Raw genomic sequence first — 44,283 nt, forward strand, 5'->3', positions numbered from 1 at the left:
TCGGCGTAATGACCGACGTGGCGCTCGACCCCTATACCAGCCACGGGCAGGACGGCCTGCTCGACGACACCGGCTACATCCTCAATGACGTCACCGTCGAGGTGCTGGTGAAGCAGGCGCTCGCGCAATCGCAAGCCGGCGTGGACATCGTGGCGCCCAGCGACATGATGGACGGCCGCATCGGCGCCATCCGCAATGCGCTGGAGGCCCGCGGTGACGTTCACACCCGCATCATGGCGTACAGCGCCAAGTACGCCAGCGCCTTCTACGGCCCGTTCCGCGATGCCGTGGGCTCGGCCGCGATGCTCGGCAAGAGCAACAAGAAGGTCTACCAGATGGACCCCGGCAACAGCGACGAGGCACTGCGCGAAGTGGGCCTCGACATTGCCGAGGGCGCCGACATGGTGATGGTGAAGCCCGGCATGCCTTACCTGGACATCGTGCGCCGTGTGAAAGACGAATTCCACGTGCCCACCTTTGCCTACCAGGTGAGCGGCGAGTACGCGATGCTCAAGGCCGCGGCGCAGAACGGCTGGCTCGACCATGATGCGGTGATGCTCGAAAGCCTGCTCGCGTTCAAGCGCGCCGGTGCAGACGGCGTGCTTACGTACTTTGCGCTTGACGCCGCGCGTTTGCTACAAAAACAATAGTTCGCGATCGATGGGAGCCGCAGTGCGGGCCCGAGCGACATATAGAGAGAGCAACAAGGCGGCCCATGCGCATCATTGAAATCAATCGCTCGCAGGTAAGCGAGCATCAGGCGCTGGCGCCGCTCGCGGTGCCCGGCGCCTGCGGCGCGCAAGGCTATCTATGGATTTCGCTCACGCGGGAGGAATTTCGCGCTTCGCTCGCGGAAGTCCAACAGATCCTGCAGTCGCTCTGCCTCACTCAACTGGTCGATCTGCACGTGGCGGATCTGCTCAACGACCAGTTGCCCTCTCATTTCGACTACACCTCCATATACGACGTGCTGGTGTTCCGGCGCCTTGCAAACGGGCCGGGCCAGCCGGCGCCGGGCAACGGCAAGGGAACGAGCACCGGGGAGCCGCCTCTCGTCGCACGGCGCGGCCCGCCGGTGCTGCGCCGGGTCGACACGCGTCCCGTCGGTTTCGCGGTCTTCGACCGCGTGCTGCTGTCGGTCCACCCCGAAGACGGTGCGGTGCGCGACGCCTTTGCCGTGCGCCTGCTCGCGGCCGGGTCGGCAGACGGCCAGGGCGCCCCGGCGCTCGACGCGCGCGCCACCTCGGCCCGCGTGCCGACCGGCACCGCCGACCTGATGCTTCGCGTGATCAACCAGATCGTCGACGGTTACCTGGACTTGCGCCGCGAACTCACGCGCCAGCTCGACCATTGGCAGACCGAGCTGATCGACCCACGCAGCCGCTTCACCAACTGGAGCGCGCTGATGGAAACCCGTCAGTCGCTGCACCACCTGGATGAAATCTGCGAGGACCAGCGCGCCGCCATACAGGACTGGATCGATTTGCTCGAAACCTTGCCGTCGCCGAAAGGCGAGGCAGAGCAGCGCGAGCGGGAACTGATCATGGTGCGCAGCCGCGACGTGCTCGAGCACATCGAGCGCGTGGTGCACCACGTGCGCCGGCTCGAGCAGAACGCCGAAACCGCCGTGCAGATGCATTTCAGCGTCCAGGGCCACCGCGCCAACGACATCATGCGCGTGCTCACGGTGCTGACCGCCATCTTCCTGCCGCTCAACCTCATCGCGGGCATTTTTGGCATGAACTTCGAGTTCATTCCGCTGGTGCACAAGGCAGACGGCTTCTGGATTGCGATGAGCGCAATGCTGGCGATCGCGCTGTTGCTGGTGGTCATTTTCTGGCGCAAGCGCTATCTCGCGCGAACACGCTGATCGCCCCGCTCCAACAAAAAAAGCCACGCTTTCGCGTGGCTTTCTCTTTTCAAAGCGCCCCGGAGGGCAGCTTTTTTTGCGCTTACTTGGCGACGGCGCCCGAGCCTTGCTGGGCTTGAACGCGTGCGTCCATCGGGTGAGCCATCGTCGAGATGACCTTGCTGTTGACGCGCGAGCCCGAGCTCACGTTCTGGTCGGGAGCGTAGGCGGTACGGACGGCTTCGGCTTCGACGAGCGAACGATCCTTCGACACGGCGACCGTTTCCGGGCCGCGCGAACCGCGGGTCACGTTCTGGTTCGGAGCCGCTGCGGTGCGCACGGCTTCGGCGTTCACTTCGTCACGGCTCTTGGTCGAGATGGCGGTGTTCACGCCGTCGTAGCTTTCAGCTTGGGCGCCAGTGGCGGCCAACAGGGTCAGGGCGGCGGCAGCGAGGATGTGCGAGGTCTTCATTTCAGTTCCTTGTGTTCGTTGGATGGTTCGTCCACCAGGCTCGCTCGTTCGCTCACCTGTGAGGCGAGTGTCCGACTGAAACAGCGCTACAAAACACGTGGAACAGAGACACCGTGTTTCCTCTATTGAAACAATGACAGCCCAAAGGCAAGCACCCGTTTTCGAAGACGATGGGGCGACTGCAAAAGCGGGGCTTCCGGGAAAATCAGGGCATGCCGGTCCCGGAAAGGAAACAATGGGCACTTTGACATGGACAGTCTCGATCTGATCAGAACCTTCCGGGAGGTTGCTTCGCAGGGCAGCTTTTCGCATGCGGCCAAGAAGCTGGACATGTCGAAAGCCACCGTCAGCAAATACGTGGCGGAGCTCGAAACGCGCTTCGGCGTGCGTCTGCTCAACCGCTCCACGCGTTCGGTGAGCCTGACCGACGCGGGGCAACTGCTGCTCGAACGCAGCACGCCGGTACTCGAAATGGTGGAGCTCACGCAGGCCGAGCTGCAGGAGCGCGCCAGACAGCCCGGCGGCCGCCTGCGCATTTCGGCTCCGCACGGCATGGGGAACGGTGAATTTCCGGGCCTTTTGGCCGACTTCATGCGCTACTACCCCGATGTGAGCATCAGCCTGCAGCTGACCAATCGCGCGGTCGACCTTGCGGAAGAAGGCATCGACGTCGACATCCGCAGCGGCCCGGTCGCCGACGCCAACCTGATCGTGCGCAAGCTGATGCTCATGGAGATGGTGGTCTGCGCATCGCCGGTCTACTGGAAAAAGCACGGCAAGCCCGAGCACCCTCGCGACCTTGCCGCCCACGAGGCGCTCACGCATTCGCTGCTGGGCGCCCAGCCGGTCTGGCGCTTCGACGATGGCGGCGAGCCCCTCGACGTCTCGGTCAAGAGCCGCATGGACTGCACCGAGGGCGCGCCGCTGATCCGGGTCGCGATGCGCGGCTTTGGCGTGATCTACCTGCCCTCGATCCTCGTGCAGTCGCACATCGACGACGGCGAACTGGTGCCGGTGCTGCAGGACTATGCGCGCAAGGACATGTGGCTCTCGGCCGCCTACTTGCAGCGGCGCCACAACAGCGCCGCGCTGCGTGCACTGCTCGACTTTCTCCAGACCCGCGTCGGCAAAGGGCCCGGCTCCCAGAAGAAATAAAAAAGCCCGGCACGGGCCGGGCTTCGCTGGGCGCAGGCTCGTTCAGCCGACGTGCTTGGCAAAGAACTCCAGCGTGCGGGTGCGCGCGAGCTTGGCGGCCTCGGCGTTGTAGGAGCCGCGTTGGTCGCAGTTGAAGCCGTGGCCCGATTCATAGACGTGCACCTGCACCTCGGGATGCGCCTTCTTGAAGGCCTCGATGGTGTCCAGCGGAATCCAGTGGTCCTGGTTGCCGAAATGCGCCAGCACCGGCACCTTGGGTTGGCGCGCGGTTTCTTCCGGCGTCGTCATGCCGCCGCCGTAGTAGGGCGCAGCGGCAGCAATGCCTGGAACCAGGCTCGCGGCGCGCCAGACCAACAGACCGCCCCAGCAGTAGCCCACGATGCCCACCTTGCCGGCCTTGGCCGCATAGGCCACCGCGGCCTCGATGTCCTGCAGCACGCCGGGGGCGGGCAGCGCCTCGACCGCGGTCTTCAGCGCGAAGCCGGCTTTCATGTCGTCGTCGCTGTAGCCGAGCTCGACGCCGGGCTTCACGCGATGAAAGGTCGAGGGAGAGACGGCCAGGTAACCGTCCGCCGCATAGCCGTCAGCCACCGAGCGAATGTGCGAGTTGACGCCGAAGATTTCCGGCACCACCACCACGGCGCCCCGCGGCTTGCCGGCGGGCTCGGCCACGTAGGCCGGGAAGACGAAGCCGTCCTTGGCGGTGAGATCGATGAATTGACCCATGGTTGTCATGCTCCTTGATAGCGAATGAGGTGAACTGAATGAACGTATGAATCGGGCTAGTGCTTCTGCTGCAGCTTGCGCTCGACAAAATCGAGGCGGTCCTGGCCCCAGAATATCTCGCCGTCGATGACATAGCTTGGCGCACCGAACACCTGGATGTCGATCGCTTCCTGGGTGTAAGCCTCGTAACGCTCCTGCACGGCCTGGCTAAGCGACTGCTCCGTGCGCTTGGGCGGCAGGCCGCATTCCGCGACCAGCGATTCGAGCACCTTGGGGTCGCCGATGTTGCGCTCCTGCACCCACACGGCGGCAAATACCGCGCTGCACACGCGCATGGCGACGTCGGTGCCGTCATGCAGGTCGACCGCGATGATCAGCCGCGCCGCATCGTCGCCCGACACCGGAAAAAATTTGGGCTTGAGGTTCAGCGGCAGATCGAGGTGGCGCGAAAAGCGCTCCAGTTCGACCAGCCGGTAGGCTTGGCGCTGCGGTGCCCGCTTGCCGAGCGGCAGCCCGCCCGAAATCGGATAGACGCTGCCCAGGTCCACGGGCCGCACGCGCACCGTGGCGCCTGACGCGGCCGCGATGGCGGCGAACCGGGCATGCCCCAGATAGGTCCATGGGCTCTGTGGCGCAAAGTAATAGTCGATCGTATGGCTCATGCGCTTGCCCTCGATGATGTAATCCAAGCCGACGGTTTTAACTGACACGCAGTTTTTGTGCAGGAGGTCGGATTTGGACCAGGTACTCTTGATCACGGGCGGCGGCCGAGGCATCGGCGCCGCAACCGCCTTGCTGGCGGCAAAGCGCGGCTACGCGGTGGCCGTCAACTACGCAAGCAACTCGCTTGCCGCGGACGAGGTGGTGCGCACCATCCGCGCCGGCGGCGGCACGGCGGTGGCCGTGCAGGCCGACGTGGGCGACGAGGCGCAGGTGACGGCCATGTTCCAGAAGGTCGATGCCAGGCTCGGCCGGCTCACGGCGCTTGTCAACAGCGCTGGGGTCGTCGACGTGCAGGCCCGCGTCGATGAAATGACCGCCCTGCGTCTGGAGCGCATGTTCCGCACCAACGTGATCGGCAGCTTCATCTGCGCGCGCGAAGCGGTGCGGCGCATGAGCACCCGATACGGCGGCGCGGGCGGGGCCATCGTCAATGTCTCCAGCGCCGCCGCGCGGCTGGGCTCGCCTGGCCAGTACGTCGACTATGCGGCCAGCAAGGGCGCCATCGACACCTTTACCATCGGCCTGGCCAAGGAGGTCGGCGCCGAAGGCATCCGCGTCAACGCGGTGCGCCCTGGCCTGATCGACACCGAGATCCACGCCTCCGGCGGCATGCCCGACCGCGCCTTCGAGCTGGCGCCCACCGTGCCGATGCAGCGCACCGGCAGCGCGGAAGAAATTGCGGGCGCCATCCTGTGGCTGCTGTCCGAAGAGGCCAGCTACACCACCATGGCCCTTCTCGACGTGACCGGAGGGAGGTAAGTGAGTACCTCGATGGACCTGATCAAGCCACTGGTCACGCTGGTGGCCATCGTCAACCCGCTGGCCATCGTGCCTTTCTTCATCCACTACACGCAGGGCTATTCCGATGCGCAGCGCCGGCACACAGTGCGCATGTCGGCCTTCAGCGCCTTCGTGGTGATTGCGGTCAGCGCGTTGATCGGGCTGCAGCTGCTGGCGTTCTTCGGCATCTCGATTGCCAGCTTCCAGGTGGGCGGCGGCTTGCTGCTGCTCATGAGCTCGCTGTCCATGCTCAATGCCAAGCCGGCCGAGAGCAAGACCAACGTGGAGGAGCTGCGCGCCACCGAGGTCAAGGCCTCCATGGGCGCGTCCATCGCGGTGGTGCCGCTCACCATCCCGCTGCTTACAGGGCCGGCCACCATATCGACCGTGGTGATCTACGCCGACAAGACGCAGCACCTGTGGGAACTTGGGCTGCTGGTGGGCTACGGCGTGGTGGTGGCGCTGGCCACTGCACTGGCCTTTTCGCTCGCGCAGCCGATTGCGCGCGTGCTCGGCAAGACCGGCATCAACATCATGACGCGGCTCATGGGTCTGATCCTCGCAGCGCTCGCGGTGGAGGTCATGGCCGACGGACTCGGCAAGCTGTTCCCGATCCTGCAGCGCGTGGGCTAGCGCCTGTTCAGGCCAGCATCTTCTCGATGATCCGCCAGTGCGCGGGCTCGACCGGCGTGATCGACAGCCGGTTGCCCTTGCGCAGCACGACGAGGTCGGCCAGCTCGGGCTTGGCGCGGAGTTCGGGCAAGGCCAGCAGCCGGGTCTTGCGAACGGCCTGCACGTCGACCAGCAGCCAGCGCGGATCGTCCTTCTTCGAGGCCGGGTCGTAGTACGGTGACTTGGGGTCGAACTGCGTCGGGTCGGGCTTGATGGCCGAAGCCACGCGCGCAATGCCCGCGATGCCCGGCTCGGGGCAGCTCGAGTGATAGAAGAGCACGCCGTCGCCGACCTTCATGCCGTCGCGCATGAAGTTGCGTGCCTGGTAGTTGCGCACGCCGGTCCACGCCACCGTGGCGCCGGGTGCGGCAAGCGCGTCGTCGATCGAGACCTCGCTGGGCTCGGATTTCATCAACCAGTAATTGGGCATGGTGCCCGTTATGGTGTCACATAGTCAGAGACGACGACCCATTTCCCATCCTTGATCTGGGATAAACGCGACTGGTCGTTGCCTAGGCGTTTGGTGGCCGTGTAGGTGCTCTTTGCGCTGCCGAACATGTCGGGCTCGAAGGTCATGGTGTCCATCGCCTTGATAAAGCTGTCGGTCGTCAAGTTGGGGCCGGCCTTCTGCGCCGCCTTGATGAACGAATCGATGATGACGTAGCCGTACACCGAAAACACCGTCGGGTCTTCGTTGAACTTGGTCTTGTACTTGTTGGCCCAGAAGCGCAGCGGCTGCGACTGCTCGTCGGTGTAGGGGTTCTGCACTGTCATGGTGGCGTAGATGCCGTCCATCGCCTTGCCGCCGAGCTTGTGGATCAGGTCGGTATAGGAGGCGCTCGAGCCCAGGAAGGTCGGGTTGAAGCCGGTCTTGCGCGCCTCGCCCACGGTGCCGATGGTCTCGCGGATGATGGTGCCGAGCACCACGAGGTCGCAGTTGGCGGCCTTCATCTTTGCGACCTGCGAGCTGAAGTCTGTGGCGCCGCGCTTGAACGATGTCTTTTCGACCAGTTCAAGTCCGGCCGTCTTCAGCCCCGCCTCGGCGCCGCGCTGCACTTCGAGCCCGAATTCGTCGTCCTGATAGATGGTGCAGACCCTCTTGGCCCCCTTCTCCTTGATCATCTTGGGAAGAGCCAGGCGGATCTGATCGTAGTAGGTAGCCGCGAACGAATACTTGAGCCGGTTCAGCGGTTCATACATTTCACGCGCCGCGGTAATCGGCATGAAGTTGACGATGTTCTTCTCGAACTGCACCGGCATGGCCGCCATGTTCTGCGCGGTGCCGATGTGGCCGGCCATGATGAAGATCTTTTCCTGGTTGACCAGCTTCTGCGCCGCGAGCACAGCCTTCTTCGGGTCGTAGCCCGAGTCTTCGACGAAGAGCTTGAGCTTGCGGCCGTGGATGTTGCCCTGCTCGTTGAGTTCATCCACCCGCAGCTGCATGCCGTTGCGCGCCTGCTTGCCGAAGCCCGCAAGCGGGCCCGAAAGGTCCTGGATGGTGCCGATGCGGATCTCGTCCTTGCTCACGCCTTGTTGCTGCTGCGCGGACGCGAACGTTGCAACCAGCCCCAGCACGGCCAGGGTCGTTACTGTCTTGAGCTTCATCATGGCGTTGTCTCCTCGGGTTGACAAAAAACGGTTCGGCGATGCCGGTCAGCGGTACATCGCCTCGATGCGCTCGGCATACTTGGTCTGCACCAATTTCCGCTTGAGCTTCATCGTCGGCGTGAGCTCTTCGTCCTCTGCACTCAACTGCGTTTCGAGCAGGAAGAACTTCTTGATCTGCTCGACCCGCGCAAACTTGGCATTGACGCGGTCGATCTCGCCCTGGATCAGGTCCAGCACCTCTTTCGCGCGCGTCAGGCTCTCGTAGTTGCTGAAAGGCACATCGTGGTCCTGCGCAAACTTCTCGACGTTCTCCTGGTCGATCATGATGATCACCGTCAGGTAGGGCCTCTTGTCGCCGATCACCACCGCATCGGTGATGTAGGGGCTGAACTTGAGCTCGTTCTCCAGCTCGCTCGGCGTGATGTTCTTTCCACCTGCCGTGATGATGATGTCCTTCATGCGGTCGGTGATGCGGAAATACCCTCCCGCGTCGACCGTCCCCACGTCGCCGGTGTGCAGCCAGCCATCGGCGTCGATGGTCTCGGCGGTTTTCTCGGGCAGGTTGAGGTACCCCATGAAGACATTGGGGCCGCGCACCAGGATTTCGCCGGTCTGCGGGTCGAGCCGAACCTCGTTGTAGCTGGTGGCCGGGCCTATGGAACCCGGCATGATGCGCGACGGCGGAACGCCCGTGGAAGCGCCACACGATTCGGTCATGCCCCACACCTCGAGCATGGGCACGCCCAGCGCAAGGTACCAGCGCACGAGCTCGGGCGAAATGGGCGCCGCCCCGGTCACGAGAAATCGCGCACGATGGATTCCGATGAGCTTGCGCACGTTGTCCAGCGCCAGCCAGCGCGCCAGGCGAAACTTGAACCGCAGCCCCGCACCCACCGGCTGGCCCTGGAGCACGCGTTCGGCAATCTGCCGGCCCACGCCGATGCTCCAGCCGTAGGCGGCCTGCTGCAGCCGGCTCGCCTCTTTCAGCGCGATCATCACGCCGGAATAGAACTTCTCCCACACGCGCGGCACGGCGGTGAACACCGTGGGCGAAATCTCGCGCACGTTCTCGGGCACCGTCTCGGGGTTCTCGACGAAGTTGAGGATCGAGCCGGTGTACATCGCGAAGTATTCGCCGCCCATGCGCTCGGCGATGTGGCACAGCGGCAGGAAGCACATGCGCTCGTCGCCCTCGCCCTGTGCCAGCAGCGAGTTGTAGCCGCGCATGGTGTACACCAGCCCGCGGTGGCTGTGCATCGCGCCCTTGGGCTTGCCCGTGGTGCCCGAGGTGTAGACGAGGATGGCAAGGTCTTCGGGCCGGCAGGCGGCAATGCGTTGCTCCAGCGCCTGCGGATGGTCCTGCAGATGCGCTCGGCCGAGCGCGCGCAGTGCGTCCAGGCTGATGACGCCGGGATCATCGAGCTCGCGCAGGCCCTCCATGTCGAACACGACGACCTTGCGTAGCAGCGGCAGTCGGGCGCGCACTTCGAGCGCCTTGTCGAGCTGCTCGTCGTCCTCCACGAAGAGCACGGTGGTGCGCGAGTCTTCGCAAAGGTAGTGCACCTGCGAGGCCGCGTCGGTCGGGTAGATACCGTTCGACACGCCGCCGCAGCTGAGCACGGCAATGTCGCACAGCACCCACTCGATGACGGTATTGGCAAGAATGGACGCGGTTTCGCCCGGCCCGAAACCGAGCGCCAGCAGACCGCCCGCAATTTCGCGCACGGCCTCGGCGGTTTGCCGCCAGGTCCAGCTGCGCCAGATGCCGAACTCCTTCTGCCGCATCCAGACCTTGTCGGCGCGCAGTTCCACGGCCTTCCAGAACACGGCCGGGATGGTGTCGCCGGGCACGACGATGCCGGGCTTGGCCTCGAGGTGCGCCAGGTCCCACAGGCCGGCGGGAGGGCGCAAGGCGACGGGGGTGGTCATGCGGTCATCTCCACGTCTTTTTCTTTTTCCAACGCCGCTCGCCGCGCACGCCGTCGTCCTTGACGCCAAGGTAGAACTCCTTGATGTCCTCTTTCTCGCGCAGGCGTTCGCAGGTGTCTTCCATGACGATGCGGCCGTTCTCGAGCACGTAGCCGTGGTCAGAAGCGTTGAGGGCCATGTTGGCGTTCTGCTCGACCAGCAAAATAGTGGTGCCGCGTTCGCGGTTGATGCGCACGACGATCTCGAAAATCTCTTTTGTCAGCTTGGGGCTGAGGCCGAGGCTGGGCTCGTCGAGCAGGATGAGGTGCGGCGCAGCCATGATGGCGCGCGAAATCGCAAGCATCTGCTGCTGACCGCCCGAGAGCAGGCCGGCGTCCTGCGTGGCGCGCTCGCGCAAAATGGGAAAGTAGGTGTAGACGCTCTCCATGTCCCGCGCCACGCCGTCGCGGTCCTTGCGGGTGTAGGCGCCCATGAGCAGGTTTTCCCTCACCGAGAGCAACGGAAACACTTCGCGCCCTTCGGGTACGTGGCTCAGCCCCTGCTGCACGATGTAGGCCGGGTCCTTGGCAGTAATGTCATTGCCTTGGAATTCGATGCTGCCTTTTCTCGGGTCGATGATCCCTGAGATGGTCTTGAGGATCGTTGTCTTGCCCGCGCCGTTGGAGCCCAGGACCGTCACGATCTCGCCCTGCCTGACTTTCAGGCTCACGCCGCGGATGGCCTTGATGGGGCCGTAGGCGCTTTCGACGTTGAGCAGCTGGAGGACGACGTCGGTCATGCTCGGATTCCTTTGCAGGGGCGGCGTTGAGCCCCATGCCCCCGGCGGGCCGACGTCACCGGCCGCTTCGCGGCTCCCCTGCGCTGCTCACGACAGGCGGGGTCTCGCAGAACTCGCTCCACTGCGTTGCGCTCAAACAGCTGCGAGCCCTGATCCGCCTGTCGCTCCGCTGCTCGGCGGTGCCTCAACGGCCCGCCGGGGGCACGGGGCCCAACGCCGTGGGCACGCTCAGGGTGTTTCCTCCACCCCCAAGCCCGGTGTGCGGTGCGGGGTGGGCGCCCCCTCTGTGCCGCCGAGGAGCGCAGCGTTTCGCGGATCAGGGCTCGCAGCTGTTTGAGTGAAGCGAGTTCTGCGAGCCCCCGCGAAACGTGAGCACCGCAGGGGAGCCGCGAAGCGGCCGGCATAGTGGGGGCGCCCGCGCCGTGCCGCATACCGGGCGTCTCCAACGAAGCAGCGAACAAGGCATTCATGCCGCCACCCTCCTCAAACTGCTCACGTCGTCCACTGTCCCCAGATAGGCTTCGATCACCCGGGCATCCGCCTGCACTTCGCGCGGCGTACCCGTGGCCAGCACCTCGCCCATGTTCATCGCCAGCACGCGGTCGGACACCTTCGACACCAGCGACATGTCGTGCTCGACCATCAGCACCGACACCCCCAGCTCTTGCTGGATGTCCTGAATCCAGAACGCCATGTCGGCCGTTTCCTCGACATTGAGCCCCGACGACGGTTCGTCGAGCAGCAGCAGCTTGGGTTCGGTGCACAGCGCGCGCGCGAGCTCCACCACCTTTCGAACGCCATACGGCAATCCCGCCACCATCGAATCACGGTGATGCTGCAGATCCAGCAGTTCGATCACCTGCTCCGCCTTCTCGCGTGCAACGATCTCGGCGCGACGGGTGGCGGGCGTGAAGAACACCTCGCTCCAGAACCCCGTCTGCCGGTGCGTGTGGCGGCCGATCAGCAGGTTGTGCAGCACCGTGGCGTGCTCGAAGAGTTCGATGTTCTGGAAGGTGCGCGCAATGCCGAGCGCGGCAATCGCATGGGGTGCCTGGTGCGTCAGGGCCAGTGGACCGGCCGCTTCTCCGTGCCAGGTGATCTCGCCCATCGTCGGCGTGTAGATGCGGCTGATGAGGTTGAACACCGTCGTCTTGCCCGCGCCGTTGGGGCCGATCAGCGTGAACACCTCGCCGCGTCGCACGTCGAAGCTCACCTTGTTGACCGCGAGCACGCCGCCGAAGCGAACGCTCAGGTCCTTCGCCGAAAGAAGAACGTCGCCGCTGCTCATCTCAGCCGATCCGACTTGGTGAACGACTTCTGCCGCTTGAACAGCCCCTTGCGGTAGAACGGAAAGAGCTGCAGCCAGGTTCGGATCTTGAGCCAGCGCCCGTAAAGCCCCAGCGGCTCGAACAGCACGAAGGCGATCAGCACCAGGCCGTACACCAGCCCCTGCAGGCCCGGCGCCTGGCCGATCACGGGCGGCAGCCAGTCCTTGCCCATCGAGATCAACTGCGGCATCGCGATCAGGAAGATCGCACCCAGAAATGCGCCGTGCACCGAACCGAGTCCGCCGATCACCACCATCAGCAGCAGGTCGATCGACTGCAGGATGTTGAACTGGTCCGGCGAGATGAAACTGAGCTTGTGCGCGTACAACGCACCGCCCAGCCCCGCGAGCGCGGCCGAGATCGCGAACGACATCGTCTTGTAGCGCGCAAGGTGAATGCCCATGCTCTGCGCCGAGATTTCCGAATCGCGGATCGCCACGAAGGCGCGGCCCGTCGGCGAGCGCAGCAGGTTCAGGATGCCCAGCGTGCTGAGCACCGCCACCACCAGGCACAAGAAGTAGAAGCCGTTGCCCGACCCCAGCGACCAGCCGAAGAGCTGGGGCGACTTCACGTGAAGCCCCGAATTGCCGCCCGTGACGCTATCCCAGCGCGCGAACACCTCCTCGACGATGAAGCCGAACGACAGCGTCGCGATGCCAAGGTAGATGCCCTTCACGCGCAAGGCCGGCAAGGCCACCACCACGCCCACCGCCGCCGAGAGCGCCGCGGCCGCGAGCAGCGCGATCGGAAACGGCACGCCCAGGTTGGTGAGGACGCCCTGCGTATAGGCGCCCGCGCCAAGGAACGCCGCATGGCCGATGGAGAACTGCCCCGTGAAACCCGCCAGCAGCATCAACCCCAGGCCGACGATGCCGTAGATCAGCACGAAGGTCAGCTGCGCGAGCCAGTATTCGTCGATCACCCATGGCGCGACGATGAGGAACGCGACCAGGAGCCCATACCAGAACACATGGCCGCCGTGCCGCGCAAGGCGGATGTCCTGGTCGTAGCTGGTCTTGAAGATGAAGCGCATGAATCAGATCCGCCGTAGAGCGTGGGAGCACATGGGTCAGACTTTCTTGCGCAGCTTTTCGCCGAACAGGCCATTGGGTTTGATCATCAGCATCAAGAGCACCACGATGTAGGGCGCCGTGTCCTTGAAGCCGTCGGGCAGATAAAACCCCGCGAACGATTCGACGATGCCGATCACCAGCCCGCCGACGATGGCGCCCGGCAGGCTGCCGAAGCCGCCCACCACCGCGGCCGGAAAGGCTTTGAGCCCGATGAAGCCCATGTTCGCGTGCACGAAGGTGATGGGCGCGAGCAGCATGCCGGCAATGGCCGCGACCGCCGCCGCCAGGCCCCACACCAGCCCGTTGAGCCGCTTCACCGGAATGCCCATGTAGTACGCCGCAAGCTGGTTCTGCGACGAGGCCTGCATGGCGATGCCGAGCTTGCTGTAGCGGAACATCGCGAACAGCAGCCCGCACAGGATGGCCGTGGCGATGATGATGGACAACTGCTCGAGGTTGACCACCAGTCCGCCGAGCTTCCACATCTGGTCCTTGTAGGGAACGGCCAGCGTGTGGGTGTCGGTGCCGATGCCCGGCACCATGGTGATGAGGCCGCGCGCCACGTAGGCAATGCCGATGGTTAGCATCACGATCGAGAACTGCGGCTGTCCGAGAATCGGGCGGATCACCACCAGCTCCAGCAGGACCCCGAAAGCCGCCATGGCCACCACCGCGAGAATGGCCGCGAGCCAGAACGGCAGGCCGAACAGCGACATGCCTGCAAATGCGCCAAAGGCGCCGAGCATCATCAGATCGCCCTGCGCAAAGCTCACGGTTTCCGTGGCCTTGTAGATCAGCACGAAGCCCAGCGCGATCAATCCATAGATGCAGCCCTGCGCAATGCCCGAGAGAAGGAGCTGGAGAGTCTGCATGCGGCTTCTGTCTCCCTGCGCCTAGTGCCTGAGGCCGCCGGCTGCGTCGTGCAGCGCCAGGCGGCGCGAGCCGGCCAGGATGTCGCTCGGCTTGAGCCCATACACCTGGCGGATCGAATGGCTGAAGTGCGTCGAATCGGGGTAGCCGGCGTCCAGCGCGATATCGGTCAGCGTGCTGGTCTGGCGCACGTAGCGCAACAGACTGCGCGCGCGCTTCCAGGCCCGGAAGGCGCGAAACGCCATGCCGGTCTCCTGCTTGAACAGATGCAGAAAGCGCGAGAACGAGAGGTGTACCGAGGCCGCGCATTCCTCGGCTGAGGCGGGCGCGGCCGGGTCGGCGTTGATGGCGTCGATGACCTTGCGGATGCGTGCATCGAGCGCGCGCGGCGCCAGCGCCTCGCCGAAGAAGATGCGGTCGAACTCCAGGCCTTCGAAGCCCTGGCGGCCCGAGAGTGCAAGCAGCTGCGCGTGCGCATCGCGCATGTGCTGCACGAACGCCGGCGCATCGACCGGCCCGCAGTGCTGCAGAAAGCCGGGCAAGCGCGCGGGATCGACGGACTCGGATTCGATCAGCAAATTGAAGATGAGCGGATGCGCGCTTTCCACCCGATGTGGCACGTGCGGCGGCACCACCAGCAGCTCGCCCGTCTGCCACGCGCCTCCGCCAATGCAGAGGCGGTTGGGCGGCGCACCGGCCGGCGACACGTACACGCCGTGCCCGCCCACCGTGCGTTCGGCCGCAGCGCCGAGCAGCCCTGCGTAGAACACCCGCTGATGCGTGAGCCACATCAGGCGCTCCCCGCGCTCTGCGAAGCCGCTTTCGGGCGGCGCCGTCTTCGTTCGCTGCATGGTGTCCGTCTCCTGCATCCGGCCGCCGCCGGCCAGGGGCCGGCGTTGCGTTGGCTGGATCGTAGCGGCGGGGGCCTGCTGCACGGCGTCCATTTGCGCGGGGACTTTCCCTAGGCCGGCGCGAGTGCGCGGCGGAGTTCAGCGCAGCACAGCGCGATGGCCGTGTCAGCCTCGTCGAGCACCTTGCCCATGGTGATGAAGCCATGGATCTGGCGCTCGAAGCAGACGTACGCGGCGCGATTGCCGGCGGCGGTCAGCGCCTCGGCGTAGGCTATGCCTTCGTCGCGCAGCGGGTCGTAGCCGGCGGTGAGCACCAGCGCGGGCGGCAGGCCCGACAAGTCGCCGTGCAGCAGCGGAGACGCGCGCCAGTCGAGGTCGTGCCGAAGGTCGTCGATGTAGTGGTCGTGAAAGTACGCCATCGTGTCGCGGGTCAGCAGGTAGCCTTGTCCGTTGGCCTGGTGCGAGGCGTGGCCGCGGCGCTGGTCCGTGGCGGGATAGATCAGCAGCTGGAAGGCGATGGGCAGGTCGCCCGCATCGCGCGCGGCGATGGCCGCCACTGCCGCGAGATTGCCGCCGGCGCTGTCGCCGCCCACCGCGAGCCGGCCGGCATCCAGGCCAAGCGAAGCGGCCACGCGCTGCACCCAGCGCGTGGCCGCCAGCACGTCGTCCACGGCGGCCGGAAAGCGATGCTCGGGCCCCATGCGGTAGTCGATCGAGGCGACCGCGCAGCCCGCGCCGTTGGCGAGCGAGCGGCACAGCACGTCATGCGTGTCGAGATCGCCGATGACCCAGCCACCGCCATGAAAGTACACCAGCACCGGCAGCGCCGCATCGGCCGTGGAACCCAGCGGGCGATACAGGCGCACCGGGATGGTGCCGTGCGGCCCTCCGGCTTTCAGTTCGCGGACTTGGGCAACCTGCGGGGCTTCGGGTTGCGTGGTGGCGCGCCGGTCGCGATAGAACGCACGCGCCTCGACCGGCGAAAGCGTATGGGTCGGCGGGATGCCGCGCGCCTCGATGAAGTCGAGCAGGGCGCGCGCCTGGGGGTGCAGCATGGTGTCTCCGGTGGGTCGGGCAGAGGTTCTCCCGATCTCATCCGCACGATGCCCGCAGGCGCCAGTCTCTGCTTGCGAAAACTGGCTGTCCCCCGATAGCTGTTCCGGGCGATGGCGCTTCAGGCCTTGCGCGGCTTCACGCGCGACGCGGATTCCTTGGCGAGCCTGCGGGCGGTGCCCGTGTCGGCCGCATGCACCAGCGCCACGCCCATGCGGCGCTTGGCAAAGCTCTCGGGCTTGCCGAACAGGCGGATGTCGCTGCCGGGCACCTGCAGCGCCTCGGCCACGCCGTCGAACGCAATCCCGGTGGCATCGACGCCGCCGTAGATCACCGCGCTGGCGCCTGGGCTCTTGAGCGAAGTGTCCACCGGCAAGCCGAGGATGGCGCGCGCATGCAGCTCGAACTCGTTCTGCCATTGCGTGGCCATGGTTACCATGCCGGTATCGTGCGGACGCGGGCTCACTTCGCTGAACCACACCTCGTCGCCCTTCACGAAGAGCTCGACACCGAAGAGGCCTTGGCCGCCCAGGTCGGCCGTGACGGCTTCTGCGATCTGCTGCGCCTTCTGCTGCGCGGCCGGTGCCATGGCATGAGGCTGCCAGCTCTCGACATAGTCGCCGCTTACCTGCACGTGGCCGATGGGTTCGCAGAACTGCGTTTGCACCGCGCCGGCCGCGTCCTTGGCACGCACGGTCAGGAGCGTGATCTCGTAGTCGAAGTCGATGAAGCCCTCGACGATCACGCGGCCGTGGCTCACGCGGCCGCCGGCCATGGCGTAGTCCCAGGCCTTCTGCACGTCGGCCGGGCCGTCGATCTTGCTCTGGCCCTTGCCGGAGCTGCTCATCACTGGCTTGACGATGCAGGGGTACCCAATACCTTTCCCGTCCGCGCCGTCGATGGCGGCCTGCAGCTCGGCCAGCGAGTCGCAGAACTTGTAAGGGCTGGTGGGCACGCCCAGCGTTTCGGCCGCCAGGCGGCGAATGCCTTCGCGGTCCATCGTGAGGCGGGCGGCGCGGGCGGTGGGAATCACGCGCACCACGCCGGCGTCTTCGAGCTGCTGCAGCATCGGCGTGGCGATGGCTTCGATCTCGGGCACCACGAGCAGGGGCTTCTCGGCCTCGATCAGCGCCTTGAGCTGCTCGGGGTCGCTCATGGTGATGGTGCGCGCATGGTGGGCCACCTGCTGGCCGGGTGCGTTCTCGTAGCGGTCGACCGCAATGGTCTCGACGCCCAGGCGCTGCAGGGCGATGAGCACCTCCTTGCCGAGCTCGCCGGAGCCGAGCAGCATCACGCGGGTGGCGGAGGGGGAAAGAGGGGTGCCGAGGGTGGTCATGGTCGGGATCGGAAAGAGAGAAGAAAAAGCAACCGCAGCACTGTAAGCCACCCGCGGGCGGCCCGTGTCACTCGCGGCAACGCCGGGGCGGCGGGGCTGCTTCACAATCGATCTCCTGCCGCGGTGGCGGCCAGCTCCCCACCCGCTCCCCCTTTCCCCTGTTTTTTCTTCAAGGAGTTTTCTCATGACGATCCAGACTGTCGGCATCATCGGCGCCGGAACAATGGGCAATGGCATTGCGCAGGCCTGCGCAGTGGCCGGCGTCAACGTGGTGATGGTCGACATCGCCCAGGCGGCGGTCGACAAGGGCCTGGCCACCGTCTCGGGCAGCCTCGACCGGCTGATCAAGAAAGAGAAGCTCACGGCCGAGCAGAAGACCGCGGCGCTCGCGCTGATCAAGGGCTCGACGAACTACGATGACCTGAAGAGCGCGCAACTGGTGATCGAGGCCGCCACCGAGAACCATGCGCTCAAGCTCAAGATCCTGAAGCAGATCGACGAGCTGCTGGCGCCAGAGGTGATCATTGCCTCGAACACGTCGTCGATCTCGATCACCCAGCTCGCGGCCGCCACCTCGCGGCCGGACCGCTTCATCGGCATGCACTTTTTCAACCCGGTGCCGATGATGGCGCTGGTGGAGCTGATCCGCGGCTACCTCACGAGCGACGCCACGCACGATGCGGTCAAGGCACTGGCCGAGAAACTCGGCAAGTCGCCGATCACGGTGAAGAACGCGCCGGGTTTCGTGGTCAACCGCATCCTGGTGCCGATGATCAACGAGGCATTCTTCGTGCTGGCCGAAGGCATCGCGACGGCCGAAGACATCGACGCCGGCATGAAGCTGGGCTGCAACCAGCCCATCGGTCCGTTGGCGCTGGCTGACATGATCGGCCTCGATGTGTGCCTGGCCGTGATGGAGGTCTACCTCGAGCAGTTCGGCGACTCCAAGTACCGTCCCTGCCCCTTGCTGAAGGAAATGGTCGCGGCCGGCCAGTTGGGCCGCAAGACCGGACGCGGCGTCTACACGTACTGAGCGCCCGGCAAGAACAATAAAGGAGACAACCGCCATGACCGCCACGCCCACCACCCCGCCCGCCGAGGGTTGCATCGACACCCAGGTGATCGACCACGTGCTGCTGATCGGCATCAACCGCCCAGCCAAGCGAAACGGCTGGACGCCGCCGATGTTCAAGCAGCTGGCCGAGGCCTACACCCGGCTCGACGATGACCCCGACCTGCGCGTGGGCGTGCTGCATGCCTTTGGCGACCACTTCACGGCCGGGCTCGACCTGCCGGCGGTCACCGAATACATGAAGCGCGGCGAGAAGGCGATTCCCCCGGGTCTCGTGGAGCCGCACGACTTCGGCCTGCCCGGCTACCGCCGCCGCACCAAGCCGATGGTGGTTGCGGTGAAGGGCATCTGCTTCACGGTCGGCATCGAGCTGATGCTGGGCGCCGACATCGTGGTGGCGGCCGACAACTGCCGCTTCTCGCAGATGGAAGTGCAGCGCGGCATCATGGCCACGGGCGGCGCCACGCTGCGCATGGCCGAGCGCGCGGGCGTGGGCAACGCGATGCTGCACCTGCTCACGGCCGACGAGTTCGACAGCGCCGAGGCCTATCGCCTCAACTTCGTGCAGAAGGTGGTGCCGGCCGGGCAGGAGCTCGACGCGGCACTGGCCATTGCGCAGCGCATCGCGGCGCAGGCGCCGCTGGCGGTGGTGGCCACCCGGCTCAACGTGATCAAGGCCGTGGAACAGGGCCCGCTCGCAGCGGTGTCGGAGTTCATCGAGACGCAAAAGCGCCTGTCGAACAGCGAAGACGCAGCCGAAGGCGTGCGTTCCTTCGTCGAACGTCGGCCCGCGCGCTTCAGCGGCCGCTGATGATGGTGCAGTCCACCGGAGCGCCGCTGCCCATGTCCTTTTTCAAACGCACGGCGCTTGCCGCCGCCTTCACACTCCTTGCCGTGAACACTTCCAACGCCCAGACTTCCCCGCCCGCCGCGCCCCCCGATCCCGCGGCCACGTCGGTCGAGGCCATGGGCTGGATGAGGGGCTTTCCACCCCCGCCCGACAAGCTGATCACCTTCGACAACCCGGCCGGCGGCGTGTTTCCGCGCACGCGCTGGAGCTTCTCGCATGTGCGCGAAACCGTGCCCACCGCCAACGTGTGGCGCGGCAGCGGCGCGGCCAGCCCCCTGCCGGCGGCGCCGCGCAGCGACATCGAAGCCGTGACCTTCAAACCGCTGGGCAGCGAAGAAACGGTGACCTTCGCCCAGATGATCCCGCGCACCTATACCGACGGCATTCTGGTGCTGCACCGCGGCCGCGTGGTCTACGAGAAGTATTTCGGCGCGCTCACGCCCGAGCGGCCGCATCTCGCAATGTCGGTCACCAAGTCCTTCGTGGGCACGCTGGCGGCCATCCTCGCCGACGAAGGCAAGCTCGATCCGTCGGCGCCGGTCACCAAGTACCTGCCCGAACTCAAGGACACGGCCTACGGCGATGCCACGGTGCGCCAGGTGATGGACATGACCATCGGCGTGCACTACTCGGAGAACTACGCCGATCCGAAGGCCGAAATCTGGGACTACGCGCGTGCCGGCGGCATGCTGACGCAGGGACCGAACTACGCCGGCCCGAAGTCGTTCTACGAATTTCTCACCACGCTGAAGAAGGAAGGCGCGCACGACGCCGCCTTTGCCTACAAGACGGTGAATGCCGAGGTGCTGGCCTGGATCCTGCGCCGCACCAGCAACCAGTCGCTCGCCGACCTGCTGAGCGAGAAGATCTGGCGCCGCATCGGCGCCGAGCAGGACGCCTACTTCATGGTCGACCGCATCGGCACCGAGTCGGGCGGCGGCGGGCTCAACACCGTGCTGCGCGACATTGCGCGCTTCGGCGAAACCATGCGCAACGGCGGCCGCGCGCCCAACGGGCAGCAGGCCATTCCCAAGGCGGTGGTCGAAGACATCCAGCGCGGCGGCGATCCGGCCAAGTTTGCCAAGGCCGGCTATGCGCTGCTGCCGGGCTGGTCGTACCGAAACATGTGGTGGGTCACGAACAATCCGCACGGCGCCTACATGGCGCGCGGCATCCACGGGCAGAGCATCTATATCGATCCGAAAGCCGAGATGGTGATCGTGCGCTACGCCGCGCATCCGGTCGCGGCCAATGCAGGCAACGACCCGCTCACGCTGCCGGCCTTCCAGGCCGTGGCCGAGGCGCTGATGCGCCCCTGAGCCTTCTTGAAAGGCTCAGCCCGCGGCGCGCTCGCGGGCGATAACGAGGAGTCCGTCCATGATCAGGCTCTCGACAAGTTCGAAGTCGCCATTCATGACGGGCGCCATCTTCCAGCCCGCGCCGCCGGTCATGTAGCAGGCGGGCTCGGCGCCGCAGTGCGAGCGCACGTGCTGCACCATGCGCTCGACGGCGCCGGCAATGGCGTAGGTGCCGCCGCTGGTGAGCGCGTCGCTGGTGTTGGTCGGAAATTCGCGCACCTCGCCGGTGGGCACGTGCAGCCCGGCCGTGCCCGATTCGAGCGCGCGCAGCATGATGCCGTGGCCCGGCAGGATCAAGCCGCCCAGGAACTTGCCGCTGGCGTCGATGGCCTCGACCGTGACGGCTGTGCCAATCATCACCACCACCATCGGCCGCGCCGGCCCGGCGTCCAGCATCCGCTGTCGCGCACCGATCATCGCCACCCAGCGGTCGGCGCCCAGCCGCGTGGGATGGTCGTAGCCGTTGACGATGCCGGCCTCGGCCGCGCTCGACACCACCCAGCGCGGCGCGCAGTCGAAGCGCTCCTCGATCTGCTCCTCGGCGCGGCGGCGCACCGCATCGCCCGCCACCACGCAGCCCAGCATGGAACCGGGGGCGGGCAGGTCGGCCCAGGGGCCTTCGGCCAACCGCTCGATGTGGTCCAGGAACTCGGCCCCATGCGCCTGCAGCACAGCCCCCGGATGCGCGGCATCGTAGAGAGCCCATTTGAGGCGGGTGTTGCCGATGTCGATCGCAAGGAAGGGGGATGCCATGCGCGGGATTATTGCGACTTTGTCGGCATTCATGCTGGCACGTCGTTGACACACGCGGCGCGGGCCTACGCCGGCGCATACCGTTCCGCCGCTACATTCGCCAGTTCCATCCACCACGGCACAAGGAGATCACCATGGGATTGCTCAGTTTCATCAAGGAAGCCGGTGAAAAACTGTTCGGCGGATCGTCGGCCCAGGCCGCCGAGCCGGACGCCAACACCAAGGCCGCGGCGGCCATCAAGACTTACATCGAGACGCAGAATCTCGGCCTCACCGGCCTGCAAGTGACCTACACCGCCAGCAGCGGGCAGGTGACCCTGGCCGGCCAGGCCCCTTCGCAGGAGGCCAGCGAAAAAGCCGCCCTCGCGGCGGGCAACGTGGCCAATGTGACGAGCGTGGACAACAAGCTCGTCGCCCCGGCTGCGCCCCCGGCCCAGTATCACGACGTCGTCAAGGGCGACACGCTCTCGGCCATTTCGAAGAAGTACTACGGCGACCCCAACAAGTACAACGCGATCTTCGAGGCGAACAAGCCGATGCTGAGCCACCCGGACAAGATCTATCCGGGCCAGAAGCTGCGCATCCCGGTGCTTTGACCCTTCCCTCTTGAAAAGGCCCGACGTTCCCGTCGGGCCTTTTTCATTTCAGTTCTGCTTCCAGGGCAGGCCGCGCTTGCGCCAACCGCCGAGCAGGCCGCGATGTCCCTGGTCATCGGGGTTGCCCTCGAAGCCTTCGAGGATGTTGTAGGCCTCGAAGCCGAGTTCGGTGGCGCGCTTGGCCGCGGCGATGGAACGCACGCCGCTGCGGCACAGCAGCACCAGCTTCTTCTGGCCGCCCTCGCCCACGGCACGGATGCCGTCGTCGAAGGCCGGGTTGGGCACCATGCCCGGCCACTGCTTCCAGGCCAGCGGCACGGCGCCGGGCACGTAGCCGACCCATTCGCGCTCGGCGTCGCTGCGCACATCGACCAGCACGGCCTCGCCGCTCGCCATCCACTGTGCCGCTTGCTCGGGCATCACGTCGCCGGCGTAGCCTTTTTCCCCAACGGGTTCGGTCATTTCTCTCTGTCCTTCAATTTGATGGTGTACCCCATGGGCAATGGCCATTTTCGGCCGACCCTAGGGACTCATCCGGATGTCGAATTTTTCACCAGTTCGTGAAAACCCTGTTTGTTACGTATTCAGGCGCGCCAAAGATGCGAAATGGGCCTGCCAAACATAACGCCAAGGTGGCGGGCAGGGTTTCTTCGGTCAGAACTTGTATGGAGAGACAACATGACAGACAGCAAATCACCCCGCCGCCGCAACCTGCTCAAGGGCGCGGCCGTTGCCGCCGGCGCCATGTCGGCGCCGATGGTCAGCATGGCCCAGACCACCTCGCTGCGTTTTCAGAGCACTTGGCCCGCCAAGGACATCTTCCACGAGTACGCGCAAGACTTTGCGAAGAAGGTCAACGACATGGCGGGCGGGCGCCTCAAGATCGAGGTGCTGCCCTCGGGCGCGGTGGTGCCGGCTTTTCAACTGCTTGAAGCGGTGAACAAGGGCACGCTCGACGGCGGCCACGGCGTGGTGGCCTACCACTACGGCAAGAACTCGGCCCTCGCCCTGTGGGGGTCGGGCCCTGGCTTCGGCATGGATGCCAACACGGTGCTGGCTTGGCACAACTATGGCGGCGGCAAGGCGCTGCTCGAGGAGATCTACAAGAGCCTGAACATGGAGGTGGTGTCGTACCTCTACGGCCCGATGCCCACGCAGCCGCTTGGCTGGTTCAAGAAGCCTGTGGCCAGGGTCGAGGACATGAAGGGGCTCAAGTTTCGCACCGTGGGGCTGGCGGTCGACATGTTCACCGAGATGGGCACGGCGGTGAACCCGCTGCCTGGCAGCGAGATCGTGCCCGCGCTGGACCGCGGGCTGATCGACGCGGCCGAGTTCAACAACGCGTCGAGCGACCGCGTGCTCGGTTTTCCGGACGTGGTGAAGAACTGCATGCTGCAAAGCTTCCACCAGTCGGGCGAGCAGTTCGAGGTGCTGTTCAACAAGGGCAAGTACAGCGCCCTGTCGCAGGAGCTGCGCTCGATCATCGACTACGCCGTGCAGGCCGCGAGCGCCGACATGAGCTGGAAGGCGGTGCAGCGCAACTCGCAGGACTATGCCGACATGAAGAAGGCCGGCATCAAGTTCTACAAGACGCCCGACGCGGTGTTGCGCGCACAGCTTGCCGCCTGGGACAAGACCGTGTCAAAGAAGTCCGATGAAAACCCGCTCTTCAAGAAGGTGCTGGAGTCGCAGCGCACGTTCGCCGAGCGCGCGCTGCAGTGGCAGAACGACTACCAGGTCGACTTCAAGATGGCCTACGTCCACTACTTCGGCAAGAAGAAGGGCTGACCTCCATCTGCGCGCAACACCATTGGCCCGGCAGAGCCGGTTCCACGGTGTTCCAGGAACGGGCCTTGTCCATCTCGCCATGACCATCCAAAGCTTTATCCACACCGTCGACCGGTTCAGCATGATCGTCGGCAAGACCTTCTCCTGGCTCATCGTGGCACTGATGCTGCTGGTCTGCGGCGAGGTCTTCAAGCGCTACGCGCTCAACGCGCCCACCGCCTGGATCTTCGACGCCAACAACATGCTCTACGGCACGCTCTTCATGATGGGCGGGGCGTACACGCTGTCGCAGGCAGGCCACGTGCGCGGCGACTTCCTCTACGGCAGCATGAAGCCGCGCACGCAGGCCGCGCTCGACTTCGTGCTTTTCATCGTCTTTTTCCTCCCCGGCGTGCTGGCGTTGACCTGGTCGGGCTGGACCTACTTCGGCGAATCGCTCGCCATGCACGAGCAGACCTTCAACGCCGACCCGATACCGGTCTATCCGTTCAAGTTCGTCATTCCGATCGCCGGCGCGGTGCTCCTGCTGCAAGGCATCGCGGAGATGGTGCGCTGCGTGCTGTGCCTGAAGACCGGCGCATGGATGCCGCGCCTCAAGGACGCGGAAGAAATGGACGTGGTCGGGGATCAGCTCGCGGGCAGCAGCTATGTCGACGAAGCCGACAAGCGCGAGGTGATCGAGCGGGCCAAGGCCATCGAAAAGGCCGCGCAGCAGCGCAAGAGCGACAGTACGGGAGGTTCCGTATGAGCGCAGCGCCGGGCCGCCCCAGGCAAGCTCGCGCCACGGGGCGAAGCACGGAGCTTCTTCAATGAGCGAACCCGCACTCGGCCTCTCGATGCTCGCGTTGATCGTGGTCGTGATCATGCTCGGCTTCCCCACGGCGTTCACGTTGATGGGGCTGGGCATGTTCTTCGGCTTCATCGCCTTCCATGACCCCGCCACGCCATGGCTCGACAACCGCATCTTCGACCTGATGGTGCAGCGCGCCTTCGGTGCCATGACCAACGAGACGCTGCTTTCGATTCCGCTGTTCGTGCTGATGGGCTATGTGATGGAGCGCGGCGCCCTCGTCGACAAGATGTTCCATAGCGTGCAACTCGCCTTTCGCCGCGTGCCGGGGTCGCTCGCGGTGACGACGCTGATTGTCTGCACCTTCTGGGGCATTGCGAGCGGCCTCGTCGGCGCCGTGGTGGTGCTGATGGGCGTGATTGCGATGCGCCCGATGCTCAACGCCGGCTACGACACGCGCCTTGCAGCCGGCGTGATCACTGCGGGCGGCACGCTCGGCATCCTGATTCCGCCCTCGGTGATGATCATCGTGTACGCGGCAGTAGCCGGACAGTCCGTCGTCAAGCTTTATGCGGCCGCGATGTTCCCTGGCTTCTTCCTCGCCCTTCTCTACCTGGTCTACGTGATCGGATGGGCCATGCTGCAGCCGAAGGTCGCGCCCAAACTGCCACCCGACGAGCAGCGCGCCCACGTCTCGCCCTGGGTCGCGCACATCGCCGCCAGCTATTCGCCGCGCATGCTGCCCGCATTGGTCGCTGCCGTGGTGTCGCCGGCACGCGCGCTGCGCGGCATGGCCGAGGGCGTGCGCATCACATGGTGGACGCTGCTGCGCGGCCTCCTCGGCGCGCTGGTGCCGCTGGCGCTCGCGGCCGTGACGCTGGGCTCGGTCTGGTGGTATGTGGCGATCTACTCGCAGAAGGACAACAACGCGCCGGTGGCGGAGCAGCAGTCGACGCAGAAGGCTGCGGGAACAGTTGCCGCGCTGCCCGAAGCCCCATCATCTTCCAGCACCGGGCTGGCCGAACCGCCGGCTTCGGAAGAGCCGAAGGAGCCCGCATCGGACGGCGGCCTGCAGGAGCCGCCCGGCGGAGTGGAGGAGCCACCCGGCAGCGAGGCCGCTTCGCCGCCGCAGGCCGCTTCCGAGGGCGGTTTGCAACAGCTCGGCGAAGCGGTCGATGCACCGAAGACCGCCGCAGTGCCCGAAGCCTTCTACACAGGATTCTTGGTCGCCAGCCTATTAACGCTCGTGCTGCTGGCCTGGTACTACTGGCGCCTGGATGCGGAGCAGTTCGAGATCCTGCGCATGCTGGTGTCGTCGGTTATGCCGCTTGCCACGCTCACGCTGGTTGTGTTGGGCGTGATCCTGTTCGGCATCACGACCGCAACCGAGTCGGCTGCGGTGGGTGCCGCCGGTGCCTTCCTGATGGCGTGGCAAGCCGGCACCCTGAACTTTAAGAAGATCAAGGAGGCCGTGTTCCTCACGCTCAAGACCACCTCGATGGTCTGCTGGCTCTTCGTGGGCTCTGCGCTGTTCTCGGCGGTGTTCGCGCTACTGGGCGGCCAGCGCATCATCGAGGAATGGGTGCTGGGCATGAATCTCAGCCCGCTGCAGTTCCTGCTGCTGTCGCAGGCGATCATCTTCATTCTCGGCTGGCCGCTCGAATGGACCGAGATCATCGTGATCTTCGTGCCCATCTTCCTGCCGCTGCTCGCGCACTTCGAGATCGACCCGCTGCTTTTCGGCGTGCTGGTGTTCGTGAACCTGCAGGCGGCGTTCCTGTCGCCGCCAGTGGCAATGTCTGCCTTCTACCTGAAGGGGGTGTCGCCGCCGCACGTGACGATCAACCAGATCTTCGCGGGGATGATGCCGTACATGCTGATCGTGATCCTGTGCATGGTGTTCATGTACATCTGGCCAGGGTTGACGCTGTGGCTGCCGCAGTATCTGTATGGGTAACATCGGCCCGCGGCGGTTGCTTGCCGATCAGCGGCGCCGCTCCACATAGGGGCGCGCCTGCAGCAGCACGATGCGGTCGCCCACGGTGGCCCACTCGATGTCCTGGTCAACGCCGCCGAACGCCCGCTTCACGGCCGCGCCCACGCCTGCAAGGCGCAGCACCAGTTCGTCCGTCAGCACGGTGCGGCCGGCTTCCACCGGCACCTCTTTCACGCCGCCGTCCTTGTCGAGCTGAAGAGCCGTCTCTTCGGCCGAGCGGCTCAGCACCTGGATCGCCTTCGACCAGCTCGAATACATCACCTGCTCGGCCACACGCTGGCCCTCGACCACGCGGATGCCGATGCCGCGCTTGGCAGAGATGTAGGTGACGTAGGGGTGGCCCGCGTCGAAGGGGTCGCGCGTGATCATCACGCCGGCGTTGGTCGAATCGATCGCGGTCTGCACGAACACGCCCATCAGCACCGACTCGGCGCCGAAGCCCGCGGCACTGCGCGCCTCCCACGCTTCGGGGTTGAAGACTGAGGCCCAGACCTTCTTCACCGCGAGCTCGAGCGCGTCGCCGGTCTTGACGTTGGGCACCGTGCTGTAGAGGCCCGCGCCGCTGAAGCCGGGGAGGTCTTCCGAGTTGGACGAGCTGCGCACGAACACGCCGCCGCCGCCCAGCTGCGATTGCCATGCCGCCCGCCAGGACGCCGCAGTGGCGGGCTCGACCGGCCATTTGACGATTGCATCGCGCAACTGCGCCAGCGCCTTCTGCCGGGCTTGCGGATCGCTCGCAAACCCGGGCTGTTGCTGCATGCGCGCGATGCGATCTGCCAAGCCATTCACGCGCATGAAGCGGTCGTAATGCGCAAAGGGAATGCAGAAGCCGTCGGGCACCGTGGTGGACGGAATGCGCGCCGCCAGCATGGCGCCCAGGTTCGCGGCCTTCGAGCCGCACTGGGCGCTGTTGCGTGCGCGCAGAGACGCCAGCGGCAGCAGGCGGGTTTCGCGCAGGTCAGGCTTGGCGGACTTCGCACTGCCGGGCACCGCACCAATGGCCGCGCTGCGCACGTTGCGCGGCGTCAGCGCGGCCACCTCGTCGGGCGTGAGGCGGCGCAGCTGATAGCCCGAGGCCGCGACCTTGAGCGCCACCCACTGGCCGGCATGTTCGCGCAGCACGGATGCGGCATCGCGCACATAGGCGTTGGGAATGCCCCAGCCCTTGGCCAGCAGGTTGACGTGCGACAGCGCGGTCGACGGCCGCTCGGTCAGCACGCCCGCCACGGGCGGCAGGTTGATGGGCACCTGGCGCAGCACGGCGATGTCGTCGGGCAACAGCGCGTTCAATGCGTTCGGGCCCGAGGCCTCGTCCACGATGCGCACGCGCCCCGTGGCCGTACCGAGGTTCATCGGCATGTAGGGCTGCTCGCGGATCAGCGCTTCCTGGCTGACGAAATCGATGCCGGCCTCCTTGGCGACCCGATCGTGCAGCGTCGAGTTGGTCTTGAACTTCACGGGCGCGAAGAAGCTGGCCTTCACCTCTGCGTCCGCCTGGCGCAGCAGCGCGGGCGTGAGCTGGTCGCCTTCCCAGAATTCATAGGTGAAGCTGCCGATGTTCTGCTGCCAGCTCAGCGTGCCGAAAAGAAAACGGCGGTCCGCCGCGAGGTAGTTGCGGTCGATCTCGCGCTTGCCGGCGTGCGGCGCAAGGCCGGTGTCGCGCACGAAGCGCACGTGCAGCTGGTAGCGCGGCGTGTCGATGTAATAGGTGCGCACCGGCCTGGTCCGGCGGTCGACCGCGAACAGCACGTGGGCCAACTGCATCGGCGTGCCGGGGTCGTAGACGCGGGCCAGGCTGTCGAAGTCGCCCCGGCTGCGCAGCGCGGGCAACGACGCCAGTGCCGCCACGCGCTTTGCGGGCTGCCCGGCCGCGCCCTCGGAAGCGGCCGTGTTGTTCTGCTGCTGATAGTAGGAAGGCTTGCGCGCCAGCTGGGCTTCCGCCGGCAGGATGGCGATGGCCATCGCGCCCAGCGCCAGCGTCGCGAGCCAGCGCGGTTTGCTCTTGTTTCGGTAGCGTGGTTTGTCCGATGTGCCTTGATATTTGTCGTTTTTCATGCAGGGTCCCTCATTACATGCGGTTGCCGAATGTGCGTGCGCTTCACCAAGCAGGGGACCTGCGCTGACAGCGGCAGCGGATTCTCGCGCGTTACATATCCATTGCTTTCATCCGGTCCCGCGAACCAGAGACAAACCATGAAACGCCCCACCATTTCCATCGTTCCTGCCCGGCCGCTGTATCGATGGCTGATCGGCTTGGCACTGCTGTGCATCGCCGCAGCAGCCAGCGCACAGCAAGACCCACCCGGCCGCGTGGCTCGTTTGAACTTGCACGAAGGCGCGGTGAGCTTTGCACCGGCCGGCGAAGACAGCTGGTACGACGCGCAGCCCAACCGCCCCATCACCACCGGCGACCGGCTCTGGACCGACCGCAACGCGCGGGCCGAAGTGCACATTGGTTCGGCCACGCTGCGAATGGACGGCCAGACCCACGTCGAGTTCTCCGAACTCGACGACGACACCATCCGCGTCACCGCAAACCAGGGCAACCTGCAATTGCGCGTGCGAGACGACCTCTCCGGCCAGCGCGTCGAGTTGGACACCGGCAACCTGGCCGTGGTGATCGACGCGCCCGGCGAATACCGCATCGCAGCCGACCCGGCCGCCGACACCACGTGGATTGCCGTGGCCTCGGGCCGTGTGACGCTGCACGGCGAGAACGGCGAATCGCAATCGCTGGGCGCGCGGCAGCAGCTCACCGTGGGCGGCCGCAACCTGGCCGCGGTGGGCGGCGCACCGGCGCAGAACGGCAGCTTCGATGCCTGGGTGGCGGAGCGCAACCGCATCGAGGACCAGTCGATTTCTGCGCGCTACGTGTCGCGCGACGTCGTCGGCTATCAGCAACTCGACATCTACGGCGACTGGCAAAGCGACCCCACCTATGGCGACGTCTGGTTTCCGCGCAACGTCGATGCCGAATGGGCGCCATACCGCGACGGCCAATGGGTGAACATCGCGCCTTGGGGCCTGACCTGGGTCGATGCGGCGCCATGGGGCTTTGCGCCTTTCCACTACGGGCGCTGGGCTCGCGTGGGTCCGCGCTGGGCCTGGGTACCGGGGCGGACGACCACGCGGCCCGTGTATTCGCCCGCACTGGTGGGCTTTGTGGGCGGCGGCGCGAACGCGACGCTGCAGATCGGCGACGGCCGCAGCGGCGTGGGCTGGTTCCCGCTGGCGCCCGGCGAGGCGTGGCGGCCCGCCTATCGCGCGAGCCCGCGCTACATCGACCAGGTGAACCGCATGGCCGCTTACCGGAACCGGCAGGCCGAGCTGCGCAACGAGTTCTACGCCAACCAGCGGATGCCCGGCGCCGTGACCGTGCTGCCGGCCGACCGCTTCGGCCGCGGCCCCTTCGGCCGCCGCGACCTGGTGCGCGTGCCCGACGACCGGTTTGCGCGCGTGCCGGTAGTGCCGGCGCCGGGAGTGCCAGTGCAAGGCTTCGGCAGCGGCTTCGGCCGGCCCGCGGCGGTGCTGCCGCCGCCGACCCCGCCGATGCTGCGCCAGCAGCAGGAACTGCAGTACGAGCAGGCGCGGCAGGCCCGCCAGATGCAGCAGGCGCAGCAGCGCGCGTTGCAGGGCCAACCCTCCCAGCAGCTGCAGCAACGACAGCAAATGGAATGGCAACGCCAGCAGGAGTTGCGCCAGCAACAGCAGCAACAGGAGTGGCCTCAGCGCGGCGACCAGGACCGGCAGTGGCAACACCGGCAGCAGCAACAACCGAACCAGCAGATGCAGCTACAGCAACAGCAGCAGCAACAACAGGCGCAGCGGCAACAGCAGGAGATGCAGCAGCGTGCGGCAGCACAGGCACAGGCACAGGCCCAAGCTCAGCAGCAGTTGCAGCAGCAACAGCGCGCGGCGCAGCAGCAAGCCCTGGCCCAGCAACAGATGCTGCGCCAGCAGCAGGAGATGCTGCGCCAGCAGCAGGAGATGCAGCAGCGCGCCGCGCAGGCGCAGCAGCAGCTCCAGGCACAGCAGGAAGCTCAGCGCCAGGCACAGGAAGCTCAGGTGCGCGCGATGCAGCAGCAACGCGGCTTCACGCAACCGCAAGCCCCACAGCCTCAGGCACAGCCTCAAGCTCCGGCCCAGCCGGGCCAACGCCCCGGCGCCGACGAGCGCCGCCGACTCGTGACCTCTCCCGACCAGCGCTGAACGCCGCGCGCGCGGCGGTGCATGGCCCCGCGCGTGAGCCCCTCCAGCACCGGCGCCTCCTTGGCGGCTACAGTCTCCGCCAAGGAGCGTCTTTTCCATGCCCACTTTCGACTTCGATCTTTTCGTCATCGGCGGCGGCAGCGGCGGCGTTCGCGCCGCGCGCATGGCGGCGCAGCACGGCGCGCGCGTCGGATTGGCCGAGGCGGCCGAACTCGGCGGCACCTGCGTCAACGTGGGCTGCATTCCGAAGAAGCTCTACAGCTACGCAGCCGGGTACGCCGAATCCTTCGAGGAATCTGCCGGCTACGGCTGGAAGCTGCCCGAAGCGCCGCAGTTCGACTGGGCCTATCTCAAGACCCAGCGCGCAAAGGAAATCTCGCGGCTCAACGGCGTGTATGCCTCGCTGCTGATGAATTCAGGCGTCACGCTGGTCACCGGTTGGGCGCAGCTGGTCGACGGCCACACGATCGAGGTCGACGGCAAGCGCCACACGGCCCGCCACCTGCTGGTGGCCACCGGCGGCACGCCCTACGTACCGGAGATGCCGGGACGCGAGCACATCGTCACCTCCGACGCGATGTTCGATCTCGCGCCCTTTCCAAAGCGCCTGCTGGTGGTGGGCGGCGGCTACATCGCCTGCGAATTCGCGTCGATCTTCAATGGCCTGGGCGCCAAGGTGACGCAGCTGCATCGCCGCGCGCATCTGCTCACGGGCTTCGATGACGACGTGCGGCAGTTCGTCGCCAACGAGATGGGCAAGGCCGGCATCGAGGTGCGGCTCAACGTCGAGGTGGCATCCATCGCGCGCGGGTCGCACGGGCTCGTCGTCACGCTGGCGCGCGGGCAGCAGGTCGAAGCCGACACGGTGCTGTTTGCCACCGGCCGGGTGCCCAACACGCAGGGCCTCGGCCTGGAGGCCGCGGGCGTGGCGCTCGACGAGCGCGGCGCGATCGCGGTCGATGCGCACTACCGCAGCTCGGTGCCGTCGATCTACGCGGTGGGCGACGTTTCCACCCGCGTGCAGCTCACGCCCGTCGCGCTGGCCGAGGCAATGGTGGTGGTCGATGCCTTGTTCGGCAAAGGCAAGCGCGCTCTCGACTATGAATACATTCCCACTGCGGTGTTCACGCACCCGAACATCGGCACCTGCGGCTACACCGAGCTGGACGCGCGCGCCCGGTTCGGCGAGGTCGCTGTGTTCTCGACCGAATTCAAGTCGCTGCGCCACACGCTCTCGGGACGCGGCGAACGCACCTTCATGAAGCTGGTGGTGCACAAGGCCACCGACCGCGTGGTCGGCCTGCACATGGTGGGTGCCGATGCGGGCGAGATCGTGCAGGGCTTTGCCGTGGCCATGCGCGCGGGCGCGACCAAGGCGCTGTTCGACAGCACCGTGGGCATACACCCAACGGCGGCTGAAGAATTCGTGACCATGCGCGAACCGATGCCAGGCTAGGTACCGGCCTTCTGCGGCGTGCCTTCAAGCAGCTTCACCAGCACCAACAGCACGCGATTCGCGGGCGTGGGCACGCCCAGCGCCTCGCCGCGGCGCACGACGTAGCCATTGAGGTGTTCGATTTCGCTCGGCTTGCCGCGCGAGAGATCTTGCGCGGTCGATGAGTATTGGGTGGGCATCGTCTCTGCAATGCCGCGCACGGCGGCGTCGGTATCGCCGGGTATCTCTACGCCTTCAGCCTTGGCAACGGCGAGGCATTCGGCCACCACGTCGCCGATGACGTCGGCAACGCCGTGGCCCTTCACCACTTCGCCATAGGGCAGCTGGGTGATGGCCGATAGCGCGTTGTAGGCGCAGTTCAGAACCAGCTTGGCCCAGAGCGAGCCGCGCACGTTGCCGGAGATCTGCGTGGGCACGCCGGCGGCGGCCAACTGCTGCGCCACCTGCTCGCTGCTGCGCGAAGGGGCGATCACCAGCTCCCCGCGGCCGTGGTGCTTCACGTGGCCCGGCCCTGCCATCTCGGTGGCGACGTAGACCACCGCGGCGGCCACTTCGCTGGACGGCAGCATCGATCGCACGCGCTCGTCGTTGTCGACGCCGTTCTGCAGCGTGAGCACCAGCGTACCGGGCGAGAGATGCGGCCCGATCTCTGCCGCGGCCGATTCGGTGTCGGTGGACTTCACGCAGAACAGCACGAGGTCGGCGCCCCGCACCGCATCCGCCTGCGTGCTCGCGCCAAGCTTCACCTGTTCGTCGAAAGTTTTCGTCTCGAGCCGCAACCCATTCGCGCGGACGGCCTCCACGTGCGACGGCCGACCAATCAGCATCACTTCATGGCCCGCGCGCGCCAGCATGGCACCGTAGTAGCAGCCGACAGCGCCGGCGCCCATGACTGCGACCTTCATCTGCTTCACCTTTCGCGGTTGTTGATGGAAAGGCTGCCGAGATTAAACGTTCTGAAGCCGGGCACAATCGCGCGGCCTCAACGTTGTCCAACCCCTTGCCCCAAGGTTTTCTGTCATGAGCGTTTCCGCCCTTCGCCTGCGCGAAAACTTGTCTGCCGCGTTCCAGCGCGGCAAGAAGGGCGGGCAGCGCACCGGTCCACTGGGCGCGCCGGCCATCGAAGGCGCCGATCCGCCGGCGGTCTACGACTACCTGGGCGACATGCAGCTGCGCTTCATGTTCACGGCGCCCGACGGCACGCAGGCGGTTGCCAAGGACGCCGACCTGCAACGCCTCAACCTCACGCCCGAACTCGCGATGACGCAGGTCGCGGTGAACACGCGACGCGCGCGCGGCGCGCCCAAGCATGCGCTGTTCGGCCAGGGCGTCTACCAGTTCACGGGCCGTGGCGACGCGGACACCGACGCCAGCTACCTGCTGGACCGCGGCTTCTGGCGCACCCAGCTGCAGGCTTTTCCGAGGGGCGTGGTGGCGGCGATTCCGCGGCGCGGCAGCCTCTTCTTCGCAGATGCCGGCGACAGCGCCTCAACGGAAGAACTCACGCGCATGGCTTCACGCCTGCACGATGCGGCGGGCGAGCACCGGGTGTCGGGCCTGCTGTACCTCTTCAGCGCGCGCGGCTGGGAAGTTCTTGGCGCCCTGCCCGCCGCAGCGCCTGCGACGGCGTCCGCGGCAGAAAGCCGGGCCAGGCCAGGTGTCCGCCCGCGGGACCCCGAAGCCGCCCAAGCGCACGACGACGAGGAGCTGCCGCTCTCGCTCGTCGCCGGCGGGCAGAAGTTGGTCATCTACTGCCTCATCGCGAACTTCGTGCTGTCGGCTGCCGCGCGGGGAGGGTCGATTCCGCCGCTGGTTGCCTCGGCGCTGTACATCGCCACGGCCGCGGTGAGCTTGTTCGGCATCGTGCGCATCTGCTCCGGGCTGGGCCATGGCACCACGGTCAAGGTCCTGTTCATGGTGCTGGCCTTCGTGCCGCTGGTGAACCTGATTGCGCTGCTCTACCTGAGCAGCAAGACCACCCGCCTTCTGCGCGGCGCCGGCTGGCGCGTGGGCCTGCTGGGGGCCAAGGCATCGTGAAGAAAATCAAGAAAACTGGAGCCCGCCGATGAGCGGCCACAGCATGTTCGCCATCCCCGTCGGCCAGCAGGCCAGCCTGTGGCTGAGCTACGCCGTCGTGCTGATGCTGTTGCCGGTGTGCGCGGTGATTGCCGGCGTGGTCGTGGGCGTCTCGAACCGCGGCCAGTCGCCCGAAGACGGCAGCCTGGTGCGGCAGTTCCTTTTGTTCCTGACCATCTTTGCGGCCGCGACCTGGGGCATCAGCCGGCTGCCCTCGGTCCAGTCGCGCATCAATCCCGAGGTCAAGCTACAGGAGCAGCTGCACGAGAACATCGCGTACCGGGCCATTGAAAAATATTCGCCGAGCGACTTGGTCACGGTGCAGGCGGCGCTCGGCAAGGAGGCCGCCGGCGGGGCAAGCGTCGCCGACGCCTTCGTGCGCATCCGGCCGGTGTTCGCAGCGCTGACCCGCGAGCGCCTGGGTTTTGCCGACCAGGCCACGGCCGTGATGTGGACCCACGTTATGCGCGACGTGCTGCAGCAGATGAAGGCGTCCGATCCACAGAACTGCGTCCGCACGCTGCATCCCGTGCCGGGAACGCTGCATCCGCTTTCTGGGCCGGTGCTGAGCGAAGAGAGCAGTGCCGCCTTCCTGAAGGCGGTCGCGGATGTCTACGCTTCGGCCTCGGAAGGCATGCGCCACGACACCGTCCGCAAGGACCCGCACGTCGAACTGCAGGCGCTGCAGATGGAATACCGGCGGGTGATGGATCAGATGCAGGGCGAGTTCGGCGAGGACGCCGTCCGCACCAAGGACCCGGCGTGGCGCGAAGCGCATCCGGCCCTCTATTGCGACATGGTGCTGCGCAAGACGCAGCTCATCCTGCAGCGCGAGCCGGCCATCGCGGGGTCCTTGCTGCGCGCCTATTGGCGCGGCGATACGAACTGATAAGGCCGCGTCGGCATTGCACAATGCCGACATGCCTTACATGCCCACCTTCGTCGCTCCCGCCCGCTTCACGGACGCCGCCGCCGCTCTCGAACAGGTCAGGTCCATCTACCAAGCCGGCCTGGCGCACCTGCGCGAGTCGATGCTGCGTTTTGTCGCCGGCGAGGCGCTGCCGGGTCGGGTGCGGGCCTGCTACCCCTTCGTGCGGGTGCACACACACACCGTGTCGCGCCACACGCCGCCGGCCAACGCGGGCCTGAGCTACGGCTTTGTGGCGGGCCCGGGCCGCTACGAAACCACGCTCACGCGCCCCGATCTTTTCTCGCACTACTACCTCGACCAGTTCCGCCTTCTGCTCGAAAACCACCAGGTCGACATCGAGGTCGGCACCAGCACCCAGCCGATTCCCATTCACTTCTCCTTTGCCGAGAACGACCACATCGAAGGCACGATGAGCGAGGAGCGGCGCGCGCTGATGCGCGACGTGTTCGACCTGCCCGATTTGGGGGTGATGGACGACGGCATTGCCAACGGCACCTACGAGGCGCAGGCGGGCGAGGCGCAGCCGCTGTCGCTCTTCACGGCCGCGCGCGTGGACTATTCCCTGCACCGCCTGCGCCACTACACCGGCACGGCGCCCGAGTGGTTCCAGAACTTCGTTCTGTTCACCAACTACCAGTTCTACATCGACGAGTTCGTGCGCCTGGGCCACGAGGCCATGGCCGACGAGAACAGCGAATACGTCGCCTTCATCGAGCCCGGCAACGTGATTACTCGCCGGCGCGGGTTGCCCGCGGGCGCAAGCACCAACTACGGATCGCTGCTCGACGGCAGTCAGGGCACGGCGCCGCCGCGCCTGCCGCAGATGCCGGCCTACCACCTGGTGCGCGAGGACTGCAGCGGCATCAGCATGGTGAACATCGGCGTCGGCCCGGCCAATGCCAAGACCATCACCGACCACATCGCCGTGCTGCGACCGCACGCCTGGATGATGCTGGGCCACTGCGCGGGCCTGCGCAACGCGCAGCAGCTGGGCGACTATGTGCTGGCCCACGCCTATGTGCGCGAAGACCACGTGCTGGACGAGGAGCTGCCGCTGTGGGTGCCGATTCCGGCGCTTTCGGAGATCCAGTTGGCGCTGGAAAAAGCGGTGGCCGACGTCACGCGCTACACGGGCCCCGACCTGAAGAAGATCATGCGCACGGGCACGGTGGCGAGCACCGACAACCGCAACTGGGAGCTTTTGCCCGGCAACCAGCCGCAGCGCCGCTTCAGCCAAAGCCGCGCGGTGGCGCTGGACATGGAAAGCGCCACCATCGCGGCCAACGGCTTCCGCTTCCGGGTGCCCTACGGCACGCTCCTGTGCGTGAGCGACAAGCCGCTGCACGGCGAGATCAAGCTGCCGGGCATGGCCAACCATTTCTACCGCGAACGCGTGGAGCAGCACCTGCGCATCGGCATGCGGGCGATCGACATCCTTCGCGAACAGGGCTCGACCCGGCTCCATAGCCGCAAGCTGCGCAGCTTCGCGGAGGTCGCTTTTCAGTAATAGTTGGCACTTCCTAGGGTTTACACCTACTCCGTCGCATGCACGGACGACGCATTTAGCGGAGATCATTCAGTTACTGTTCTCTACAACTGGAAACAAAATGCCTCGTCCGTCGGCCACGAGCCTTTCCCGCCGCAACTTCAACGCATGGATGGCGGGCGCTGCCGCCGTTGCTGGCGCGGGGCATGCGGCCCTGTGGCCCCGCTCGGCCGGCGCGGCCGAGCCGCAGCTGGTCTCCAAGCTGCGCATCGTCATCCCCGCCAACGAAGGCGGCGGCTGGGACCAGACCGGCCGCGCACTCGGCGCGGCGCTGCTGGCTTCGGGCGCGGCGGGCGAGGTGATTTATGAAAACATCGGCGGCAAGGGCGGCACCATCGGCCTGGCCAAGTACGTCGAAAAATACGATGCCGACCCCGATACGCTGCTGATGAGCGGCATGGTCATGGTCGGCGCAGTGGCGCTGCAGAAGCCGGCCGTCACCATGGCCCAGGTCGCACCCGTCGCACGCCTCACCAGCGACTACGAGGTGGTGGCGGTGAAAGCCGACTCCCCCATCAAGACGCCGAAGGACCTGATCGCCCAGTTGCGCGCCGATGCGGCCAAGACCGTCATCGCCGGCGGCTCGGCGGGCGGCGTGGACCACATGTATGCCGGCATGCTGGCCCGCGTGGCCGGCAACGCCGCGAACCTGGTCTACCAGCCCTACCCTGGCGGCGCCCAGGTGGTGGAGGCGCTCACCACCGGCAAGGCGGTGGCGGGCATCTCGGGATTCAGCGAATTCAGCGAGAGCCTCGCCAGCGGCAAGCTGCGCGCCATCGGCGTGTCATCGAAGCGGCCGTTCCTTGGCATCCCGTCGGTGCGGGAGCAAGGCGTGGACGCCGACCTCGCCAATTGGCGCGGCGTGCTCACCGGCAAGAAGGTGCCGGCGGAACGCAAGGCCGTGCTGCTCGAAGCCGTGCACCGCGCCACCACCGCCGACGTTTGGCAAAAGACCATCAAGCGCAACAACTGGGATGCTTACTGGATGGCTGGCAAGGATTTCGAGAGCTTCCTCGAGCTGGACTTGGCCATGGCCGGACCGATGATCTATCTGCTCAAGCTAAAGGCTTGACAACGCCTTTCAGGCGAAGAGCTCCGGCATTTCGCGCTGCGCCTTGGGCGTGAGCGTCAGTTCGCGCCCATCGAGCGCCTGCCGCACCCAGCCGCGGCGCAGCGACAGCTGGAGCCAGGCCGCACCGAGTGCGCCGCCCAGATGCGGACGGCGCTCGCTCCAGTCGAGGCAGGCGCAGGCAAAGCGCCTGCGCGAACGCCGCACTGCGTCCACTTCCACACCCAGACTCTCGAGCGCGATCGCGCCTTCGGGCGTGAGCTCGTACGAACCGCTCTCCAGGCCGCTGAGCCACCCCTGCGCATGCAGGCGGTCATGCAGCGCGACGCCGGCAGTTCCGGCCATGTGGTCGTAGCAAGTGCGCGCGGTGCGCAGGCGGCTTGGGGTGCTCGGCTTGAACTCGGCAGCGCGCGGTGCGCCGGCCACCACCATGAGGCTCTCGAGCGCGGCGGCGACGTTGTCGCCGGCCAGGCGGAAATAGCGGTGCTTGCCTTGCACCAGCAGTTCGACCAGCCGCTCTTCCTTCAGGCGCGCAAGGTGCGCGCTGGCGGTGGACGGGGCCACCTCGGCGACGGCGGCAAGCTCGGTGGCTGTGCGCGCGTGGCCATCCATCAGGCAGCTCAGCATGCGGGCGCGCGCGGGCTCGGCAATGGCGCCGGCCAGGCGGGCCAAGTGGAAATCGGCGTTCGATGGAGAGGATGGGGAGGACGTGTCCATGCGCCGATCGTAAGTCGCCGGCGCAATCCACACTTCGTCCACGGGCGAAGTGTGGCGGCGGCTTCGATTGCACACTGCGGGCCATGAATCCAAGCCAATCTTTCTCTGCCGATTCGCCCGCCGACCCGGTCGCGGCTGCCACCCATGCTGATCCTTATCCCTACTATGCAGAACTGCGCGCGGACCCGCCGCTCGTGTGGAACGAGACGCTTCGCGTGTGGGTCGCGAGCCGCGCCGACGTCATCGAATCGCTGCTGCTCGCGCACGTCGCGCTGCGCGTGCGGCCGGCCGCCGAACCGGTGCCGCGCGCCATCCTGGGCAGCCCGGCCGGTGAGGTGTTCGGCCATCTGGTGCGCATGAACGATGGCACGGCGCACCAGGCGCACCGGCCCGCCCTGCAACGCGCATTGGCCGGGCTGGATCTCGATACCGTTCATTCGGCGGCCTTGCAGGTTGCGCGCTGCGTGACCGCGCCATCCATGTCCGATGCGCTGTTCTCCATGCCGATTCGGGCGGTCGCTCATCTGCTCGGCTTCGCCGACGAAGCGCTGCCGCAGATCGACCGCTGGATGCGCGATTTCGTCGCTTGCCTGTCGCCGCTTTCCAGCGCAGACCAGTTGCAAGCCGCCAGCGTCGCAGCAAACGAACTCATGGCGCGCTTCGATACCTTGGCCGCGGGCACGCAGCCACGACACGGAAGCTTGCTCGCAGCGGTGCTGGCCGAAAGCGATGCCAGTGCACCTCTCACGCGTTCGCTGCTCGCCAATCTCGTCGGCCTGCTCTCGCAAACCTGCGATGCGACGGCAGGCTTGCTGGGCAACAGCCTCATCGCTGTGATGCGCGAGCCTTCGCTGCGTGAGGCCGCGCGAACGCGCGTCGGACTACAGGCCGTCGTCGAGGAGACCGCGCGCCATGACCCATCGGTGCAGAACACGCGCCGCTTCTGCGTTGAACCCATCAGCATCGCAGGCACGACATTGGCGGCGGGGGATGCGGTGCTGCTCGTGCTGGCGGCTGCGAACCGTGATCCGGCCTTCAACCCCGACCCCGACCGCTTCACGCTCGTGCGTGCACGGCGCCGCATGCTGGGCTTCGGCCACGGCGTGCACGCCTGTCCGGGGCAAGCGCTGGCCTGCACGCTCGCAGCCGCGGGACTCGAGGCTTTGCTGAGTCGCGCGCCCGATTTCGATGCGATGCGCGAACGCGGCTGGAGCTACCGCCCTTCAGCCAACGCGCGCATTCCCGTCTTTCACTGACGCGCCCAGCGCCCCGTGCCAGCCAGGTGCGGCGACAGCTCGGCATCGCCCCAGCGCAGCGGCAGCGCGGCAGGCCGGCGCAATGCATGGTCGACATGCAGCCGCAGCAGCCGCTCTGCCCCTTCGAACTGGGCGAGCTCGGGCCCGTCCAGCACGATTTCGGCCGTGGCTGCCACGTGCAGGAGTTCGCCGCTGTCGAAGTCGATGAACAGCAGGCCTGCGCGCGGATGGGCCACCAAGTTGCCCAGTGTGTTGAAGAAACAGTTGCCATTGAAATCGGGCACGGTCAGCACGCCGTTTTCATCGACGCGAACGAAGCCCGGCAGGCCGCCGCGATGCGACACGTCGACGCCGTGCGACCTTGCATCTGCATCGTCGCCGGCGGCCGCTTCTTCCGGGTACGCCGTGGCAATGAACAGCGTGTCCGCGCTGCCGATGAGCCGCTCGGCAGCCAGGTCGAGCCTGTCGAGGCGCTGCACCGGCGCGCCATTGTTGTTGCGCGCAGCCGCGAACACGGGCTCGCGCGCCTGGATGTAGCGCGGGCAGTTGCCGAAGCTCTGCTGCACCTCGACCATGAAGCCCGCGCCATCCAGCGACTCGACCGTGCCGTTCATGCGGTTGCGCCGCCTAGTATGCGGCTCGATGCCCAGGAGGCCCAGCGAAGCGCCCTGCGCAAGCTGGCCGGTCAGCGGATCGCCGGCCGCCGGTAGCGCATCGATGCGCAGGTGCGTGGCGTCGGGCGAATGTACGAACCCCGCAGGTGCCGCGAGCACGCTGGCCCAGGGCTGCAGGCTGGCATCGAGGCTGCCGACCACGACAAACGGCAGTTGGGCGAAGAACTCGCGGTGCTGATTGGGCATGTAGTCGCGGATTACGCGCGGCCCCATGGCTTCCATGCGCTCGCGCCAACCGGTCTGGGCTTGCAGCGCGCGCTCGCCGGAGTGGAAGGGTGCGGCGATCATGATGCCGCCGCTGCGAGGCCGACCGGCGTGCGCACCATCGGCACGAAACCGGGCAAGGCTTCCACCCGCGCGAGCCAGGCGCGCAGATGCGGATAGGGCTCGAGCGACACGCTGCCTTCGGGCGCATGCGCAACGTAGGCGTAGTTCGCAATGTCGGCCAGCGTGGCGGACGCGCCGGCCAGGAAGGGCTGCTGCGCCAGGTGGATTTCCATGACCGCGAGCAGCGCATGCGAGCGCGTCGCAGCTTCGCCGGAGTCGGTGCGTCCGAACAGCGCTATGACACGCGCCGCCGCGGGACCATAAGCGAGCGGCCCGGCCGCCACCGAGAACCAGCGCTGCACGCGTGCCGCGCCCACCGGGTCGCGCGGCATCCAGCGGGCCGGGTCGGCTGCATAGCGCTCGTTGAGGTAGACCAGGATCGCGTTGGAGTCTGCCAGCGTGACCTCACCGTCCTCGATCACCGGCACCTGGCCAAAGGGGTTGCGCGCCAGGAACTCGGGCGTACGGTTCGCGCGCTGCTTGAGGTCGAGCTCGATGCTCTCGAAGGACAGGCCCAGCATCGAGAGAAACAAGCGCACCCGGTGCACGTGGCCCGAGATGGCGCTGCCGTAGAGCTTGATCGGTTGGGCGGGAAGGCTGGCGACGGCGTTCATGGAGAAGTCCTTTTTTGCAATGGTTTGATGGCGTGTCCCGATTCTTCTCTCTTGCATCAAATGAATGAATAGCCATTCTTGAATTTGACTGCTGCTTTTTCCGGTTTAATCGGGCCATGGACCGCTTCAAAGCCATGCAGACCTTCGTGCAAATTGCCGAGCAGGGCAGCCTGACCCGCGCCGCCGAATCGATGGGCAGTTCGCTTCCCGCGGTGGTGCGCTCTCTTGCCGCACTCGAGGCGCACCTGGGCGTGCGACTCTTTCATCGCACCACGCGCCGCCTCTCGCTGACCGAGGAAGGCCGCCACTATCTGCCCAGCGCGCGCGAAGTGCTGCTCGCGGCCGATGCCGCCGACCTTGCGCTCAAAGCCGACGCGCGCGAGCCCGCGGGCCAGCTCACCATCACCGCGCCGGTGCTGTTCGGCCACATGTACGTGGCGCCGGCCATCACGCGCTTCATGAAGCGCTACGACAAGGTGCGCTGCAGCGTGCTGCTGTACGACCGCACGGTGAACCTGCTCGAGGAAAACATCGACATCGGCATCCGCATCAGCCCGCTGCAGGATTCATCGCTCGTGGCCCAGACGCTCGGCACCATCCGGCGCGTGGTGGCGGCGAGCCCCGACTTTCTTGCGCACCACGGCACGCCGCGGCATCCGCGCGACCTGGCCGGCGCTCCTTGCGTGCGCGGCCGCATCGACGCGCCGCCGCAGTGGCAGTTTCACGAGGGCGGAAAGACCGTGAGCGTGACGCCGAGCAACCGGCTCGAGTTCAACCACCTCGCACCCGCCGTGGAGGCGTGTGCCGCGGGCATGGGTTTCGGCACCTTTTTCTCATACCAGGTGCTGCCGTACGTGGCGCAAGGCCGCTTGAAGCTGGTGCTCGAAGACTACGAACCGCCGCCCCGGCCCGTGAGCGTGATCTACCCGAACGCGCGGCTGCTACCGGCGCGCACGCGGGCTTTCATCGACTGGATGAAGAGCGAATTCAGCGGCATGCGGATGTAGGACATCGCCGATGTTTGCTGCGAATCTACGCGGGCTGTCCATCGGTTGAAGCGATGGCGGCAGGCTTCGCGCGCCTGAGCCAGAATGGCCGCGTGCTGTCCCCTTCTTCCTCTTCCACCTCACTCTTCCACGCCAGCCATCTTCTGAAGCGCTACGGCGGCACCACCGTCGTGGACGACCTGTCGTTCGAGATCGCGCCCGGAGAATGCCTTGGCGTGATCGGACCGAACGGTGCGGGCAAGACCACCACGATCCGCATGTGCCTGGGCCTCACGACGCCGGACGGCGGCGAGATCTCGGCGCTGGGCCTACAGATGCCCCGCGACGCGCTCGCCATCAAGGCGCAGCTTGGTGTGGTCTCACAGTTCGACACGCTGGACCCCGACTTCAGCTGCGCCGAGAACCTCGTGGTGTACGGCCGCTACTTCGGTTTCAGCAAGGCGCAGGTGCAATTGCGCGTGCCGCAACTGCTCGAGTTTGCCGCGCTCTCGCACAAGGCGGACGCGAAGCCGGGCGAGCTGTCGGGCGGCATGCGGCGGCGCCTGTCACTGGCGCGGGCGCTGGTGAACGACCCCAAGCTGCTGCTGCTCGACGAGCCGACCACCGGGCTCGATCCGCAGGCGCGCCACCTGATGTGGGAACGGCTGCAGGTGCTGCTGCAGCAGGGCAAATCGATCCTCCTGACCACGCACTTCATGGACGAGGCCGAGCGCCTGTGCTCGCGCCTGCTGGTGCTCGACCACGGCCGGAAGATTGCCGAGGGACGGCCTCGCGACCTGATCGCCGAACACCTCGAGCCCGACGTGGTCGAGGTGTATGGCAACGGAGCGCTCTCGCTGGCCGAGTCGCCCGAGCTCAAGGCCATGGCGGCGCGCGTGGAAGTGAGCGGCGAGACGGTGTTCTTCTACACGCAGGACGCGCGCCGCCTGCTCGATGCGCTGGCGCGGCACGGCCGGCTGCGCACCTTCCATCGGCCGGCGAACCTCGAAGATCTTTTTCTCAAGCTCACGGGCCGGCAGATTCGCCAGGAGGGCTGATCGATGAACATGACAACGACGACAACCCCAACTACCGCCCCCGGCGCCACGCCGCCATCGCCATCGGTATGGCGCGCGCCCGAACTCTCGCTGCGCTGGTGGCCGGTTTTCCTGCGCAACCTGCTGGTGTGGAAAAAGCTCGCGATCCCGAGCCTCATCGGCAACATTGCAGAGCCGCTGATCTGGCTCGTGGCCTTCGGCTACGGCATGGGCGCGCTTGTTGGCGAAGTGTCGGTCGACGGGACCCGGGTGCCCTACATCCTGTTTCTGGCCAGCGGCTCGATCTGCATGAGCGCGATGAACGCCGCGAGCTTCGAGGCGCTGTACTCGGCCTTCTCGCGCATGCACGTGCAGAAGACCTGGGACGGCATCATGAACGCGCCTGTCGGGCTCGACGACATCGTGCTGGCGGAGATGCTGTGGGCGGCATTCAAGTCGATCTTCACCGTCACCGCGATCCTGTTCGTGATGCTCGGACTGGGGATCAGCCACAGCCCGAAGCTGGTGGTGGCATGGATGGTGTTGATCGGCGCCGGCATCACCTTCTCGTCCATTGCGCTGATCTTCAATGCGCTGGCGAAGGGGTATGACTTCTTCACGTACTACTTCACGCTGTTCATGACGCCGATGATGTTCTTGAGCGGCGTGTTCTTTCCGCTGGAGCAGTTGCCTTCTGCTGTTCGGGCTGTGGCGGCTTGGTTGCCCTTGACTACTGCGGTGGCGCTGGTGAGGCCGTTGTTCATGGATCAGTGGCCTGTGGGGTGGTGGCGGCATGCGGTGGTGTTGGCGGTTTATGCGGTTGTGGCTTTTTGGATTGCTTTGGCATTGACTCGGAAGAGGTTTCGGGGGTGAGGTTGTTTTGAGTTCCGAGGCCGGGACTCGCCCCGGCGGGCGACCTACTTTTCTTTGCTTCGCCAAAGAAACGTAGGCAAAAGAAAGGCGACCCCACTGTCTGCGA

The 44,283-nt window shown here is 66.3% G+C and carries 42 protein-coding genes (1 of these 42 only partly in view); 22 read left to right on the top strand and 20 right to left on the bottom strand.

Going from position 1 to position 44,283, the window contains the following annotated elements:
- On the top strand, positions 1-650 hold the 3' portion of the coding sequence (gene hemB, locus J2X92_RS19520) for a porphobilinogen synthase (RefSeq protein WP_307577927.1). 340 nt of this gene lie to the left of the window's left edge; only the last 650 of its 990 coding nucleotides appear in the window; the start codon falls outside the window, past its left edge; the stop codon is at positions 648-650.
- 65 nt (positions 651-715) lie between these two features.
- Positions 716-1,870 carry a magnesium transporter CorA family protein gene (locus J2X92_RS19525; protein WP_307577838.1) on the top strand — a complete coding sequence of 385 codons (1,155 nt, stop codon included), beginning with the start codon at positions 716-718 and terminating at the stop codon, positions 1,868-1,870.
- An 82-nt stretch (positions 1,871-1,952) separates the two neighbouring features.
- Here the strand turns inward: J2X92_RS19525 and J2X92_RS19530 are convergent, their stop codons facing one another.
- On the bottom strand, positions 1,953-2,321 hold the full coding sequence (locus J2X92_RS19530; protein WP_307577841.1) for a DUF4148 domain-containing protein: 369 nt from the start codon (positions 2,319-2,321) through the stop codon (positions 1,953-1,955).
- Positions 2,322-2,570: 249 nt separating this feature from the next.
- Between J2X92_RS19530 and J2X92_RS19535 the strand changes: the two genes are divergently transcribed.
- On the top strand, positions 2,571-3,476 hold the full coding sequence (locus J2X92_RS19535) for a LysR family transcriptional regulator (protein ID WP_307577843.1): 906 nt from the start codon (positions 2,571-2,573) through the stop codon (positions 3,474-3,476).
- A gap of 42 nt (positions 3,477-3,518) precedes the next feature.
- Here J2X92_RS19535 and J2X92_RS19540 read toward each other — a convergent pair whose 3' ends face one another.
- Together J2X92_RS19540 and J2X92_RS19545 are read right to left on the bottom strand one after the other, a co-directional pair.
- Positions 3,519-4,202 carry a dienelactone hydrolase family protein gene (locus J2X92_RS19540; RefSeq protein WP_307577845.1) on the bottom strand — a complete coding sequence of 228 codons (684 nt, stop codon included), beginning with the start codon at positions 4,200-4,202 and terminating at the stop codon, positions 3,519-3,521.
- Positions 4,203-4,258: 56 nt separating this feature from the next.
- Positions 4,259-4,864 carry a 2-hydroxychromene-2-carboxylate isomerase gene (locus J2X92_RS19545; protein WP_307577847.1) on the bottom strand — a complete coding sequence of 202 codons (606 nt, stop codon included), beginning with the start codon at positions 4,862-4,864 and terminating at the stop codon, positions 4,259-4,261.
- A gap of 73 nt (positions 4,865-4,937) precedes the next feature.
- Here J2X92_RS19545 and J2X92_RS19550 point away from each other — a divergent pair, with 73 nt between their 5' ends.
- A complete protein-coding gene (locus J2X92_RS19550; RefSeq protein WP_307577849.1) occupies positions 4,938-5,684 on the top strand; it encodes an SDR family oxidoreductase in 747 nt (248 codons plus the stop codon).
- On the top strand, positions 5,685-6,338 hold the full coding sequence (locus tag J2X92_RS19555; protein WP_015867683.1) for a MarC family protein: 654 nt from the start codon (positions 5,685-5,687) through the stop codon (positions 6,336-6,338).
- A gap of 7 nt (positions 6,339-6,345) precedes the next feature.
- On the opposite strand, the gene J2X92_RS19560 is transcribed toward J2X92_RS19555, so the two are convergent.
- From J2X92_RS19560 to purT, 10 genes are all read right to left on the bottom strand, one after another.
- Entirely contained in the window at positions 6,346-6,807 is a 462-nt protein-coding gene (locus J2X92_RS19560; RefSeq protein WP_307577851.1) for an EVE domain-containing protein, read from the bottom strand.
- 8 nt (positions 6,808-6,815) lie between these two features.
- On the bottom strand, positions 6,816-7,982 hold the full coding sequence (locus tag J2X92_RS19565; RefSeq protein ID WP_307577928.1) for an ABC transporter substrate-binding protein: 1,167 nt from the start codon (positions 7,980-7,982) through the stop codon (positions 6,816-6,818).
- Positions 7,983-8,030: 48 nt separating this feature from the next.
- The gene (locus J2X92_RS19570) at positions 8,031-9,914 is read right to left on the bottom strand and encodes an AMP-dependent synthetase/ligase (protein ID WP_307577853.1); all 1,884 of its coding nucleotides are present in this window, start codon (positions 9,912-9,914) and stop codon (positions 8,031-8,033) included.
- 4 nt (positions 9,915-9,918) lie between these two features.
- Positions 9,919-10,692, bottom strand: coding sequence for an ABC transporter ATP-binding protein (locus J2X92_RS19575; protein WP_307577855.1), 774 nt, complete (start codon positions 10,690-10,692; stop codon positions 9,919-9,921).
- A gap of 466 nt (positions 10,693-11,158) precedes the next feature.
- Entirely contained in the window at positions 11,159-11,980 is an 822-nt protein-coding gene (locus J2X92_RS19580) for an ABC transporter ATP-binding protein (protein ID WP_307577857.1), read from the bottom strand.
- Positions 11,977-13,053: a branched-chain amino acid ABC transporter permease gene (locus tag J2X92_RS19585; RefSeq protein ID WP_307577859.1), complete on the bottom strand. Its 1,077-nt coding sequence runs from the start codon at positions 13,051-13,053 to the stop codon at positions 11,977-11,979. The genes J2X92_RS19580 and J2X92_RS19585 overlap by 4 nt, the downstream gene beginning before the upstream one ends.
- Positions 13,054-13,089: 36 nt before the next feature.
- Positions 13,090-13,965 carry a branched-chain amino acid ABC transporter permease gene (locus J2X92_RS19590; protein WP_307577861.1) on the bottom strand — a complete coding sequence of 292 codons (876 nt, stop codon included), beginning with the start codon at positions 13,963-13,965 and terminating at the stop codon, positions 13,090-13,092.
- 21 nt (positions 13,966-13,986) lie between these two features.
- Positions 13,987-14,814 (bottom strand): helix-turn-helix domain-containing protein, encoded by an 828-nt coding sequence (locus J2X92_RS19595; RefSeq protein WP_307577863.1) that lies wholly within the window; start codon positions 14,812-14,814, stop codon positions 13,987-13,989.
- Between the two features lie 110 nt (positions 14,815-14,924).
- Positions 14,925-15,869 carry an alpha/beta hydrolase gene (locus J2X92_RS19600; RefSeq protein WP_307577865.1) on the bottom strand — a complete coding sequence of 315 codons (945 nt, stop codon included), beginning with the start codon at positions 15,867-15,869 and terminating at the stop codon, positions 14,925-14,927.
- A 119-nt stretch (positions 15,870-15,988) separates the two neighbouring features.
- On the bottom strand, positions 15,989-17,203 hold the full coding sequence (gene purT, locus J2X92_RS19605) for a formate-dependent phosphoribosylglycinamide formyltransferase (RefSeq protein ID WP_307577867.1): 1,215 nt from the start codon (positions 17,201-17,203) through the stop codon (positions 15,989-15,991).
- Between the two features lie 184 nt (positions 17,204-17,387).
- Between purT and J2X92_RS19610 the strand changes: the two genes are divergently transcribed.
- From J2X92_RS19610 to J2X92_RS19620, 3 genes are read left to right on the top strand one after another with little or no spacing between them, the layout of a single operon-like run.
- Positions 17,388-18,236 carry a 3-hydroxybutyryl-CoA dehydrogenase gene (locus tag J2X92_RS19610; RefSeq protein ID WP_307577869.1) on the top strand — a complete coding sequence of 283 codons (849 nt, stop codon included), beginning with the start codon at positions 17,388-17,390 and terminating at the stop codon, positions 18,234-18,236.
- A 34-nt stretch (positions 18,237-18,270) separates the two neighbouring features.
- A complete protein-coding gene (locus J2X92_RS19615) occupies positions 18,271-19,086 on the top strand; it encodes a crotonase/enoyl-CoA hydratase family protein (RefSeq protein ID WP_307577871.1) in 816 nt (271 codons plus the stop codon).
- 32 nt (positions 19,087-19,118) lie between these two features.
- Complete coding sequence (locus J2X92_RS19620) at positions 19,119-20,444, top strand: serine hydrolase domain-containing protein (RefSeq protein WP_307577873.1); 1,326 nt, start codon at positions 19,119-19,121, stop codon at positions 20,442-20,444.
- 15 nt (positions 20,445-20,459) lie between these two features.
- On the opposite strand, the gene J2X92_RS19625 is transcribed toward J2X92_RS19620, so the two are convergent.
- Complete coding sequence (locus tag J2X92_RS19625; protein ID WP_055798213.1) at positions 20,460-21,236, bottom strand: type III pantothenate kinase; 777 nt, start codon at positions 21,234-21,236, stop codon at positions 20,460-20,462.
- 134 nt (positions 21,237-21,370) lie between these two features.
- Here J2X92_RS19625 and lysM point away from each other — a divergent pair, with 134 nt between their 5' ends.
- Complete coding sequence (gene lysM / locus J2X92_RS19630; protein ID WP_307577876.1) at positions 21,371-21,832, top strand: peptidoglycan-binding protein LysM; 462 nt, start codon at positions 21,371-21,373, stop codon at positions 21,830-21,832.
- A 48-nt stretch (positions 21,833-21,880) separates the two neighbouring features.
- On the opposite strand, the gene J2X92_RS19635 is transcribed toward lysM, so the two are convergent.
- Positions 21,881-22,294: a rhodanese-like domain-containing protein gene (locus J2X92_RS19635; protein WP_307577878.1), complete on the bottom strand. Its 414-nt coding sequence runs from the start codon at positions 22,292-22,294 to the stop codon at positions 21,881-21,883.
- A 216-nt stretch (positions 22,295-22,510) separates the two neighbouring features.
- Between J2X92_RS19635 and J2X92_RS19640 the strand changes: the two genes are divergently transcribed.
- The 3 genes from J2X92_RS19640 (at position 22,511) to J2X92_RS19650 (ending at position 26,367) form a co-directional block, all read left to right on the top strand.
- A complete protein-coding gene (locus J2X92_RS19640) occupies positions 22,511-23,620 on the top strand; it encodes a TRAP transporter substrate-binding protein (RefSeq protein ID WP_307577880.1) in 1,110 nt (369 codons plus the stop codon).
- Positions 23,621-23,699: 79 nt separating this feature from the next.
- The gene (locus tag J2X92_RS19645; RefSeq protein WP_307577882.1) at positions 23,700-24,368 is read left to right on the top strand and encodes a TRAP transporter small permease subunit; all 669 of its coding nucleotides are present in this window, start codon (positions 23,700-23,702) and stop codon (positions 24,366-24,368) included.
- 61 nt (positions 24,369-24,429) lie between these two features.
- Positions 24,430-26,367 (top strand): TRAP transporter large permease, encoded by a 1,938-nt coding sequence (locus tag J2X92_RS19650; RefSeq protein ID WP_307577884.1) that lies wholly within the window; start codon positions 24,430-24,432, stop codon positions 26,365-26,367.
- 27 nt (positions 26,368-26,394) lie between these two features.
- Here J2X92_RS19650 and J2X92_RS19655 read toward each other — a convergent pair whose 3' ends face one another.
- On the bottom strand, positions 26,395-28,368 hold the full coding sequence (locus J2X92_RS19655; RefSeq protein ID WP_373424862.1) for a PEP/pyruvate-binding domain-containing protein: 1,974 nt from the start codon (positions 28,366-28,368) through the stop codon (positions 26,395-26,397).
- Positions 28,369-28,599: 231 nt separating this feature from the next.
- Here J2X92_RS19655 and J2X92_RS19660 point away from each other — a divergent pair, with 231 nt between their 5' ends.
- Both J2X92_RS19660 and gorA read left to right on the top strand, forming a co-directional pair.
- Positions 28,600-30,615, top strand: a complete 2,016-nt coding sequence (locus J2X92_RS19660) for a DUF6600 domain-containing protein (RefSeq protein WP_307577888.1) — start codon at positions 28,600-28,602, stop codon at positions 30,613-30,615.
- Between the two features lie 97 nt (positions 30,616-30,712).
- Positions 30,713-32,071 (top strand): glutathione-disulfide reductase, encoded by a 1,359-nt coding sequence (gene gorA / locus J2X92_RS19665; RefSeq protein ID WP_307577890.1) that lies wholly within the window; start codon positions 30,713-30,715, stop codon positions 32,069-32,071.
- Here gorA and J2X92_RS19670 read toward each other — a convergent pair.
- Positions 32,068-32,976, bottom strand: coding sequence for a ketopantoate reductase family protein (locus J2X92_RS19670; protein WP_307577893.1), 909 nt, complete (start codon positions 32,974-32,976; stop codon positions 32,068-32,070). The two genes, gorA and J2X92_RS19670, sit on opposite strands and share 4 nt — an antisense overlap.
- A 115-nt stretch (positions 32,977-33,091) precedes the next feature.
- Here J2X92_RS19670 and J2X92_RS19675 point away from each other — a divergent pair, with 115 nt between their 5' ends.
- From J2X92_RS19675 to J2X92_RS19690, 4 genes are all read left to right on the top strand, one after another.
- Positions 33,092-34,108, top strand: coding sequence for a hypothetical protein (locus J2X92_RS19675; protein ID WP_307577895.1), 1,017 nt, complete (start codon positions 33,092-33,094; stop codon positions 34,106-34,108).
- Between the two features lie 28 nt (positions 34,109-34,136).
- Complete coding sequence (locus J2X92_RS19680; RefSeq protein ID WP_307577898.1) at positions 34,137-35,036, top strand: hypothetical protein; 900 nt, start codon at positions 34,137-34,139, stop codon at positions 35,034-35,036.
- Positions 35,037-35,067: 31 nt separating this feature from the next.
- Complete coding sequence (locus J2X92_RS19685) at positions 35,068-36,585, top strand: AMP nucleosidase (RefSeq protein ID WP_307577900.1); 1,518 nt, start codon at positions 35,068-35,070, stop codon at positions 36,583-36,585.
- Positions 36,586-36,685: 100 nt separating this feature from the next.
- On the top strand, positions 36,686-37,696 hold the full coding sequence (locus J2X92_RS19690; protein ID WP_370878350.1) for a Bug family tripartite tricarboxylate transporter substrate binding protein: 1,011 nt from the start codon (positions 36,686-36,688) through the stop codon (positions 37,694-37,696).
- 9 nt (positions 37,697-37,705) lie between these two features.
- Here the strand turns inward: J2X92_RS19690 and J2X92_RS19695 are convergent, their stop codons facing one another.
- Positions 37,706-38,410, bottom strand: a complete 705-nt coding sequence (locus J2X92_RS19695) for an ArsR/SmtB family transcription factor (protein WP_307577902.1) — start codon at positions 38,408-38,410, stop codon at positions 37,706-37,708.
- An 83-nt stretch (positions 38,411-38,493) separates the two neighbouring features.
- Here J2X92_RS19695 and J2X92_RS19700 point away from each other — a divergent pair, with 83 nt between their 5' ends.
- Complete coding sequence (locus tag J2X92_RS19700) at positions 38,494-39,666, top strand: cytochrome P450 (RefSeq protein ID WP_307577904.1); 1,173 nt, start codon at positions 38,494-38,496, stop codon at positions 39,664-39,666.
- On the opposite strand, the gene J2X92_RS19705 is transcribed toward J2X92_RS19700, so the two are convergent.
- The gene (locus J2X92_RS19705; protein ID WP_307577906.1) at positions 39,660-40,628 is read right to left on the bottom strand and encodes a pyridoxamine 5'-phosphate oxidase family protein; all 969 of its coding nucleotides are present in this window, start codon (positions 40,626-40,628) and stop codon (positions 39,660-39,662) included. The genes J2X92_RS19700 and J2X92_RS19705 overlap by 7 nt on opposite strands.
- The gene (locus tag J2X92_RS19710) at positions 40,625-41,281 is read right to left on the bottom strand and encodes a glutathione S-transferase family protein (protein ID WP_307577908.1); all 657 of its coding nucleotides are present in this window, start codon (positions 41,279-41,281) and stop codon (positions 40,625-40,627) included. Before J2X92_RS19710 ends, J2X92_RS19705 begins: the two co-directional genes overlap by 4 nt.
- A 116-nt stretch (positions 41,282-41,397) precedes the next feature.
- Here J2X92_RS19710 and J2X92_RS19715 point away from each other — a divergent pair, with 116 nt between their 5' ends.
- Genes J2X92_RS19715 through J2X92_RS19725 form a run of 3 tightly spaced genes read left to right on the top strand, consistent with a single transcriptional unit; the run spans position 41,398 to position 44,177 of the window.
- A complete protein-coding gene (locus J2X92_RS19715) occupies positions 41,398-42,288 on the top strand; it encodes a LysR family transcriptional regulator (protein ID WP_307577910.1) in 891 nt (296 codons plus the stop codon).
- 53 nt (positions 42,289-42,341) lie between these two features.
- A complete protein-coding gene (locus J2X92_RS19720; RefSeq protein WP_307577912.1) occupies positions 42,342-43,325 on the top strand; it encodes an ATP-binding cassette domain-containing protein in 984 nt (327 codons plus the stop codon).
- Between the two features lie 9 nt (positions 43,326-43,334).
- A complete protein-coding gene (locus J2X92_RS19725) occupies positions 43,335-44,177 on the top strand; it encodes an ABC transporter permease (RefSeq protein ID WP_307577930.1) in 843 nt (280 codons plus the stop codon).
- The last annotated feature ends 106 nt before the right edge of the window (positions 44,178-44,283 follow it).

The sequence above is a fragment of the Variovorax paradoxus genome (genome assembly GCF_030811855.1).
Taxonomy (GTDB): domain Bacteria; phylum Pseudomonadota; class Gammaproteobacteria; order Burkholderiales; family Burkholderiaceae_C; genus Variovorax; species Variovorax paradoxus_L.

Bases quoted from the DNA above. Each gene is read 5' to 3' on its own strand.
- J2X92_RS19525 (WP_307577838.1), top strand. From the start codon at position 716: ATGCGCATCATTGAAATCAATCGCTCGCAGGTAAGCGAGCATCAGGCG.
- J2X92_RS19530 (WP_307577841.1), bottom strand. From the start codon at position 2,321: ATGAAGACCTCGCACATCCTCGCTGCCGCCGCCCTGACCCTGTTGGCC.
- J2X92_RS19535 (WP_307577843.1), top strand. From the start codon at position 2,571: ATGGACAGTCTCGATCTGATCAGAACCTTCCGGGAGGTTGCTTCGCAG.
- J2X92_RS19540 (WP_307577845.1), bottom strand. From the start codon at position 4,202: ATGGGTCAATTCATCGATCTCACCGCCAAGGACGGCTTCGTCTTCCCG.
- J2X92_RS19545 (WP_307577847.1), bottom strand. From the start codon at position 4,864: ATGAGCCATACGATCGACTATTACTTTGCGCCACAGAGCCCATGGACC.
- J2X92_RS19560 (WP_307577851.1), bottom strand. From the start codon at position 6,807: ATGCCCAATTACTGGTTGATGAAATCCGAGCCCAGCGAGGTCTCGATC.
- J2X92_RS19565 (WP_307577928.1), bottom strand. From the start codon at position 7,982: ATGAAGCTCAAGACAGTAACGACCCTGGCCGTGCTGGGGCTGGTTGCA.
- J2X92_RS19570 (WP_307577853.1), bottom strand. From the start codon at position 9,914: ATGACCACCCCCGTCGCCTTGCGCCCTCCCGCCGGCCTGTGGGACCTG.
- J2X92_RS19575 (WP_307577855.1), bottom strand. From the start codon at position 10,692: ATGACCGACGTCGTCCTCCAGCTGCTCAACGTCGAAAGCGCCTACGGC.
- J2X92_RS19580 (WP_307577857.1), bottom strand. From the start codon at position 11,980: ATGAGCAGCGGCGACGTTCTTCTTTCGGCGAAGGACCTGAGCGTTCGC.
- J2X92_RS19585 (WP_307577859.1), bottom strand. From the start codon at position 13,053: ATGCGCTTCATCTTCAAGACCAGCTACGACCAGGACATCCGCCTTGCG.
- J2X92_RS19590 (WP_307577861.1), bottom strand. From the start codon at position 13,965: ATGCAGACTCTCCAGCTCCTTCTCTCGGGCATTGCGCAGGGCTGCATC.
- J2X92_RS19595 (WP_307577863.1), bottom strand. From the start codon at position 14,814: ATGCAGCGAACGAAGACGGCGCCGCCCGAAAGCGGCTTCGCAGAGCGC.
- J2X92_RS19600 (WP_307577865.1), bottom strand. From the start codon at position 15,869: ATGCTGCACCCCCAGGCGCGCGCCCTGCTCGACTTCATCGAGGCGCGC.
- purT (WP_307577867.1), bottom strand. From the start codon at position 17,203: ATGACCACCCTCGGCACCCCTCTTTCCCCCTCCGCCACCCGCGTGATG.
- J2X92_RS19610 (WP_307577869.1), top strand. From the start codon at position 17,388: ATGACGATCCAGACTGTCGGCATCATCGGCGCCGGAACAATGGGCAAT.
- J2X92_RS19615 (WP_307577871.1), top strand. From the start codon at position 18,271: ATGACCGCCACGCCCACCACCCCGCCCGCCGAGGGTTGCATCGACACC.
- J2X92_RS19620 (WP_307577873.1), top strand. From the start codon at position 19,119: ATGTCCTTTTTCAAACGCACGGCGCTTGCCGCCGCCTTCACACTCCTT.
- J2X92_RS19625 (WP_055798213.1), bottom strand. From the start codon at position 21,236: ATGGCATCCCCCTTCCTTGCGATCGACATCGGCAACACCCGCCTCAAA.
- lysM (WP_307577876.1), top strand. From the start codon at position 21,371: ATGGGATTGCTCAGTTTCATCAAGGAAGCCGGTGAAAAACTGTTCGGC.
- J2X92_RS19635 (WP_307577878.1), bottom strand. From the start codon at position 22,294: ATGACCGAACCCGTTGGGGAAAAAGGCTACGCCGGCGACGTGATGCCC.
- J2X92_RS19640 (WP_307577880.1), top strand. From the start codon at position 22,511: ATGACAGACAGCAAATCACCCCGCCGCCGCAACCTGCTCAAGGGCGCG.
- J2X92_RS19645 (WP_307577882.1), top strand. From the start codon at position 23,700: ATGACCATCCAAAGCTTTATCCACACCGTCGACCGGTTCAGCATGATC.
- J2X92_RS19650 (WP_307577884.1), top strand. From the start codon at position 24,430: ATGAGCGAACCCGCACTCGGCCTCTCGATGCTCGCGTTGATCGTGGTC.
- J2X92_RS19655 (WP_373424862.1), bottom strand. From the start codon at position 28,368: ATGGCCATCGCCATCCTGCCGGCGGAAGCCCAGCTGGCGCGCAAGCCT.
- J2X92_RS19660 (WP_307577888.1), top strand. From the start codon at position 28,600: ATGAAACGCCCCACCATTTCCATCGTTCCTGCCCGGCCGCTGTATCGA.
- gorA (WP_307577890.1), top strand. From the start codon at position 30,713: ATGCCCACTTTCGACTTCGATCTTTTCGTCATCGGCGGCGGCAGCGGC.
- J2X92_RS19670 (WP_307577893.1), bottom strand. From the start codon at position 32,976: ATGAAGGTCGCAGTCATGGGCGCCGGCGCTGTCGGCTGCTACTACGGT.
- J2X92_RS19675 (WP_307577895.1), top strand. From the start codon at position 33,092: ATGAGCGTTTCCGCCCTTCGCCTGCGCGAAAACTTGTCTGCCGCGTTC.
- J2X92_RS19680 (WP_307577898.1), top strand. From the start codon at position 34,137: ATGAGCGGCCACAGCATGTTCGCCATCCCCGTCGGCCAGCAGGCCAGC.
- J2X92_RS19685 (WP_307577900.1), top strand. From the start codon at position 35,068: ATGCCTTACATGCCCACCTTCGTCGCTCCCGCCCGCTTCACGGACGCC.
- J2X92_RS19690 (WP_370878350.1), top strand. From the start codon at position 36,686: ATGCCTCGTCCGTCGGCCACGAGCCTTTCCCGCCGCAACTTCAACGCA.
- J2X92_RS19695 (WP_307577902.1), bottom strand. From the start codon at position 38,410: ATGGACACGTCCTCCCCATCCTCTCCATCGAACGCCGATTTCCACTTG.
- J2X92_RS19700 (WP_307577904.1), top strand. From the start codon at position 38,494: ATGAATCCAAGCCAATCTTTCTCTGCCGATTCGCCCGCCGACCCGGTC.
- J2X92_RS19705 (WP_307577906.1), bottom strand. From the start codon at position 40,628: ATGATCGCCGCACCCTTCCACTCCGGCGAGCGCGCGCTGCAAGCCCAG.
- J2X92_RS19710 (WP_307577908.1), bottom strand. From the start codon at position 41,281: ATGAACGCCGTCGCCAGCCTTCCCGCCCAACCGATCAAGCTCTACGGC.
- J2X92_RS19715 (WP_307577910.1), top strand. From the start codon at position 41,398: ATGGACCGCTTCAAAGCCATGCAGACCTTCGTGCAAATTGCCGAGCAG.
- J2X92_RS19720 (WP_307577912.1), top strand. From the start codon at position 42,342: ATGGCGGCAGGCTTCGCGCGCCTGAGCCAGAATGGCCGCGTGCTGTCC.
- J2X92_RS19725 (WP_307577930.1), top strand. From the start codon at position 43,335: ATGACAACGACGACAACCCCAACTACCGCCCCCGGCGCCACGCCGCCA.